Raw genomic sequence first — 57,671 nt, 5'->3', positions numbered from 1 at the left:
AGTCGATGCGCGCCGTCGCGACCGCCACCGGAAACGTCGCGCTGTCGAGCACCGCAGTAGCCTGCGCCAGCCGCTGCTCCGTCGGGGTCAGGTTCGCCATGCGCGACAGCATGAAGGTCAGTATCGAATCGGGCACCGCAGAGCGAATGCGGCCGGGCGACAACGGTGCCGGCGACTCGGCGCGCAACGCCGCGGACAAGGCGTGCACCAGGAACGGATTGCCGTTCGTGACCTCCCGCAGGGTAGCCGCCGCGCCCGGCGACGCCTGAGCTCCCATGCCGCCCAAGACCGTGTCGATGCCCGACACAGACAATGGGTCGGGGCGCAGGACGGCGGCATCGCGATCGGAGATCAGGGCAGCGAGCGATGGGGCCTGGGAAAGCACGACATCGCGCATCGTGGTCACCACGATCAACGGCATTTCGGTCAGCCGCTCACGCAACCAGCCGAGGAAAAGCAGAGATTCCTCATCCGCCCACTGGACGTCGTCGATCACCAGCACAGTGGGCGAGGCCCCGACCAGTTCGCCTGTCAGCCATCCGACACTGTGGAGCATGTCCGCCTGGGTCGGCAAGTTAGCGCCAACGGGATGAGTTCGTTGCCACAGGCTCGACAGGGCCAGCCGACCCGGGCCCGCCGCCAACTGCGCGTGCTGCTGCGCAGAGAGAGCGCGCACCGGCGTATCAAGCAACCGGCGCAGCGTCCCGAAAGGGCTACGCGTTTCCAACTCACTGGCCGAACCGAACCAGACGGAGGCGCCGCGCGAGCGCGCGTGATCAGCCAGTGCCCGCACCAGGGCCGTCTTGCCGATACCTGGCTCGCCCAGCACGTGGGCGGATCCGCCGCGCCCCTGGAAGGCGCGGTCCACCAGCGTGGTGAGGCGACTCCACTCCACGTCACGCTCCACGAGGTCGGTGGGTGACGGGGTGCTAGGGACGTCTGCCATGAGCGAAACGATAGTAGGGGTTCGGCCCGCGCGCCCGGAAAAGATCAGGGTGCCTCCCCGACGCGCCTTCGTGCGGGGGGCCGGACAATTCGGATATGCGTACCTTGCCCGCTAAATCACTGACCGCGTCACTTCTCGCAGGATCGCTTGCGTTCGCGCAACTCGCCTGCGCGCCGGCCTCGATCGCGGCCTCCCCTTCCGGATCGGCCGCGTCGTTTCAGGTGTCCTACGTGGATCAGGGCCAGATCTGGGTGTCGACGTTGGACGGCAAGCAGAAGCGTGCCATCTCGGGGGCGGCGCCGAGCGGTCGGCAATGGACCGAGCAGACCCAGTCGGACGACGGGTGGATCTTCGGCGTGGCCCGTAAATCCGGCTATTCAGGTGCGGCGGCACCCACGAAACTTTGGAAGCCGGGCGGCGACGTTGCCGCTGAGTCCACGCTGGGCTACGACTTCAACATGCCCTCCGCCGCGGTCCCGATCGACCTTGCGCTGACGACGGGGGCTAAACAGGTCGCCTACACGTACTCCTACCTCGCCTACAGTTACCCCGTGTCCTCGCTCTACCAGGGCACGTGGGTGACGAATACCTCCAATACGTCGATCACGCCGATCAACATCTCCAATCTCCTCGGTACCTCCGTGATGGGTTCGCGCCTGCTCGGGGTCGATTCCAACGCCGACGACGCAATGTATCAGGAACCGACGGGCGTATTCAGTCCTAACTTCGCGCCCTGGTTCAACCTCCCGGGCATGACGGATCTCGACGTATCCGCCGACGGTAAAACCGTCGCGCTGACCTTCGAGACCGACGCCAGCACCCATACGAAGGCGCTGGGCCTGATCAAAGCCACCGGTTTAGGCGGCACGATCACGGCCGACTGCGTGGTGCCGACCGCCGGAGACGTGAGTGACTTCAATGTTTCCCCGGACGGCTCCTGGATTTCGTGGGTCGACACCAGGGGCCTGCTGGTGGGCCGCACACCCATATCCCCCGCGACATCGTGCGACATCATCAGCCCCGTCCTGATCTCCAAGACCGGGACCTATCCGGCCATCGGCAGTACGCAACTCGCGACGTCACCGGGGGGCTCGTCCGCGAAGCCGAAACCCAAGCCGCTACCGTCCGCGTGGATAGCCAAGTGGCCGAAGAAATCGTCCCAGCCCAAGGTGGGCAAGCTCATCAAGGTCGGCAAGCCCGCATTCTCGAAGGCGGGCAAGAAGGCCCAGCTCAAGGTCTCCTACCGCTGGTACGCCGCAGGTAAGGCGATCAAAGGCGCCACCAAGCAAAAACTGCGCATAACCAAAAAACTGCGCAAGAAGAAGATCACCGTGAAGGTAACGGTGTCCAAGGCCGGGTACGCGTCGAAGTCGAAGACCATCAAGTTTGGAAAGGTTCGCTGACATGAACCGCTGGAAATCACTTCTTCTTGCCGCGGTGCTGATCCCATCGACGCTGGTTGCGGTGACGAGCGCCACGCCCGCCCACGCCGACTACGACCAATCGGGCTGGCATGCGAGTTCGGTGTGGAACGAGGGCGCGACCAACAAGATTATGGTGATCGACTGCGCCTCGATGATCATCGGCAATATGAGCGGGGGAACGTCCTACAGTTCCTCGGGGTGGACCTACACGCCACCCGCGCCGGTGCTTCCCACGACCGGGATCATCGCGGGCATGGGCGTCGAAGTCGATCTCGATGGTGCGCACCCGCGAGTCGGCGAGTCCTTCTACGTCCACATTTGGGGTCGGTCCGTGGGGACCCCCTGCGGTGCGGAGGGCTTCATCCCGATCTTCGTGCTGCCTGCCGGAGTCAGTCTCGACACGACTAAGGCAGTCGTGTGCTTCTCGGATGGGCAGCCGCTCGCCGCCCCGACGTGTCCGCAACCCGGTGCCGCCGGAGCTAAGTTCCAATCCGCCCAGGCGGAGACCGGTAGCGCCAACTCGTACAAGATCCTGTGTGGGTACAACAGCGGATGCCTGGGCGAGTACGCATGGCCGGCAGCCTACGGCCATGGGTTCGAGTTCGGGATACCGGTCAAATCATCGCAAACGTCCAACTCCGCCAAGGTGACGGGCGGCGCCTGGGTGGTCGATGCCGACCACAACGGGCTCCTGGAATTGAATGCGCCGCTCAACGTGTTCGCCGGGAGCGGGGCGACCAGCCAGCCACCGGCCGACCTGCCGGTCGTGGGAGGTGGGACCCAGCCCGATCCAGGAACGGCCTACCGCGTCGTGTACGACATGCCATCGACCCAGGCCAGCCCGAAGTATCGCTTCAATCCCTCGTTGTCCACCACGTACGGCATTGTCTCGACGGCCGAGGTCTACACCAATCACGTACCCGGTGCGGTCGTTTTCGCCCGCGATACCGAGCGGGCCGCCATCGCCAATATCTCGAACAGCGCATCCGTCATCGACAACTGCACGGCCGGGGTGGATCAGATGGTCGCTGGCGCGATAGACAACATCGGAGCCTCCTACCGTTCGGAGTTCGACTGGCGCGCCGCGGGCTGCGGAAGCAACCCCGCAGGACTGACGGGTGGCACGACCTACTACTGGCGGTATGGCTACATCCCGCTTCCAGGTGGCGGCAGCGACATCGCGACGGCGAAGGTGACCTGGGGCGAGGTGCAGTCCTTCGTTGCGCCGATGCAGGGCGCGATGACGTGCCACGGCAGCGCCGTCACCGTCTCGATCGCCCTCGGCCAGGAGCCCACGGATGGTGACGACGTCATCCTCGGAACCCCTGGCCCCGATGCGATCAATGGCGGACTGGGCAACGACACGATCTGCGCGGGCGGCGGTAACGATGTCGTCATGGGCGGTCCCGGCAACGACTACATCCTCGGTGGCGATGGCGATGACACGCTGCTGCCGGGGACGGGCAACGACTCGGCGCTTGGCGAGGCGGGTACCGATACCCTCAGCTACTCCGACATCGATGTGCCCATCGCCGACACCTATCCCGGCGTGAAGTACTTCGAGAACTCGTCGTGCGCCGCCATGCCGGGGCCCATATCCGTATGCGGCGCGGCCGGGTACGACATGGTGGGCGGCGGATCCAACGGCGCCTACCCCGAGCGCTTCGTCGGCACGCGGTTCAAGGACTGGATCGTCCTCGCCCTCCCCGGCTCTATTGCGTTCGGCGGCGATGGCGATGACTTCATGACCGCCGGGGCGCAGGACGTCGTCATCGCGCCCGGCCTCGGCAACGACACCGTGAACGCATTCCAACCCGGTGGCACCGTGTCCTACGCCGATCAAACGGGCCCCGTCGCCGTCTCCCTCGCGCTCACGAGCGCGCAGAACACGATCAGCGCGGGAACCGATACGATCAGCGGCTTCGCCAACCTGGTCGGCGGATCGGGCAACGACACCCTCACAGGTTCGGACGCGCCCAATACGATCGTCGGCGGTAGCGGCCGTGACTCGATCACCGCCGGCGATGGCGACGACATCATCGACGTCCACGACGGGGAGACGGACACCGTCGCGTGCGGAAACGGTACGGATCGAGTCCGGGCCGATGGTGTCGACATCGTCACCGCCTGCGAGAAACTCGACTTTCCCGCGCTGCATCAGGGGGCAGTCACGGTTACGGGAACGGCGCGGCTCGGCGGAACACTTCAGGTGCAGCCTGGCACTTGGGACCGGGGCATCAAGGTGAGTTACCAGTGGCTCGCGGACGGCAAGCCTATTGCCGGGGCGAACGCCGGAACGTTCAAACCGACGATCTCTCACGTTGGCCATACGGTTTCGGTCCGGCTCACCGCGAGTTATGCGGCCACCAATGTCGGTTCGGTGACCTCGAGCGGGCGAAAGATCGCGAAGGGTCTGCTCGTCAAGGGCAAGGTGAAGATCACGGGCAAGGCCAAGCCGGGCAAGACCCTGCGCGCGAAGGTGACCGGCTGGGGCCCAGCGCCGCTCAAGGTCAAGTATCGCTGGTTCGCTGGCGGCAAGCCGATCAAGCGCGCCACCAAGGCCAAGCTCACCCTGAAGTCACCCCAGCGTGGCAAACGGATTGCGGTGAAAGTCACCGTCACCAAGGCCGGTTATGAATCCGTCACGTCGACCTCAGCCAAGACGAAACGGGTTCGCTGATCCCCACCGGGGGTGAACGCCGCTAATCTCGCGGTTGCTGGGGTGCGCAGGTTCGTTCGGTTCACTCGTCCTCCGCGGGCGGGGGGGACTGAACCGTCACGGTTCCACTGGTGAAGTTGGCCCAGGGGTTCGTCGCCGTGTTGGTGTTGGTGTAGCGCGCGCGCACGGATTCGCCGCCCGCGAATCCGGAGCAGGTGATGACGGCACCGCTCCGGTTGCAGTTCGCGCTCCCCGGCGCCGTCGACCAGGTTCCTGAGTTATCGACCTCGACCACGAATGTGGCTCCGGACCCGATCGGCCCGGCGGCGGCCGCAGGCGAGAGCGTCGCGCTGACGTTGCCGGCACTCGAGGAGGAGATCGTGATCGACGTGGGCTTCTGCGTGACCGTCACTGTCCTGGTGTTCGATGTCTGGGAGGAGAACTCGTCCGCTCCGGTATACCGCACCTCGAACGTTGCGCTGCCGGTCGGAAGCGCCGCAGTCCAGGTGAACTGTCCTGTGTGGCCGCTGGTTGGTACGGCCTGCGACGTCACTAGAGCCCCGCCGCGGTAGAGTTCCACGCTGCCGCCCACCACCGTGGAACCGGCGGCCGTGGGGGCCGTGATCTCGTAGGAGAACGTCACGTTGCTGTCCACATTCACCGATGAGGGGGACGGGGCGTCGAGGCTCAGCGTGACCGCATGCCGCTTGATTGTCAGGGTCGTCGTGTGAGTCGAGGTGGTTCCGCTGACGCTGCCGCCGGTGACATCGATCCGCCAGTTTCCGGCCGCGCCGGTCACCGTGCGGTTCGTGCCCTGCGGGACGAACACCACTGCTGAATCGCCGACGGGAACCGTGACCTGTGATAGTCCAGTGAGCGAGGCGGTGATCGTTGAGGGCGGGTTGTTCAGCCCGGATTCCGCTGCGCCGATCAGTTGCAGGCGCGTCTCGGAGACGTTCATGGAGATCGTCGCGGTCGGCTGAGTCGAACCCACATTCACCTGGTTCGATGTGTGCGTGCCCAGGTGCCCGGTCGGGCCGCTCACGCGCGCGAGCCAGGAGCCGTACGGGACCTGCGCGAACACGGTCTGGTAGACGTTGCTGCCCGGGCTCACGCGGACGGCGGGCTGCGCCGTCAGGTCGGCGGTGGTCGAATGCAACGACACGAGCGCGCCGGTGAGGTCGAATCCCTGCGTCGAGGTGAGCTGCACGGTTATGGCGGCAGTCGGCTGGACGAGGCTCAGGTCGATGATGAGCGACTGGGCGATTCCGACGACGATCGTGCGCTCCGCGACGAGTTGGGATGCGGCGTTGCCGGGATCGGCCTCGTACGTCGCGCGCAGGATGTAGCTCCCGGCCGAGACGTTGTCGAAGTGGTAATTTCCGCCCGGGTTCGTGGTCGTGCTGTCGATCAGCGCCTGTCCCGTGGCGGCGCTGCGCAACTCGACGGTCGCGCCGTCCACCACCGTGGTCTGCGCGCCGACCTGGAGAGTGACCGTCCCCTGCAGGGAACCGCCAGGGCTGGTCATCGCGATGTTGATCGGCTTGGTGACCCCCGATTCGACTGTGACGACGGTGACCAGCGGCGCGTAGCCGCCGCCGTTGATCGTCAGCGTGTAGGTCAGCGGCAGCACGTCGTTGAAGCAGTACCCGACGTTGTTCCCCGTGCACGCCGACGACGGCGGCGAGACGGTGTTGATGCCGTCGTTGTAGTCGAGGGTCACGTTGAGGTTGTAGCCCTGAATCGGCTCATTGGTGTCGGGATCGACCACGACCACGCGCAGCGACCCGTTCTCGGGGCGTAGCGCCAGATCGGGGACGGGGGTGTTTTGCGGGTATGCGGGTGCCGTCAGTGCGATCGATCGGGTCGAGGGCGTGCCCTGGCCCACGCCGATCGTCGTGTGTTTGGGGGCGGACGTCGTCACGCTCCAGGTGCCGTTGCCCAGGCCCTCGCGCACCTTGGAGCCGGTGATGCGATAGGAGCCGTCCGAGGCCGTCGTGGTGGTGAACGGATCGGCCGATCCCAGCGAGGCGCGCACTGTCGCGCCGCCGAGAGCGACCCGCCAGTTCGCGCCGAATTCGCTGTAGACCGTGCCGGTGATGGCGCTCAGCGGGGTGAGGACTATCTGCGGTGAGAGCGTCGGATCCGAGGAGACTTGCTGGCCGGGGTCCACGGTGATGTTCCTCGTGGTCTCGGCGAAGCCGGGCAACCAGGCGGTGACCTGGTAGGTGCCGGACGGCAACGACCCGAAGTCCACGTAGGTGCGCGTCGGCGGGGCGTCGAGGACACGCGTCGTGCCGTCCGTGAGCCGGATCTCCATCGTTGGTCCCTCAACCGCGACGGGCCCGCTCGACTGGGTGGGTGCCATGGCGTAGACCCGCAGTTCGCCGTACTTGTTCAGCGAGAAGGTCGCGGCGGCGGACGCGTCGCCCGGTTCCACGGTAAAGGTCACCAGATCGGGGTCGAATCCGGCGAGCGACGCCTGGACCCGGTAGGTGCCGGGGCGAAGGTACCGACCACCGGCGGGGTCCACGCTCTGCTGGGAGTCGGACCAGAACACGCGGCCGGACGAGTTCGCAGTCAGCGACAGCGCACCGGTGCCGGGCGGTGCCGACAGCACTGTGAAACCCACGTTCTGGTAGAGCTGTCCGAGCCCTGTTGTCACACCATTCAAGGCGATGGTGCCGACGAACGGCACGCCTCGCGGCTCGAGCGTGATGGTCTGCAGGTCAGTCGTCGGCACGTTGTTGCGGCTGAAGGTGACGTAGTCATCGTGCGTCACCTCGATGTCGACCTGTCCCTCGATGAGGGGCAGGTAGGCGACGGAGTCGCTAGTCGAGCATGGCAGCGAGGTGCAGATCTGGAACATGCCGAAGTCGTCCGTGGCCGTGATGGTCGCCGTCTCGCGGATGGGTACTACGCCGTTGTAGCGGACGACGCCGGTAACGGTGACGGCTGCGTCCTTCACATCTTGGGAGCCCGCGGCCTCGAGCTGCGTTACCACGTGCGAGGTGAGGTTCGCCACGCCCGACGTGATGACGAGCTGGACGGAGATCTCCTGGTTCAGTCCGACGGTCAATCCGGTGACCTCACCGGTCAGGTTGGGGTTGGTCGCGTCGCGAGCGGTGATCGTGTACGTGCTCTCCGGCAGCTTGGTCAGCATCAGGTAGCCCGAGGCGTTGGCGGAGCCGGATGCGGTCTGATTCGGACCCGAGCCGATCGCTTCGATGAAGGCGGAGTCTCCGGCGACCAGGCTACCGGTACCCGTTGAGCGAAGCGCCGTCACGGCGAGCCGGCCGAGGCGGTCGAGGGTCGCGTCGTATCGCTTGGCGTCACCGCCCTGCAGCGACACGGTGACCCCAAGCGAATCCGCCAGGTACTCGGTGCCGGAGGGAACATACGTGCGGGCCTGGTAGGTGCCCGATGGCAGGCGATTGATCTGATAGGAGCCCATCGAGGTCGTGTCGGCGAATCCGCAGTACATCCCGGTCGGGGCTCCCGTCACCTGACAGCTGCCGTCCGGGGCGGTCTGGCAGGGATACGTCGTCGGCGCTGTCGACCCCTGGATGGTCGCGACGACGCACGTGCCGGCCGGCAGCGCGCCGACGCGGGTCAGCACGTTGCCGCTGATCGACGGCGATGGGTACAGGGCGGCGGTGGCGGCTTCGACGACGCGGTCCATCGCGACCTCGACCGTCACCGTCGCGGGCTCGTATCCGGGAGCGGTGAAGGTCAGCTTGTAACTGCCCGGTAGCAGGCCTCCCGTGCCGGGCAGGGTGTACTGCGCGTCCGGCTGCTGCGTCGCGGTCACGGTCTCCACGGTGCCGTTCCGGCGGGTCACGTTCGTCGAGATCGTCACGGCGCACACCTCGCTTGCCGTGATGTGCGGGCAGGTGATCGATGCACCGGTGGTGGCGTCCACGGCTCGCCCGCGGATCCGGGAGGTCTCGGTCAGGCCGTTGCCGTCGATGGACGTCAGGATCAGGTCAGCGCTCGCGGTCCGGCCGTCGCGTATCCGGACCTGCGCGAAGGCGGTCTCGTGGCCGAAAATCTGGCCGGACAGGACGTAGGTGCCGGCGACGACGCCATCGAACCGGAAACCGCCGTTGCCATCGGAGGCGCTCATGGTCTTGTAGACGTTGTCCTCGGAGGTGAGGACCATGCCCGCTCCGGTGAGCCCGGTTCCGTCCTCGTCCTTCACGGTGCCGACGATCCCGCCGCCAGTCTTGCCGAGTTGCAGGTTGAGGCTCGTGGGCGAGTTCTTGGTCGTGAGCTTCACCGTGCGTACCTGTGTCAGGTAGCCCTCGCCGCTGACGGTCACGGTGTAGGTGCCGGGCACGGGAAGATCGGGGAGGATGAACGCGCCGGCCGACTTCCCCGAGGTTACGGTCGTGGCGTTGCGCGTGACGTCGCCGTCGGTGGCGACGACCGATATGGCGCCGAGGGGCGAGTAGGTCCCCAGGGAGTTGCTGCCCGAGACGGTGCCGGTCAGCGAGGCCACTCCTTGTTTGAGGCTCATGTCTATCGTCATGTCGGCGTCCGCGCCCACGTCCACGAGGCGCGATTGCGCGCCCAGCCCTTCCCCAGCCGCCGTGATCAGGTAGGTCGATGGGGTCGAGAGTCCGGAGACGGACCAGCTGCCCACATCGCCTCGGGTTGCCGTGCGCGTGGACAGCGTCGTGGTCCCGTCCGTCAGCGTGATCGAGGCGCCGCCGACCTTGCCCTTCGGCCCGGTCACGGTGCCGGACACCGTGCCGCGCCCCGACTCGAGTTCGACTTCGAGCGGCACCGCGGCGGCCTCGGCGCCGGTGACGAAGTAGCGCGCTGTCTGGAACCCTGGCTTGGACAGGGTCACCAGGTAGCGTGCGGTCGAGTTCACGCCCGCGAACGCCCACGTCCCGTCGGCGGACGTCGTCGTGCTACGCGTCTCCTCGGGGGTCGTGGTCGACTGTATCGGGAGCGACTCGCGCGACACCTTGCCCGCCTCTTTCGAGGACGAGGGCTCCGTCGCGCCGATCAGGTTATCGGCGAGCGTCTCGCCCACCTTGGTCCACGCTCTGCCCGCGGCCACCAGCGGCGCGGTGGCCTGGTCGCCACCCGATAGCACGTGGCGCAGGCTCGCGATGGCGGAACTCGTCGGTCCGCCGTCCGCGCCAGTCGACCCGCTGACTCCCGCGATGGAGGACGCCGGTTCGATGCGGACCGTGACACCGCTCGGGGCGTTGCCGAGGACGGCGCCCGAGATCCTCACCTGATCCGAGGCCGCGTCGGCAGTTGCCTTGCCCGGCTTATCCGAATCGGCGGAATCATCCTCGGAGCCACCCGCATCCTGGCCGCCGGCATCGCCGGCATCGCCGGGTGCTGCGGGGTCGTCTGTGGCATCCCCGCTCTGCTCGGGCGCCTGCGTTGATATTGCGACGTCCGCCTTCTTGTCGGCATCGAATCGATCGGCGAGCCACGGGAGCGCCGTGATGGCTCCCACGGCCCACACCGCCAGCACCGCAACGAGCGCGACCGCGCGCATCACCCCGCTGGGGAGCAGCGCGCGGGACTGGTGCGTGCCCTGGAAGCGGGTCGGCACCTGGTTGCCGGTGGCTACGACGGTGTAACTGCGCCGCGGGGAGTTGTGGAACAGCTGCGGCCGACCGCCGCGAAGCCGCGCGGGGACGGTCGTGCTCTGGTGGGGTCCCACGCGCACCTTCTTACTGCCGAGCGTGACGCGCAGTCCGCGCTCGGAGGTGACGTTGAGCGTCACTTCGCGCTCGGCCCCACTCGCGTTCGCGAGTTGTACGCGCACCTTCTTTGCGGCGAGCGAGCGGGTGTCCGCGGGCTCCACGCTGAGCACTATCTCGCTGTGGGCCTCGATGGTCCACGCGGATTCGAGCACGGTGCGGGCGATCGTGGACGAGGCTTCCGTCGTCGTCTTTGCCTCGACCTCGATCAGGTAGGGGTAGTCGCCGGGGGGCGTGCCGTTCGGTGGCGAGATCGGCAGTTCGAGCGTGCACGTCGCGCCAGGAGGTATTGCTGCGGCCACGACCGGTCCGGGCACCCAGGACGATTCGAGCCCGCGGATGGACACGATGAAGTCCTGCGGCGCTTCCGAGACGTTGCGAACGTGGACGTGGAGCCTCGCGGGATCGTGCGCCGAGGCGGGTGCGACGGCGCGGGCGGCGACGGTGGGTGCCTGCGAACCTGAGCGTTCTGGTCGATCGGACATGGCGTGCTCCTGTCAGATATTCGCGTTGAACTGACGGACGTCCGAGGCCGCGAGCGAGATCGGGGGAGATGTCGCCACGACGGTGGAGCCGGGTGCTGTGCGAACTTCGACGATGTAGTGTTCCGGCGCGTCGACTTCGTTGAACGCGTAGGAGCCGGAGGAATCGGTCACCGCGACCGCGACTGGATCTGCGGCGGTGCCGTATTGGGACGCGAGGTAGAGGTTGACGGTCAGGCCGGGGGCCGGATCGCCGGTGAGTGAGTGCGTGACGGTGCCCGAGATGGATGCCGGGGCGACGAGTACGGGGCTGAACTCCTCGGTCTCGCCGGCTGTGAGCGTGATGATCGCCGATGTGGGGGTGGTGCCCTGACGTGCGAACGTTACAGTGTAGGTGCCCGGCCGCAGCCCAGTTATGAGGTATTGGCCGATCTTCGTCGAGGGGGAGGATGCGGACGTCACGACTCGTTGCGTGTCACCGGAACTGAGGGTGATCGTGACGTTGCCGACTGGCTGGGCGGCGCTTTGACCGCTGCGCTGGCTTACTGTTCCCTTGAGCGACGCGGTTGCCGATCCCATGGTCGCGTTGACGGTGGTGGCGCTTGTCGCGCCCTGGGTGACTCGCCCGAATCCGTCGATCCGTACCGATACTACCTGGCTGGTCAGGCCCTGCTTCGTGAACGTCACGGTGTAGGTAGCCGGTATGCGCAGGCCAGTGACGCGCCAGGCGCCGACGGGCGACGTTGACTGGGTCACGCTGCGCAACGTGGTGGCGCCATCGGTGACGATGACCTCGACGCCGGCTGCGGAGCCGGAGTCGACGCTCACCAGGCCCGAGAGCGAGCCGGTGGCCGTGCCGAGCACGGCGGACACGCCCTCGAGATGCTGTCCCTGGGTGAGGGAGAGCGCGAGGGTCGCGGATGAGTAGCCGTCCGCCGCGACGGTGATGGTGTAGTTGCCGGGGGTGGGTAAGCCGCGCAGTACGAACGAGCCGACGTCGCCCTCGGTCAGGGACACGGTGCGTACTGTCACGTCGGAGGACGAGGCGACGATGGTCGCCTCCCCGATGGGGCCCTTGTCCCCGCTCACGGTTCCCTCGATGATGCCGTCGCCTGCGAGCAGCGACAGCTTGATGCCGGTCCTGTTCTCCCCGGCTGCGACGTCGAGTCGCTGAACGGTGGATGCGAGGCCGGGCTTCGAGATGATGAGGTCGTAGATGGCCGGCGAGGGGAGGTTCGTGACCTCGAACGTGCTGTCCGAGCCGATCGGCGCGGTTGTGACGACCGCGCCGGCGGGCACGGCGGAGTCACCGGTCGAGGTGTCTGACATACCCGCGTCGGCGAGAATTCCCGCGTCGAGCGGCAACTGGATCGTGAGGGTCGCTCCCGCCACGTCGTCCCCGCTCACCTCCCCGGCCAGGCTCGCCGGGGTTCCGCCGACCACCACGGTCAGGTCCGCGACGCGCTGATCGTTGGCCAGCGTCACGGTCTGCGCGTCCCCTGGACTCGCCGCCGCTGGATACCACACCTCGTCGTAACCGCCGCCCTGGACCCGCACGAGGTAGTCGCCCGCGGGCAGTCCGGAAATGGCGAAGGAGCCGTCGTCTCCGGAGGCGGTCGTGGCGATCGGGTTGGAGGCGTCGTCCGCCGGGAACGCCGCGACGGCGACGGAGGACACGAAGGAGCCGGTCATGAGGTCGACCACCTTGCCGCCCAGCCCGCTGGATCCGGTCGCGGCACCCGCCTCCCTGGCCTGCGCAACGGTGAGCGCGAGATTGCGGTCGGCCGCGGAGCGGTCCACGACCGAGGACAGTGCGATCACGATGACGAGCGCGAAGATGCTCACCGCGAGCAACAGGCCCACGAGCGTGATGGCCCCGCGGGAGATCAGCGACTTCTGGACGAAGACGGCCGTGGCGGGGGGAGTGGGCGTGGCAGCGCTCGGCGTGCCGGACGCTGTCACCTGGAACGGGCGAAGCGTGGCGTCGCCGAATAGCGGTCGTCTCGCGCGGGCCGCTACGGCCACGGGCATGGAGCCGCCCGGTTCGAGGATGAAGGACGACGGCGTGAACCTGAACGTCGTTTTCGCCTTCGGGTCGGTCGCGGTCATCGACACGTTCTGCGTCGCGTTGCCCGTGTTGGCCACGATTGCGGTGTATTGGGCGCGCTTGCCCGCCGTCACGTGAGGCGGATCGACCGTGAGGGTCAGTCGGGGATCAGCGGGCACATTGAGCGCGACCTCGGCGATTTCGATGCTCGCCGGATCGGCCACGTCCTGCACCTGGATGGCGAGCGTTCGAGTACCTGCAGGGAGCTCGGGAGGGACGGTGACCTCGATCGTCACGAGAGAGGTCTCGCCGGGGAACAGCCGCGGCTCGGCGTCGTCGATCGTGATCCACTTCGAGTCGGCACCGAGCACTCGCAGCCGGGCACCGATGATCACGTCGCTCGTATTCGTCAGCGTTACGGCGATGAGCGCGGACTGCGGCGGATGGATGTCCAGGGCGCGGGGGGACACGTCGATATGCACGTCAGCTCCCCTCGGTGATGGGCAGATCGGACCGCTCGGTGGTGCCGGCGGCCAGCGTGACGACGGTCGTGGCGATGACGCGGCCGCCGTCGGTGCGGGCCGTCACGGTGTAGATCCCGGCCGGCAGGTCGTCGAACGAGTACGTTCCGCGCCCGTAGTCTCCCGATGCCGTGGACGTCGTGGTGCGCACCGCCTCGCCGTCGGTGATCTGGACGGTCACCCCGGCCTTGCCGGTGCCACTGGCGGTGACCCGTCCCGCGATGGTGCCCAGGCTCCTGGAGAGCCGAACGGGAATGGTGGTGGAGGGCTCGTCCACAGTGAGCGTCACCGGTACGCTCGCGGGCAGGTATCCGTCAGCGAGGAACGTGATGGTGTACTGCCCGGGGGTGACCAGTCCTGTCAGGGTGAACGCGCCGGCGTTCGAACCTGTCAGTGTGGTGGTCGTGATGGGCGTGGCGGACCCGCCCACGCTCACGGTGACGTCGCCCACGCCCGCGCCCCCGGGTGCAGTCACCTTGCCCGTCACGGTCCCGGCGCCGCCCGCCAGCTGAACCTCGAGATCGGTGAGCGACTGGCCCGCTTCGAGGTCCACCACTGTGGATCGCGTGGTGTAGCCGTCTTTGGTGAACGTCAGGACGTATGTGGCGGGGGTGGGTAGATTGCTGAAGGTGAAGCTGCCGACCAGGCCGATCGTCGGCGTGCCCACGGTGAGGGTTTCATCCGCCACGGTGGTGCTCACGGTGACCGCCCCGATGGGGTCCGTGCCGTCCGTGACGATGCCGCTGATGGAGCCGGTACCCGCTCCCAGCGTGACGTCGAGCGCATACCGGTCCTGCCCGCCGAGCACCCGTTCAGTGCTCGATGTGGTGCGGAAGCCCTCGGCGGCGAACGAGAGTTGATAGCTGGCGGGCGACGGCAGGTCGGTGAATTCGTAGTTGCCGTCGCCGTCGGCGGTCGTGGTGCGCGCGGCGGACGAGGTCCCCGCGGACCAACTGGGGGTGGCGGTGACGGTGATCGGCGTCGTGGCTTCGGAGGTTCCGGTGAGCACCTTGCCGCGCAGCGTCGAGGGCGTGCCCTCGACCTGCAGGTCGACGTTCTCCATCGTCTTCTGGGAAACGGCCGCGACGGCATCCGCCGATTCGAGGTTCGAACCGCTTGGATACCAGACCGTGTCGTACCCGACGCCGGTGACCCGCACGAGGTAGTTGCCCGGGAACAGCCCGGCGACCGAGTAAGTTCCGTCGCCGAGCGTGGCTGTCGAGGCGACGACCTGCAGGCCCTTCCGGCCGCTTCGGAGCACGTCGACGGTGAGTCGTGAGACGCCCGAACCATCCCAGATGGAGGTGACCGAACCGGAGATCGTCGCGCCTACGGCGGCGGGCACCGCCCCATCCTTGGCGAGCGCGCCATCGGGTGCCGCGCCGCTCGCAGCGTCGCCCGCGCCGGTCACCGTCTGGCCCGCGAAGAACGAGGCCGGCGCCACCTTGGCGAACGGATCGCCGCCGAGGACGAAGCGGATTCCGATGATGAAGGCGACAACCCACAGTGCCATGATGCCCAGCAGCGTCAACGCGGTCAGCAGGCCGCGGGAGAACGTCGATCGCTGCTGGAGCGTGAGGGTGATCTCCGCCGTCGAGTCGACACCGTAGGCGTGTAGCGTCAGCGGTCGTTCGCGGTCGGCGCCCACGAGTTGGCGGGGACCGCGAACGACCGCCGTGACCTGCGCCGACGATCCGGGGGGCACCGTGATCGTCGACGGCACGATCTGCGTGCGCAGGCGCCGGTCCGCGTCGCTCGCGCGCAGCGCCGTCTCGAGGACGACGTTGCCATCGTTGTGGACCACGACCGGGAACGATGCCTTCCGTCGGGCCCGGACAACCGATGGGCTGGCCGTGAGGCGCAGCGCGGGACGCCGCGGCACCGTGAGTTCGAGTTGGTGGTGCCCCTTGCGTGCGTTCTCGCTCGTACCGCTCACCACGAGCGACAGCGGATAATTGCCCGCCGGGAATGCCTCCGGCAGGGTTACGCTCACCGTCAGCTCCCCTGCGGCCTCGGGGAAGAGCGCCAGTGCGGACGGCTGCGAGGTGATGGTGGCAGCGTCGATGCCGAGCACGGCGACCGTGGCGGACTCGATCACGTCGGACGTGTTCACGACCTCGAGCGTGATCTGGGCGGTCTGGCCCGGTGCGATCTCGAGTTCGGTCAGCGGTGAACGTACCCTCATTGCTGACTCGCCCCGTCGCGCCAGGATGGGAGTACTGCGGCGGACACCCCCTCCACGCGCTCCGCTTCCTCGCGCCAGTCGTATGCGTCGCCAGCGACGGTCGCGAGGAGGGTGAAGGAGGCGCGCAGCGGTCCGCTCAGTGCGCTCCACACCTCGCGAGGCTTGTTCTGGGAATCCGTCGCAACCGCTAACTGGACGTTCGACGACAGGGGAATCGGCAGGTGTTCCGGCGGCAGGATCTGATGGGCGAGGCTGGCTAGCAGCACGTCGCCGAGCAGGGCGTGGGCGTCGCGTTCGGTGCCAGCCCAGGCGCTGACGAGGTACGTGAGCTGCACCATCGGCAGCGGATACCTCGTCTGCTCGGTGCCGTCTGGGAGCACGCGCGGCGGCGTGGTGCGCAACGGTTGCGCGCTGCGGCAGACATCGTAGAGAAAGAGGTTCACCGTAAGCCGATTCACCTGAGCCGCCCAGCTCGATGAGGGGGCGTCGAAGGAGACATCGCCCTGCTGCGGGGTCAGCGGAAGCGTGGCGCGCAGCAGGCTCTCAAGGCCACTGTCCACCGCCGGAATCAGCACGGTGTTCCCCTCCCAGATGTCGCGCGCACGGCGGTCGCGGGCCGGCCGCGGTAGCACCGGCGGACCGACGACGGCGCGCCGCGACTGGTTCGGCTCACGAGACACACGTGCGGATCGTGTACACGCTATTGCAAGCGGGCTTGCCGATCATCCGTAATCGTTACCTATCTAGCCCGCAAAGGTGCAGGCGAGGGGCCAGACGCGGACCCCCGCTCCGCAATCGCTGGGCACCCGCTCGTGGGGAGAGCCCCGCTGGGCACCCGCTCGTGGGGAGAGCCCCGCTGGGTACCCGCTCGCCCTCGCGGTTTACGCGCTAGAGGTGGGGTCGTAGTCGCGACTTGGCCTCGCCTGCCGAGATCTCGCCATCGGCCGCGGCGATGAGTGCCGGGGAGACGACTTCCCAGTCGGCCGCGACCCGCCGAATGGCAACGGTCATCATCTCGCCCAGAAGAACTCGTCCAAGCTCCAGATCGCCGACCTCCACTGCGGCCCGCAGCGACAGAGCGCCGATCTGCGGGGTCACCTCGACCGCGGAGATGTCGAGTTCGGAATTCGCCGCGATCACCACGGGCTCGAGGCGCTCGACCTGCTCAGGGGACAGGAAAACATCGTGCACCCGGTGGAACACCACCGCGCGCGATCGCTGCATCACGATGCCCGAAATGGGGCCGGTCACGCCTGGCAGCTCGGGGGCGTCGAAGGTTTCCTGCTCCCAGTCGATCTCCGTCGGCGTGAGGCCGACTGCCTCGAAGGCCGTGACCACCCGCCCGAGCAGAACGGAGGGAGCGGAGGCGATATCGCGCAACGCGAGGTCTACATCGTCCGGGGTCATGCCCCCACCTTAGCGGGAGCGGACTTGGCGCTCTGGGCGGCCTCGATCCCCTGCTTGATGGTGAGCAGTAGGGCCCTGGCCTTGTCGTCGTTGAACGGGTGCGTCAGCGCATCCTCGATCACCTTGAGGTCGAGCTTCTCGACGTCCTTGAGGAACTTGTCCTGAACATCGTCGCTCGCCCCTACGGGCAGGATCAGGTCGCCGACGATCATGCGGATGGGCCCGGACGGGACCTTCTTGGGGTCGGTGGTTACCGGTTGGGCCTGGCTGTCCTGGAACTCACCGAAGTCGATCTGCGTCTTCATCTTAGAACGGGCCGTCTTCTCGTCGGAGCGGAGCATCATCTTGACGTTCCAGAACCAGCTACGTCCCTGCGTCAATCCGATGTTCCCCTCCATCTCGTTGCGCTCCTTGCGCATCTTGTTGATGTCCTTGAGCTTGCCGTACGTTGACTTCGCCTTGTCGAACATTCCCTGCGGGTCAGCGTCATCGCCCATCGATTCGAGGACTGCGTCGCGGACCTTGAACAGCAGGGAGATGTCGCCCGCGGTCGATTTGATGTCGTTCGGCTTGACGGCCTTGAGGGCGGGCAGGAGATCGGGGACGGGCGTGCCGTCCACGCGGAAACTCTGCAGGAACGTGATGGCCACCTGGTCGTCGTTCTTCGCGGCTCGCAGGATGATGCCCTCGACCGCCATGCTGGGGTTCTTGGACAGCACGGCCTCCGCGCTGCCTTCGAGGGAGAGCTTGGACTCGCGCTCGGTCAACTTCGCCTGCGCGATCAGCACCTCCTTGGCGACGAGGTGGGCGAAGTTGTGGAGGGTGTCGAGCAGGCCGACGCCCGCCTCGATGGCCTTGGGAATGCCGAACCCGCCGCCGCTGGCGAGAGACGAGATCGACGTGATGAGGTCGGAGACCGACTTGCCGGTGGACCACGCAGCCTGCTCGACCTTGATCGTGTGGCTCTGCGCCACCTTGGTCAGCGGGTAGACCATCACGTCCACCTTCTTCTTCCCGCCGTCGACGCCGCGGATGCGCGCGGACTGGATCGCCGTGTTCGTGTCGCTGAGGTGGATCGAAGCGTCGGCCAGCGACATCGCATTGCTCACGATCGCGAGCGCCGCCAGCGTGATATCGAAGCCCGGAATCACCTTGCCGACGGACTCTTTGACGCCCGGATCGATCTTCTGCGCCAGCTCGGCGGCGCTCTTGGCACCTTCGGTCAGTGAGCTCAGCCCGTCGGAGGCCGACTTGATGGTTTCGAGCGCCTTGCGCGGGTTCTTCTCCTTGACGCCGTCACGGATCGCCTTGACGGTCTTCATTCCGTGCAGGACGGCGTCCTTGAGTTTCGTCAGGATCGAGATGCCGGAGCCGATTCCCGAGGTGACCCGGTCGTTCAGGGTCTCGCCCTTCTCGAAGAGATCGTTGTCTTTCTTGAAACTCTTAGACGAATTGGGGGGTAGCGTCTTCTGCTGCTTGACGCGGTCCTCGGCCTGCGCCACGGCCTGGCCGAACTCGCCGATGATCGGCACCGACTTCAGTCCCTTCGGTCCGTCCGTGACCTTGAGTCCGTCTGTGTCGTCCGTCTTCGATCCCTCGGGGGTGATGGCGCCGAGCCCCTTCGCGAGCAGGCCGGCCGCCGAGCCGCCTTGCTCGGCGTATCCGCCGTACTTCTCCCACTTTTCGATGAAGCCGTCGAAGGTCTCGGGTTCCTTGTCGGGAGTGCCGTTGCCACCGCGGATCGTGAACCTCTGCATGGCGGCGTTCACGTAGTAGATCTCTCGCGCGGAATCCGCCGTGGGGAGTTTTGCCTGCAGTTCGGGCGGGGCCGCCGCGCGCACATCCGCGGTGATGGACTTGGTCTTGTTCCTCACGACGTCGCGGCGGGCGTCGGACTTCGCCTGATTCGCGGCCGGCGCGTCGAGCTTGCTGACGTCGACGGCGCCCACTGCCGCCGTGATCTCCTCGTTGAGCTTGACCGCCACCTGGTCGTAGAGGGCGTCGAGTTTCTCGTCACCCGATGCCGCGCCTCGCTTCGACATGTTTTCGGCGTCCTTGCGGACGTTTGCGTCCGTGCGGAATTGGCGGACGAGTCGCACCAGGCGTTCCTGGGCCGTCGCTCGGGCGGGTGCGACGAATTTGAGGTATTCCGCCTTCGGCCCGTCGAAATAGACGGTGCGGAAAGCCTGGTCGGCGACCCGATCCTCGTCCCAGCCCTGGTCCCACACCCCACCGGGCTTGTGCTGGGTAAGGAGTCGGTTGACCTCGTCCTGCTCTTCCTTGATGCCGGCGGCCAGCGCGAGGGAAACCTCCTTGAAGCGTTCGGCAGGGGTCTGCCCGGTGAGGGGATCGCCACCATTCTGAATGAGTTCCTGCAGGTCGGCCCGCCCCTGCATGCCCTCCTTGCGGGCCTCGGCGTTGTCCTCCTTCTCCTGCGCCTGGAGCTGCTTGGATTCGGCGACCTTGTCAGACTTCTCGCTGCGTTCCTTGCGCCAGTTGTTGAACCTGTCGAGCAGTCCGCGTCGCACGCTCGGCCCGCCCTCGGAGGCGACGTGCCCGAGCTCGTGCGCGAGCACTCGCTGACCCTGCGGCGACTTCGGATCGAACTGCCCGGCGCCGAAGAAGATGTCCCGGCCTGTCGTGAACGCGGCGGCGCTCATCGCGCTCGACAGGGCAGCAGCGTCCGGTCCGTCGTGGACGCGCACGCCGGCGAAACTCGTGCCGAACGCCGACTCCATCGAGGAGCGCACTGAGCCGTCGAGTGACTTGCCGCGGCCGCGCATGGACTCGATGCGGGCGGTGGACTGGTCGTCGAGCTCGCCGCCGGCGGCGCCGATCTTGGCACTCGGGGCGGGCGCGGCCATGCGGTGAACATGCCCGCAATCGGCGTCGTGGCTGTGCGGATCGGCGCCGGCGGATTCGCCGCCGATGGAGAGGCGCTGCAATGCCCGGTCTGCGAGCTCGTCCGCCCGTGCCTCGGCGTTGTCGCCAGCGGCGCCGACGAGGAGGCCGCCCGCCGCGATAGGGGCGCTCGTGGTCGCCGAGGAACGCGCGGCCGCGGGTTCCGCAGATTCGACCTTGTCCTTGGCGAGTCCCAGATGCCTGTCGCTCATGTCATTGCCTCCAGCTCGTGCCAGCATCGCGCGTCTGCGCGCACGGATAGCCCATCACCTGCCATCTTCCTGCGCGCGGACAGGATTCCGATACGGCAATTGCTACCCAATTAGACATTTCGGCCGCTCTCCGGCGGGAGCGGGGGCCGATCCCGACCCCCGGCCGGCGTGCCGCTCGCGGGCACCCGGCCGGTATACCGCTCGCAGCCAACCAGGCCGGCATGCCGGAACGCTGTGCCCCTAGCCGAACGAAGTCTCCAGCTCGACCGGCAGGCGGCGCCCCAGCTTCGCGAGCTCCCTGGCGGCGGCAACGCGCACCTGGGCGTGCGTCAGCGGCTCACCGCTCGCCACCGCGTCGTAGGCGGCGGCGAGCACGATGTTCCGGATGTCGCCGCCCGCGATCTCGAGGCAGCGGGCGAGCACGGCGATGTCGATCGGCTCGTCCTGACTCACCTGGGCAACCTGCGACAAGTGATGGCGCCACAACTGGGCGCGCGTGGGTTCGTCCGGGTCGGGGAAGTGGATCATGAAGTGCAGCCGCCGCGCGAACGCCGTGTCGATGTTGCCGCGCAGGTTCGTCGCCAGGACGGTGATCCCGTCGAAGGCCTCGATGCGCTGCAGCAGGTAGGCGACCTCCTGGTTGGCGTACCGGTCGCGTGAGTCGTTGACGGCCGATCGCGACCCGAACAGCGAATCCGCCTCGTCGAAGAACAGCACGCAGTTCATCGATTCGGCGCTCGTGAAGACGCGTTCGAGGTTCTTCTCGGTCTCGCCGATGTACTTGTCCACGATGGCGGACAGGTCGACCTGCAGCAGTTCCATGCCGAGGGAGTCCGCCACGACGTGCGCCGAGAGCGTCTTGCCGGTGCCGGGGCCGCCCGAGAAGAGCGCCGCGATCCCGGTGCCCTTCCCGCCCTTGCCCTGCAGTTGGTTCGAGGCGAGCACGTCGTCGCGATAGCGTCCCCAGTCGATCAGGCGGGTGATCTCGGACAGGGTGTGCTCCGGTAGTACGAGGTCGGCCAGCGTGGCCGGCGACCTGCCCGCGCTCGGGACGCCCGAGCCGCGGGTGCTCAGCAAACGGGCGACGCGCACCAGATCGTCTGCCGTGGGCGGGACGAGGGGATCGGGCGAGCCGTAGCGGGCGCTGCGCGCGACCTCGGCGATCTGCTCTGGGGTGAGCCGTAGGACGGTTATCTCACGGGGGATATCGCGCGTGCCGAGGACGTCGCGCCAGCAGTCCGTGCGCTGTGTGCTCGTGAGCCGCCCCGCGACGGCGGTGACGGGCAGGTGCGGGCTGATCGTCGAGTCCCAGGCTACGTCGGCGACGCACAGGACCGGGATCGGTGCCTCGACCAGGATGTCTATCGCAGGTGTCGCGAGTTCGGCGCCGACAAGGAGCACGGGTGACCGGTCGAGGGTGGCATCGAGGACGAGTTCCCCCAGCAGATTGCGCAGGCGTGCCACCTGAACCGAATCGGGTTGGCCGGTGAGCCAGGTGGCGCGCGCCAGATCGACGGCGACTGGATACGCCTCGAGTCGCGCGCATACCCCCGCGGCCCAGGACAGGCCCGCCGCGCCGGGTGGCGACTGTATCCACGCGAGCGGTGCGCCAGCGCGGATCGCCTCCGCGACGCGCGCCTGGGGGTCACCGGCGTCGATCGCGTGGGCCGAGGTGTACAGCCCCGCGAGCCCGGAGCTTGACGTGCGGTCGCCGTGCAGGCGACGGACCAGCAACTCGTGCGGTCGGAGCCGGTACGCGGATAGCAGGGTGGCGCCGTCGAGTTCCAGCAGGCCGAGTGCGCGCAGCGTTCCCGTCGGCGCGATCGCCCGCCACGCCTCCTCCTCGCTCGCGCGACCGCCGAGCAGTTCCACACCGAGCGCGACGGTGGGCAGCGCGGCGCCCGCCTCGCCCGTCAGGACGCCGATGGTGGCGGCGGCGCCCACGTGGATCTCGGCGAGTAGGGCCACCGCGAGGATGCGCTCCTCCGTGGCGTCGAGCGAGAACGAGCGGGAAATGGCCGCGAAGCGCTCGTCCGCCGAGCCAAGGACGTCCGCGGCCAGGTCCGATGCGAGCGCACTCAGGGCGATCGTGACCGCTGGTCCGGGCTCCCATCCCGCCTCTGCGCGCACCTCGAAGGCCGCCAGGAGCGCGCGGGCTGCCCCGGTCAGACCGCGCGGGAGGTGACCGTCCGTCACGACGACATGGTGCGGGTCGCACCCGGGTTGGTGATCTGGATTGTGCCGCCGAAGGCGCACTGACACGTGGCGCCGAGCGTAAGCGCGGGCTTGCCGCCGACCATGGTCGTCGCTGCCCCGCCCACCCAGGTTCCCACGGGCGTCGGAACGCACGGCATCGGCGTGAGGACGCCCAGCGCCGCGGCGGTGGCGGCGGCGACGGCCGGATTCGCGAGGGAATTGCACATCCCGAATGGCGGGATGTTGGCCCCCGGGAGGCTGTCCGAGATCGTTGCGGCAGGCTTGCCCTCGACCATTACCCGCGGGGTGGGCAGGGGCACGAGGTTAGACGGCGCGAGCCCGAACGGGCAGACGAGCATCGCGCTCATGGTCGCGTTGGGTCTTCCCATTGGGTCCTCCTATACGGTTCGGCGGTAAGCCCGCTGTCAGCGGACTACCACCCAGTGCCTTTCACGGATTGGGTCAGCACGTCGCCCGTCGTCGTGATGAAGCACGTAACATTTCGGTCGTCGTTCTGTTCCCACCCGCGGGCGCCGGGCAGGAGGTACGTGAAGAACAACGAGGAGTCGCGATAGTCGACCCCCACGTAACCCTCGAACGCGGCGGCGCAGGCGCCGTCGGCGAACGTCTTGAGGACGTCCTCGCCTGGTAGCGTGGCGGGAACCTCGCCGGTCGTGGGATCGGTGACGGGGACGATGGCGAACACCTCCTGCTGGTGCTCCGTGGCGCATGCGACCCGATTGACCTCCGTGATCTCGACGGTGACGTCCTGCGGGGTGAGGGTGCAGTCGCCGACCTGGAGGTCGAACACCGAGACGGCCTTGATGTCGTCGCCCTTTTTCCACGGCCAGATGGAGCACGCCGAGGTGAGTGCGACGGCGGCGATGACGGCGAGGGCGACGAACGTGCGCCGCAGGAATCCGCTGTGGTTCACGCCTGCGCCGCCCCCTTGTCAGTTGTCGTACGGTCCGGTTCGCGCACGTGGTGCGCGGGCGCGCTCACTGCGCGTCGATCTATCAGGCTAGCGGCGGGGCGAAATCGGGGCATCAGTAGTTGATGCGTAAATGCGCGTCCGACCTGCGGGGAGTCATGGCCGCGCTCGCGGCACCAGACGGCCGCCGGATGCGGATGATGGCCGCCGGTCACGCGTCGATGTCGAGGATCACCGGAACGTGGTCGGATGCGCCCTTTCCCTTGCGCTCGTTGCGCAGGATCGTGACTCCGGTCGTCGCTGCCGCAAGCGCGGGGGAGGCGTACGCGAAGTCGATCCGCATGCCCTCGTTCCGCGGGAAACGAAGTCGCTGGTAGTCCCAGTAGGTGTAGGTGTGCTCGGCGGGCAGGAACTTGCGGGACAGTTCGGTGTAACCTGCGTCCGCGAGCCCCGCGAACGCCGCCCGCTCGGGCGGCGTCAGGTGCGTCTTCCCGACAAAGAAGCCGGGGTCCCACACGTCTGTGTCGAGCGGTGCCACGTTCCAGTCGCCGACGAGCGCGATCTTCGCGTCCGGATCGTCGGCGAGCCAGGTGCCCGCGGTCTCGCGCAGCGCGGCCAGCCAGTCGAGCTTGTACGCGTAGTGGGGGTGATCCACCTCCCGACCGTTCGGGACGTACAGGCTCCACACCCGCACGCCACCGCAGGTCGCGCCGATCGCGCGTGCCTCCAGCACCGCTGGTTCGCTGAGGTCGAGTTCCCCCTCGGCGGGGGCCGGGGCGCCGTACCCAGGCTGGCCTGCGAAGGCAGTCTCGACGTGCTCGATGCCGACACGGGAGACGATCGCCACCCCGTTCCACTGGCTGAGGCCCGTGTGGGCGACCTCGTACCCCGCCTCGCGGAAGGGTTCTGCAGGGAAGGCCTCGTCCTTGACCTTCGTCTCCTGCAACGCGAGGACGTCGAGGTCTTCTCGCACCAGAAGGTCTACGGCTCTGTCGATGCGGGAGCGGACGGAGTTGATATTCCACGAAGCGATGCGCACGCATCCACCCTAGCGGGATCGCCCTGGTGCGGGAGCGGTAAGGCAGGCTGGGGACGCGGCGGCGGTCGATACTGTCCGCCCATTGATCCAATTCATCCCATCTATCGGACGCCGTTGGATTAGACTTGGCACAGCAACGCCGCGTGCGGGATCGACGGACGCCGCGCGCCCGCATCAACCGGAGGTTTCATGGCCGCTGCGACACCGACGCCAGCACCACTCAACTCGCCCGCGGGGGTGATCACCGCGAGCCTCGTCGGCACCACGATCGAGTTCTACGACTTCTACGTCTATGCGACGGCGGCGGTGCTCGTCTTCCCCACCCTCTTCTTCCCATCCGAGAACGACACGACCGCCCTGCTCGCCTCGTTCGCCGTTTTCGGGGCGGCCATGGGGGCGCGACCCATCGGCGCGATCGTGTTCGGGCACCTCGGCGACAAGCGCGGCCGCAAGACCACCCTCGTCATCTCGCTCCTCACGATGGGCGTGGCCACGTTCCTGATCGGACTGCTACCGACCTACGCCTCCATTGGGATCGTCGCGCCAGCGCTTCTGCTCCTGCTGCGCCTCGCGCAGGGCTTCGCCCTGGGCGGCGAATGGTCCGGCGCCGCGCTGGTCGCGACCGAGAACGCGCCCGCCAACAAGCGCGCCCTCTATGGCACCTTCCCGCAGCTCGGCGCACCCATCGGCTTCATCATCGCCAATGGGTTGTTCTTGATCATCAACGCCGCGCTACCCCATCCCGACGATCCGCTGCTGAAGTCCGAGGCGTTCCTCAATTGGGGCTGGCGGATCCCGTTCCTGTTCTCGGCGATCATGGTGATCATCGGCCTGTGGGTTCGTCTCAAACTGGTCGAATCCGAGGCGTTCGTCACGGCCGAGAAGAAGGGCGCCATCCGCAAACTGCCGCTCAGCGAGACGCTGCGTCACCACTGGCGCGCCGTCATCCTGGGTACCTTCATCATGCTCGCTACGTACGTGCTCTTCTATCTGATGACGAGTTTCACGCTCACCTTCGGGACGGCAGCGCCGGACGCCGACGTGCCCGGTCTGGGGATCCCGTACATCCGCTTCGTGCTGCTGCAGATCGTCGCCGTGGTGTTCTTCGGCATCTTCACCGCGGTCTCCGGGCCACTCGCCGACAGGTTCGGCCGCCGTTCCCTGCTACTCGTCGTGACGGGATTGATCATCGTCTTCGGCCTGTCCTTCGGCGTCCTGCTCACGCCGCACGGCGAGGGCGCCGCGACCACCGGCTACGTGCTTGGCTTCCTGATCGTCGGGTTCTCGCTGATGGGCTTCACGTTCGGACCGATGGGCGCGTTCCTGCCCGAGCTCTTCCCGACCAACGTCCGCTACACCGGTTCCGCGATCGCCTACAACGTCTCGTCAATCCTGGGCGCCGCTCTGGCACCGATCATCGCGGTCGCGCTCTGGGCGAAGGCAGATGGCGCTACGTGGCTCGTGGGGCTATATCTCGCCGGCTCCGGGGTGCTGACGCTCATCGCGCTGATTCTGACTCGCGAGACCAAGGGGATCGACTACTCCGCCGCATCGCATCGGGATGCGGCAGCCATCCCCGTCGCGGCCAAGTGAGCGTCCGACCCGGACCTCGGCCACGGGCCGTTGCCCGGCGTCGCAAGTAGGCTAGGGGCATGGGTACCGCACTGATCACCGGCGCTAGTTCCGGACTGGGCGAGGAATTCGCCTGGCAGCTCGCCACCGACAGGCACGATCTCGTTCTTGTGGCCCGGTCGCAGGACCGGTTGCGGGCGCTTGCGGACCGGATACATCAGGTGGCCGGTGTGACCGTCGAGGTGCTGCCCGCCGATCTTTCCACCGCGGAGGGCCGCGCGCAGGTCGCGGAGCGGCTCAGCGCGGGGACGCTTTCGCAGGACGAGGCCCCCGTCGCTCCCGCGCCCGGACAACTCGCGCCGATCGGACTGCTGGTCAACAACGCTGGCTACGCGCTGCACGCATCCTTCATCGGTGAACCGGTCGATGATGAGCGCGCCGCACTCGACGTCATGGTGACGGCGGTTCTCGAGCTTTCGCACGCCGCTGCTGCCCAGATGGTCTCGCGTGGGCGCGGCGCGATCATCAATGTGTCATCGGTGGCCTCGTACATGGCCGGCTCTACCTATGCGGCGCACAAGGCCTGGGTGCGAGTGTTCACGGAGTCGCTCGCGAGTGACCTGCGCGGCACCGGTGTGGTCGCCTCGGCCGTGCTTCCGGGTCTCACGCGGACGGAATTCCACGGTCGAGCGGGAATCGACGAGCACCAATTCCCGGATATCGCCTGGCTCTCGCCGATCAGCGTCGTCGCACACGCGCTCGACGCCGCACGTCGCGGGCGCGTTCTCATCACGCCCTCGGCGCGCTACCAGAGTGCGGCGGCCCTGCTGCGCATCCTCCCGCGCTGGATCGTGCGCGAGATCGGCCCCGCCGGGGCGCGGGGTCAGTAGCACGCGGCTACGCCTCCTGCGCTGAGCCAACTAGGCTAGGTGGCATGAGCAACGAAACCTTCTCTCCCACGCCGCGCGAACAGTTGCGGGACCTCATCAAGGAACTCGCCGTGGTGCACGGCAAGGTTACCCTCGCCTCGGGTAAGGAGGCCGACTACTACGTCGACCTGCGCCGGGTCACGCTGCACCACCTGGCCGCGCCCCTCGTCGGTCACGTGCTCCTCGACCACCTGGAGGAGGCCGGCTACTCGACGGCAGACGTCGACGCCGTCGGCGGACTGACGATGGGCGCCGACCCCGTCGCGCTCGCGTTGCTGCACGCCGCTGCCTCGCGCGGCCAGGACCTCGACGCTTTCGTGGTCCGCAAGGAGGGGAAGGCGCACGGCCTACAGCGAAGGATCGAGGGGCCGGATGTCGCCGGCCGCAATGTGGTTGCCGTCGAGGACACCTCGACGACCGGTGGGTCGGTGCTGACCGCCGTGGAGGCACTGCGCGAGGCGGGTGCGAACGTCGTGGCGGTGGCCGTGATCGTGGATCGCGACACCGGGGCGCGGGAGAAGATCGAGGCAGCGGGGCTGGAGTACCTGTACCTGTATGGCCTAGCGGACCTCGGACTGAGTTGAACCGGCCGTTCGATAGGAATCTGTTATGACAGTACTGCCGTGGGCCATCCCCGCCGTGATAGCCGCAGTGATCATCACGGCGGTCGTCGTGGTCGTCGTACAGGCCCGAAACGGCAACCTGGCCAAGGCCCTGATCGGTGCCGCCGCTCCATTGACCACAGACGCCCAGGGCCAGTCGATTCCGCCGTGGATCGCCGGAGTGACGGGCGTACCCGGGAACCAGCGCCAAGCCCGGGACATCACGGCGCTCGAGCAGCGTTCGTACCGCGGCCATGACGTGGCATGCATGCGCCTGCGCGTCATCGACCGCAGGTCCAGCAGCGACACATACCGGAGGTCGTACGTCACTATCGTCATGCTGCGCCTGCGGGGCTCGTGGCCGCAGTTGTCGATCTCACCCGAGGGCGCAATTGCAAGCATGTTCAAGAACGTCGGCACCCACGAGCACGTCATCGGCTGGCCGCCGTTCGATAACACGTACATCGTGAAGTCGTCGGATCCGGGTTTCGCCCAGGCGATGTTCGCGCCGGCGTACGCTCCGCGCTACCTGCACGAGGATCTGCGCGGGTTTGCCTGGACGATCGACCGGTTCTCGTTGTCCACGCTCCGCTACGCAAACATCTCGGCCACCGAGGTCGATGCGCTCACGGACAAACTGATCGCCGTGGCGGAAAACATTCCCCCGGACGTCAAGCGGTTCCACGAGGCGCAATCGGAGGAGACGCGGCCGCTCGGGGGCTACCCGCCCGGCTGGAATGCAGATTCCGCGTGACCAGCTGAGGGCTCGTCCACGCGCCTAGTGCCGCCTCACGCCGCCCCTGGGAATGGAATCCCCGCCACCGCGACGCAACGCGGCCCCTGTCATACCCCGATGCGAGAATCACACCCACGACCACGGCAACGACGCCCAACGCATGCGCTCACCACACCGATGAAAGATCGAGGTTAACGGACAGACCCAGAAATTGAGAGCGCGTTACTGCAACAGGAATGGTTGAGTTTCCTACCCTCGCGGGCTTTGATATGCTGAGTCCTATTCCAGGTCAACGAAATGAGCTACAGTGTCCAAAGATTCGGAAACCACTTCCAGGACGCCGACAACCATGCAGCGCACATCCGACTCGCCTCGAATACCGCATCGTTTGAGACCTCCAGTAGTCATGACAGTCGTGTCAACTCTTGGAACAAGTTCGTTGATGCTGACAACCACAAGGCCTATCTCGAAGCAACGTCCCAATGGAACGCTGGCACTTGCAAGGCGAACTCCTACGAGGTCCAGTACAAGGGTGTGTCTGTCGCCGGCACTGTTGAGTGTGCTCGGCAGTTCTATAGCAAAGACGACTTCCCTCGCGCTGATGGGCTCAACTACACCAACCAAAGTTGGACTGCGATGCCCACGGTGACGGCTAAACCCCACGAAGGGGCTGATAGGGGGCGAGCTAAGGTCCACTTGTGCATTGACATCCCGCTCCGGAGTGATCCCTGCACCGATGCGTCGTATTCGGCGTCGGACTCGTTCTAGGGGGACGTGTGGATATGCCCATATGCACGCTTTGCGATGTGAGAGTTCGACTCGGAGCCTTCGAGTTGGGGCCGATCACCCACACGTTGTCGCGAGGGGTGACCTCACTCCTGGGCGCTAACGGTGCCGGCAAGACGACCCTGATGCAAACCATCGTCGGGTCGCGTAAACCCAGTGGCGGTTCCGTCAGCGTGGGGGAGGGCACGAACGCCACCGTGGGCTTTCTGCCGCAGGACTTTGCGGCACCCGGGCACGTTCGCGTCACCGACTACCTGCGCTTCATCGCGTGGGCGCGATCGAGCCGAAAGTCGGCAATATCCGCGGGCCGCGTAGCGGAAGCACTGGAACGGGTCAACCTCGCCGACAAGGGACACGAACGCATCGCGCACCTATCGGGCGGTATGGTGCGCCGCGTGGGTATCGCGCCGGCGCTGCTGACCAATAGCGACGTGGTGATCCTGGACGAACCGACGGTCGGCTTGGACCCGATCAATCGCGCAGAAGTGCGCGCGCTGATCCACGAGATTGGCACAGACTCCGCTGTCCTGGTGTCCACGCACCTGTCCGAGGACATTGCTGACTTCAGCGCGGGCGTCCTGGTCCTAGACGAAGGGCGCGTACTCTTCGACGGCACCGTCGCCGGGCTGGTGGCAACGTCAGGAGCGGATGCCGTCTCAGGGCCAGGCGTTGAACACGCATTCGTGGAACTCGTCCAAGGCCAACGCAAGTAGGGCTCACCGTCGCGTGGTCGCCCCACCGCGGCCACTGGACGGAACAACTGTGGAAGCGAGCAGAATCCTCATGAACTACCGCCAATTGGTGGCCTACTTTGTGCGCTACGGATTGATCCTCTGGTTGATCCCCATCCAACTGGGTGTCTCCCTCATCGTGGCACTGCAACGCGGAGCGCCATGGCGCGGAGACATCATCTGGACACTCGACTGGCTGGGTGTGGCGCTTACTCTCATCGCGCCCTTGGTCGCGGGGATTGCCGCGGTTGATGCGGCGCGACTCCTGGGCAACGTGTCCTACCTTGAAGGTAACCGGATCAGCCGAACTCCGCACATCGCGCTGGTATCGGCATACGGGCTGGCCGTTACGGCATTGCAGGTGTTCACGTTGCTTGTCGCGGTCCTTGTGTCCCACCCCAGTTCCCTGCCCGTCAACGCTCTGCTCGTCGCGTTGAACCAATCACTGGTTCTCATCGTGATGGTCAGTTTGGGATCCCTGGCCGGTCGCCTGGGCGGTAGCGTATTCGGGGGGATCCTGGCTGTGCTTGCCGGTGCGGTGGTCATGTTTACGTTCGGCTATTCGGATACCTACCTGTCGCCATTCGACTACGGTGGCGCCACTGTGCCTCGCGTCGGCTACATCTACAACACGACCACCCTCCTAGCGCAAACAGCTATGCTCGCCTTGCTGACGGTCGCTTTGTCCATGACAAGGCTAACGAAGCGTGGCCCGCGGCGCGCGCTTCGACTCGCGGACGCCGGTGGTATTGCGGGCATCCTGGTGGCCGTGATGGTGATTGTCCTTGTGGCCCCGGCCGAACGCCTGAGCCCGTCCGACGAGCGCCCGACCACCTGCGGGGCGGCTGCCACCATACCCACCTGCTTCTACCCGGAGCATCGCCGGGTGGCGAGCGCATATACCGAACAATTCTGGGTTCTGGCGACAGCGGCAATGGACAAGGGGTATCCCGCGTTCTTGCCCACGCAGGTCGTTGAAGCGAGTCAGACATACCACCCGCGCGCGCAGGACCCGAGCGTCGGGGAGTTCATCGTGTCGCCAGAAGGGTTGGCTGGCGAAACCCCAACGTTGTGGGAGATTGCGCTGGGTGTTCTGGAACCGGGCCATTGCGCGCAACTGCAAACCGACATTCCGCCGTCACAGCGTTACGCGGATGACCTCTACTCGTTGATCGGAACCTGGCTCCACCTCGTAGATCCGTCCGAGGCAGAGATGGCAGGGCTTGTGGGTATAAAGTCCCTCAGCCCCGAGGAGGTCGCCGACCTGGTTGAGGCGTTCCGCACGTGCAACTACCCCTACTTCACAGTTGAGTCCGCTGGACAATGACGTTCCGTCTCATCCTCGCGGCGACGGGATTGCGGCGAACGCTGCCCCTCTTCATCGCGGCCGCGGCGGTCGGGATAGCGGTGCCCGACGGCATGATTGACCGGCTCGGTCCGATCATGCTCCAACCCGTTGTGCCAGTCGTTACGTTCGTGCCGGTGCTCGTAGGGTTCGCGTTCGGCATCCTGAACGATGCGTGGCCGGTGGCGGTCATCGCTCGCAATCGTCGGCTGATTGCGAGCCGGGCGGTCTCACTGGCAACGGCGACCCTGCTCGCCATTCTTGTCGTCGTCGTGATCGCATCCCTCTCGGATGTGGCGACTGCTGCGACCTTGACCCGCAACGTTCTGTGGATTGCCGGTCTGGCGCTTGCCGTGGGATCTCTGTACGGTGCTACGTATGCGTGGCTCCCCGGCGCCGTGTTGTACCTCGCCGCGATCGTGTGGGGTCCAAGCGACAGCGCTTTTTCGCCGTACATGCTGCTCCTCGTGCCCGTCGATCAGGCGCTCGATATCGTGGTGCCGGCCTGCGTGGCCGCGGCAGCCCTCGTCATCGGCGTGGCGAACCCGCGCAACCTGGGTTGGCTGCCGCGGGTCCAGTAGGGCCGCCCCATTCACGAATCTCACTGGCCATTGCTGTTGAGTGGACCGACAGTGGAGGCAAACGACGATCTGGACGATTCGTTCGCGCGGGACCGCTCGCTGACGAGGGAAGTTGCGTTCGAGTGAACTTCCCACTCGAGACCAACGTGCTGTCGGAGACTCGCAAACCAAGCCCCTATGTTGGTGGCACGCGGTGGCTTGCCGCGCAACGCGATGAGGCGCTATACACGTCCGTGCTTGTCGTCGGCGAACTACGTCGCGGGCAGTTGCTATTGGCCGGTCGTGATGGCGCTGCAGCACATAGCCTCGGGCGCTGGATCGATGAAATCCAGTCACGGCTCCGCGATCGCACTGTGACGATTGACCACGATGTGGTGCACCGTTGGGCTGAGTTGAGTGTTCCTGATCGTTTACCTGCGCTCGACGGGCTGATCGCGGCAACTGCGCTGGTACGAGGGTGGACGCTCGTGACCCGAAATACTCCTGACGTGGCACGTACGGGCCTGAGGACGCTCAACCCATTCTCGGCTTGACACGGGCCCCGCCGTAGCCCGGCGCTCTGCTCAGATCAGGTCGATCAGCGACTCGATCGACGGGTAGACCTGGCTGGGGCGGAACGGGTACTTCTCGATGTCCGATTCCTTGGTGGAACCCGTCAGCACCAGGAACGTGCGCAGCCCGGCCTCGATGCCGGCGACCACGTCGGTGTCCATGCGGTCGCCGATCATGGCCGTCGATTCGGAGTGCGCGTCGATGCGGTTGAGGGCCGAGCGGAACATCATCGGGTTCGGCTTGCCCACGAAGTAGGGCTTGCGGCCGGTTGCTGCCGTGATCATCGCGGCCACCGCGCCGGTTGCCGGCAGCGGACCCTCGGGGCTGGGGCCGGTGACGTCCGGGTTGGTCGCGATGAACCGCGCGCCGCCGTGGATGGCGCGGATCGCTTTGGTAATGGCCTCGAACGAGTAGGTCCGCGTCTCGCCCAGCACCACGAAGTCGGGCCTCGACTCGGTCATGATGTACCCGGCCTCGTACAGCGCCGTGGTCAGGCCCGCCTCGCCGATCACGTATGCGCTACCGCGCGGTGCCTGCGTGGCGAGGAAGCGGGCGGTGGCGAGCGCGGAGGTCCAGATCGACTCCTCCGGAACCTCGATGCCCGAGGCGGCGAGCCGTGCCGCGAGGTCGCGCGGGGTGAAGATCGAGTTGTTCGTCAGGACCAGGAAGCGACGCTCCTTCTCGCGCAGGGTCGCGATGAATTCCGCGGCACCGGGCAGGGCCTTGTTCTCGTGGACGAGCACGCCGTCCATGTCGGTGAGCCACGAGTTGATGGTGTGCGTCACTGCCGTTCCCTTTGCGCCGAGGTCGATGTCCGTCACCAGCGTACTCGCGGTTGCCGACGCGCTGGTGAACTTCGCGATGCGTCCTCGTGGCACGATGGTGGCCATGCCTGGACCTGAGACCGACCCGCGGTTGGATCCCGAACTCGTCGAGCACGGGGACACGCGCAACGTCGTGGACGAATTCCGCGGGTGGACCGTCGACGCCATCGTCGGGGAATTGGACGAGCGCTCCGCCGCTCTTCGCGAGTCGACCGGGCGGGAGCTGCAGATCGCGATCGAGAACTGGGGTCACGATTTCAACATCGGCTCCGTGGTCCGCACGGCCAATGCCTTCGGCGTTCGCCGCGTGCACATCGTGGGCCGCCGCCGATGGAACCGGCGCGGTGCCATGGTGACCGATCGGTATCTGCACGTGCAGCATCACGATGATGTCGCGGCGCTGGCCGGATATGCGGCCGAGGCCGGATTGACCGTAGTCGGGATCGATAACGTTCCCGGCTCGGAGCCGATGGAGGGCTGGCAGCCGCCAGCGCGCGCGCTATTGGTGTTCGGCGAGGAATCGTCCGGACTGAGCGGGGAGGCCCGCGCCGCCTCATCGACCATCCGGCACATCACCCAGCATGGATCGACGCGGTCCATCAACGCAGGTGCGGCCGCCGCGATCGCCATGTTCCACTGGCGTTCGTTCGCGTCTGCCTAGCCGCACGGCGGCGGGGTCGAACGGCCCATCTCGCGCCGCTCGATAATCTGCGACAATTGATGGTGATCCGTTGATCAACACATCTCTACAGGAGCGCCACAGATGGCAATTGCAACCCCCGAGGTTTACAACGAGCTGATCGAGCGAGCCCGCAAGGGCAAGTTCGCGTACCCCGCTGTCAACGTCACGTCTTCGCAGACGCTGAACGCTGCACTGCAGGGCTTCGCGGAGGCCGAGTCGGACGGCATCATCCAGGTTTCCGTCGGTGGCGCTGAATACGCCTCCGGCCCGACCATCAAGGACCGTATTGCCGGTAGCCGCGCGCTGGCCGCATACGCAGCCGAGGTGGCCAAGAACTACCCCATCACCGTTGCCCTGCACACGGACCACTGCACCGAGGCCAACCTCGAGTCGTGGGTTCGCCCGCTGCTCGCACTCGAGATCGAGGAAGTCAAGGCCGGCAAGAACCCGACCTTCCAGTCGCACATGTTCGATGGCTCGACCGTCCCGATCGAGCGCAACCTGCAGATCGCGCAGGAGCTCCTGGAGCTCTCGGTCCAGGCGCGCACCATTCTTGAGATCGAGATCGGCGTCGTCGGTGGCGAGGAAGACGGTCACACCGCCGAGATCAATGACAAGCTGTACACCACGGTCGAGGACGGCCTGAAGACGGTCGAGGCGCTCGGTACCGGCGAAAAGGGCCGCTACCTCACCGCCCTCACCTTCGGCAACGTGCACGGCGTGTACAAGCCTGGTGCGGTCAAGTTGCGCCCGGAACTCCTCCGCGAGATCCAGGACGGCGTCGCCAAGGTCACCGGCAAGGAGAACCCGTTCGACCTCGTGTTCCACGGCGGCTCGGGCTCGACGGCCGAGGAGATCGCTGAGGCGGTCGCCAATGGCGTCATCAAGATGAACATCGACACCGACACGCAGTACGCGTACTCGCGCCCGGTGGCCGACCACTTCTTCAAGAACTACGACGGCGTCCTCAAGATCGACGGCGAGGTCGGAAACAAGAAGGCATACGACCCGCGCGCCTGGGGCAAGCTGGCTGAGGGTGGCCTCGCCGCCCGCCTCGTCGAGGCCGCGCAGCAGCTCGGTTCGGCTGGCAACAAGCTCTGAGTTGGACGAGGCGCCCGCCTCACCGACCAGGGATGGCGGGGACGGCGCGGCTGACCGCTGTGTAACTCGGCCTGAGGACGGCTAGATAGCGAGGAAGGCCCTCACCGCTTTGGCGGTGAGGGCCTTCCTCGCGTTTGATAGCCCGTTGACAGCCCTGTGGTGAGAGACATGTCCCGGTTCGGCGTATGAAATTGCCGTTCACCGACATGTATTTCACACCGCGAACTGCACTTTCACACCGCGAACGCGAGTTTGAGGTTTGGAGCGCTAGGGGTAGCCGCGGATTGCGGCCGCGCCAGCGCGCCGAACTACTCGACGACCTCGACCAGTTCGGAGGTGTTCGTGACCTCTAGCAGGAACTTCACGGTTGGCGGTGCGTGGATGACGCGGGTCGGACCAGGGCCGGCCATGGCGATCTGCGAGACGAAAGCGACCCCGAACGAATCCATGAAGGTGACATGGCGGGTGTCCAGCGTGACCGGAAGGGATTCGCGGCGAATCGTCTCAATCGCCGCAGTGAACTCTCCGGCAAGTCCGGCGTCGATCTCCCCAGTCAGGAGCACCCGTACCTCGTCGCTCTGCACGATGATGTGCAGAGCGCCAGGATTGGCGCCTAAGTCTGTAAGGACATTGTTCATGGAATTCCCTTCGGAGTTGCTCAACCTATGATCCATCATTCGCGCGAGACTTAAAAGGGCATCGTCCCCTTTGTCCTACGGGCTGGTCGGGAAGGGCCAGGCGTGAGACTATGCGAACATGTCGTGTCGCGTCCGCATTTCGAGGTTCCGCTCCCATCTGACGGGCGTGAGCGCGTGACCTCTACAGATCCAGGACGCGAGCCGAATGCCGCGGGCGAGCCCGCGGCGCAGTACTCGGCGTCGGAACTGCGGCACGGACTCGAACGAGTCCTGATCGCCGGGCTGGAGAACCTGGCGACGCCTGTCGCCCTGCTCGAATACCGCCGTCGATCTTCCGCGTCCAAGGCCGAGCCCACCGCCGACAATCTTCCCCCTGAGTGCGGCAGTCTCACGTTGGTCTGGGCGAACAGCGCGCTGCTCCTTGACACGGACAAGACAGTCGATCAGATTCTCGGATCGACGCTGCGCGACGTGACCGGCGAGTGCACCTTCCTGTCCGGACCGTGGGAGGTGGAAAGGGCGCTCCTTGACGGCGTCGCGATTAACACCGAGCTCCGCTGGACGCAGGTGGACTCGTTCGGAATCGAGAACGAGCGTGCCTGGCACCTGAGCCTGACGCCGCTGCGCGGCCGCACCGTCAGGGCGGGCGAACTGTGGTGGCTGCAACTCATTGAGGTGGATCGCCCGGACGTCGCGCATCCGGCGCCGTCCGACGAGGTCATCGCCGAGCGCCAGGAGCGTCGCGGCCTCGCCCTGATCGCCGAGGTCTCAAACTTCCTGATCGACCTCGAACGCCCACAGGTTCTCGCCGACATCTCCAAGGTGATCGCGACGGCCATGGGGGGCTGGTTCGGGTTCTACCTCCCGGACGAGTGCCGATTGCGGTACTCCGAGTCGCTCACGGGGGCGGGCGGCGAACCGGCGCGCGACCGCGCGCTACGAACCGGCTCGGGGATCGACGCGCTGGGCGACTCGGAAACCCCCGGCATGGGCACGACAGTCATCGAAGGGCCGGAGATCACTGAGGTGCAGGATCCGGTAGCCGCGATCATGCGCGGCAAGGTCACCGGGCCCACCGACTTCCTCGTCGACGGCGCGTACCTGCCGCACACCGCCTCGCGCGACTTCGCACGCGACCTTCGAGCGCGACTGGCGGCGCAGGGGCGGGACTTCGGCGATGTGGTCCTCTATCCGCTGCCGGGTCGTCGCGGCCCGCTCGGAGTTCTCGCCGCGGCAATGCCGACCGTCTCCGAGGAGACCACCGTCTTCGGCATGTCGGCGCGCATCAAGCGAACCACCTCGTGGGGGGTCATGCTCGATGGCGTGACAGTCCTCGACCTCGTTGTCCGCCGTGTCGGCATGGCGATCGAGAACACTCAATTGCACCGGCGCGAGCACGCCGTTGCCGAGGCGCTGCAACGCGCGATGCTGCCCGAGCAGGTCGACATCGCCGGGCTCGACGTGTGGAGTTACTACGCCCCCGCCTCCTCGCACGCCCAGGTCGGCGGCGACTGGTTCGACGTGCTCTCGCTCGCCGAGCACACGGCTGGCTTCGTGATCGGTGACGTGGTCGGCCACGACATCGAGGCGGCGGCCACCATGGGCCAGCTTCGTTCCGTCATCAGGGCGTACGCGTTCGAGTTGCGTGACCCCGCAGTGGTGCTGAGCCGGGCGGATCACCTCGCCGATGAGATGCGCCTACCGCGTTCCGCCAGCGCCGTCTACGGCACGCTCACGCGACTGCGCCAGGGGTGGAAGCTCGAATACGCCCGCGCCGGGCACCTTCCGCCGCTGTGGATGCACGGGGACGAGGTCACCGCCCTCGACGAGAAGGGCGGACTGCTGCTCGGCTACGGCAGGGCCAACCACGAATCGCACTCGCGGATCCTCGGCCCAGGCGATGTGCTCGTCCTGTATACGGACGGCCTGATCGAGCGCCGCCAGACCGCGCTGTCGGACGCGCTGGAAGGGCTCAAGGCGCGGCTGCTGCAGACCAAGGGACTGGATGCGGCCGGCATCGGCGAGGAGCTTCTCGGCATCCTCGGCGGTGCGGGGGAGGACGATGTCGCGCTCGTGATCGTGCGCATTCCGGACCCCAATGCGGGCGGTAACGAGGGCGGTCTGGCGCCGCGTATCCGCCGATGGTCGTTGCCGCCCGAATCCGCCTCGATCGCCCGCGCTCGGCACGCTGTGGTGCAGGCGTGTGAGCAGTGGGGCCTGGGCAACGGGGCGAATGCGGAACTCGTCACCTCGGAACTCGTTGCCAACGCCGTGATCCACGGCTGGGGTCATTTGAGCCTGCGCGCGCTGGTGATCGGCGACAAGGTTCGGATCGAAGTGGAGGACGCCAACCCGTCCCCGCCGGTGCTGACGGCGGGCCACGCGAATCGTTCGGGGGGATTCGGGATGCGTATCGTCGATCGGCTCGCGCAGTGGGGTTACGAGCCGACGGAGCACGGAAAGATCGTCTGGGCGGAACTCTGACGCCCGATCAAACTGCGATGCGCGCTAGAACTCTGCGGGCATCGCGCGAGGTGAACCCCCACCGGCAGTTGCCTCCACCGCCCGCTCAGATGCGTGTCCGACCCGTCTGTGGGCGCGAGCGTCGTCAGCCCGGTCAGCCGGCTTCCGGGACGACGTTCAGGGGCGCGTCGACGCTGACCGTGGGGCACACGAAGTCGCGATCGATGCGGAACAGATCGAGCGCACCGCAGACCTCGAGCACGAACAGGTGCCGGTCGGAGCATCCGCGCAGTAGGGTCTGCGCGCCGCGCTTGACCGAGGCATCGGCCAAGGAGATCAGGAAAGCGGCGCCGGTCGAGTCGATGAACGGCACCCGGCACATGTCGATGATGAGCAGGGAGCGACGCAGGCCCACGACTCGCGCGGCCACCTCGGGGAAACGCTCCCGCATCGATAAATCGAGATCGCCAGAAATGACCAGTGTCGCTGTCGTGGGCGACGTGGCGATCTCAAGCATGGAATGACTTTAACCGGTTGTCCGAAACGTTGCGCGCCGAAGGGAGGGATTTCCCCTTTGAATTCGATGTAAACGCATCGATCGCTGACGCCGGTCGGGCAGGGGGCGCGGTTAACAAGTGAACGTTTATCGCCCGATCGCGCCCCGGCTCGGTAGACTGTCCCAGGATACGAGGCGCTGTCACTCGACCCGGTCGCCGGCCCCGGCGAATCACCGTGACGCCAACGGCAGCGAAGGTGGGATTCAAATATGCCGGCGATTGTGGTCGTGGGTGCACAGTGGGGCGACGAGGGCAAGGGCAAGGCGACTGATCAGCTCGGCTCGCAGGTCGACTACGTCGTTAAGTTCAACGGCGGAAACAACGCCGGGCACACGGTGGTGATCGACGGCGAGAAGTACGCGCTGCACCTGCTGCCCTCGGGCATCCTGTCGCCGGGCGTAGTTCCGGTGATCGGCAACGGCGTCGTGGTGGACCTCGACGTTCTCTTCGAGGAGCTCGATGGCATCTCCGCGCGCGGCGTGGACACGTCGCGACTGCTGATCTCGGGTTCGGCGCACGTGATTGCCTCCTACCACCGCACCCTCGACAAAGTGACCGAGCGCTTCCTGGGCAAGCGCCGCATCGGCACCACGGGCCGCGGCATCGGCCCCGCCTACGCGGACAAGATCAACCGCGTCGGCATTCGCATGTGGGACCTGTTCGACGAGAAGATCCTGCGCGCCAAGATCGAGGGATCGCTGGAGCAGAAGAATCAGCTCCTCGTCAAGGTCTACAACCGGCGCGCGGTCAGCGTGGACGAGGTTGTGGACGAGTTGCTCCGCTGCGCGGAGCGACTGCGCCCGATGGTCGCGGACGTGTCGGTCGAACTCAACAACGCGCTCGACGACGGAAAGACCGTCCTCTTCGAGGCCGGGCAGGCGACCATGCTCGACATCGATCACGGCACCTACCCGTTCGTGACCTCGTCATCCGCCACCGCTGGCGGCGCATCGACTGGTTCGGGTGTGGGACCGACGCGCATCGACCGGGTGGTCGGAATCGTCAAGGCGTACACGACGCGCGTCGGCGAAGGCCCCTTCCCCACCGAGTTGTTCGACGAGTGGGGGGACCGCTTGCGCGATGTGGGCGGTGAGTTCGGCACGACGACGGGCCGACCGCGGCGCTGCGGCTGGTACGACTCGGTCATCGCTCGCTACGCGAGCCGCATCAACGGCCTCACGGATCTCGTCCTGACCAAGCTGGATGTGCTATCGGGAATCGAGCAGATTCCCGTGTGCGTCGCGTACGACGTCGATGGCGTGCGCACCGAGGAACTGCCGACGGACCAGACGGCGTTCCACCACGCCCGTCCGATCTACGAGATGTTCCCCGGCTGGAGCGAGGACATCTCCAGCGCGCGCACGTTTGAGGAACTGCCATTGACCGCGCAGGAGTACGTCCTGGCGCTCGAGGAACTGTCCGGCACGCGTATCTCGTCCATCGGGGTGGGCCCGGGTCGCGAAGCGACGCTGCAGAGGTTCGACCTCGTGTAGCGGTACTGAAAATGCGGGAGGGGTCCGAGGCGAATGCCTCGGACCCCTCCCGCACGTTGCGTTACTTCACGGTGATTGTGAGTTTCTTGGCCTTCTTGGCGGCGAGTTTGGCTGCCTTGGTGGCCTTGTCGCCGGCGTAGCTGACGGTGACCTTGACCTTGCCCTTCTTGAGTTTGGGCGAGGTGATCTTGACCGTGCCCTTCTTGCCCAGTTTCTTGGTGACCTTCTTCTTGCCGAATTTCACGGTCACCTTGCCGCTGGGCTTGAGGCCCGCGGCGGTGACCTTGACGGTGATGGTCGCCTTCTTGCCCTTCTTCACGGACTTCTTGGCCACCTTCGCGCTCACCGAGGCGGCCGCCTTGGCGACCTTCCCGGTCGGGGCCGAGGTGATGCCGAGAATCTTGTGGCCGGGCTTGACCGGGGTTACGGTCACGGCGATTCGCGCGCCGACGTCCGCCGCCGACAGCTTGTAGGCCCTGGCGGTGGCGCCAGCGATCGGCTTGCCATTGCGGCTCCACCGGTAGGTGAATCCAGCGGGCGATTCGGACCATGTGCCCGGCGCGGCCGTCAGCGTCTTGCCCGCCACGGCCGTTCCCGTCACGGCGGGAATCGTCGTGGGGAATGGCGTGTTCCCGGGCGCAATGTCCGTCGCGGGCAGCACGGTTGATCCAAGGAGTGGCGCGAGCTGCGGTGAGATCCAGGCGATGCCGAGCGTGGACAGGGAATCGTAGCCGGGGATCTTGATGATGGTCATCACCACGAGCAGTTGGTCGTCCGCGAGATCGGCCGGTACCGTCAGCGTCGGTCCCTCGCCTCGCAGGCGCAGGCTTCCTCCGGTCAATCCGTACTGTCCGCTCAGCCAGTAGTGCTGCACGGATGTCGACGGCAGCCCGGCGAATTGCGCCGCGGGCCCCGTCAGGGTCGTCGCGGCCTTGAGCTGGGAACCGATTCGCGTGGAGCCGCTGACTGTGGTGATCGCGTTGCTCCCTGAGGAGAGGGACGCATCGGACGGGGTCGCGTTGATCGAGACGTTCACGGGCGCCGCCGGATTGGTCGTGACGTTCACGTTGACCGCTTCACCGTAGACATGCGCGGCGCCAAGGCTGCCGCGGACGGTGATGTAGTTTCTGCCCGGGTTCACACCACGCAGGGTGATGGACCCGGCGGTCGCAGTGGTCTCGCTTATGGTGCCGCCCGAGATCGGGAACGAGTTCCAGTTGATGACAGACACGTTTGCCCCGGCATCGACACCCGTCAGCGACAGATTGACGGGGCTCGACTTGCTCGGAGTCAGCGTTTGATTGAAGGACGCGCCGGTCGAGGGGGACGTGTACGTCCCCGGGCCGCCGGAGAGCTTCGGATCGCTCGAGGGCGAGCCAATGTACTGCGTGAAGATGTCCCCAGTGCGGCCGATCCGCACCGCGTAGCGAGAGCCCTTGTAACCGCTCAGTGTGACCTTGCCCGCGGCATCCGTGGTGCCACTGTCAACCGGTGCCCACAGCGTCAGGCCGTTGTAAACGAGTACGTGGAGCAGCGCAACATTCGCTCCCGCACCCACACCAGTGAGCGTCAGGTTGAGGTCGATGGGGCTGGCCAACTTGAGGTTCAGGTTACTGGTACCGGCGGGCGCGACTACTCCCTCGCTCAGCGTGCCATTGATCCAGAGCCCGGTGGAGGTGCCCACGGAGTAGCACTGGGTGGCGTACGCCAAGAAGGAGAACGTGCCGGTGGCGCTCGTCACGACGGTGGATGAGTCGTCTGCGGCACCGTCGATGTCGTCCGACCCGTCGCACAGGACGTTGTCGTAGTTGAGCGTCGCCCCGGATGCCGGAGTCCCGTCGAAGTTCTTCAGGACGCCCGAGATGGAACGAGTCTGGCCCGTTCCGGGGGTGGCTTGCGCCGGCGTCGCGACCATCGTCGCGGCCAGGGCGAGGATCGCCCCGACGGTGACGGCGCCCGCGCGAACGCGGTGAGAGATATTCATGTCAGCTCCATGGTGTGGTGATGTGCGGAGGGTTCGGGTACTCCGAGGCCCTCCCTGGTGTGTTACTTCACGGTGATGGTGAGTTTCTTGGCCTTCTTGGCGGCGAGTTTGGCTGCCTTGGTGGCCTTGTCGCCGGCGTAGCTGATGGCGACCTTGACCTTGCCCTTCTTGAGTTTGGGCGAGGTGATCTTGACCGTGCCCTTCTTGCCCAGTTTCTTGGTGACCTTCTTCTTGCCGAATTTCACGGTCACCTTGCCGCCGGGCTTGAGGCCCGCGGCGGTGATCTTGACGGTGATGATCGCCTTCTTGCCGGTCTTGACGGACTTCTTCGCCAGTTTCGCGCTGACCGACGCGGCCGCCTTGGCGACCTTCCCGGTCGGCGCCGACGTGAATGCGACGATGGCGTGGCCAGCCTTGACGGGCGTGACCTGTACGCTGATCGCCTTACCGACGTCAGCGGCGGAAGCCTTGTAAGTTTTGCCGGTGGCGCCGGCGATGGGGCTGGCGCCGCGCAGCCACCTATACGTGAACGCACTCGGGCTGTCGGTCCACGCCCCCGGTGCGGCAGTGAGCGTCTTGCCCGCCACCGCGGATCCGGCAATCCGGGGCGCCACCTGCGGGACGGGAGGGAATCCCGCGCCCAGATTGGTGACGACCCCCTGAGCAATGACGTCGGTCGGCGCCGATGCGCCGACGAGTGGACTGATCCAGGCGTAACCCAACTGCGTCCTGCCGCGCTGCCCCGGGGATTCCACGTGTGCGACGACGATGAGCGCGTTGAACTGGGCTAGTTCCGCAGGAATCGTGAGCGTCTGTCCCGAGCCCAGCGGCGAAAGCCCTAGCCCTCCGAGGAGGATATTCATGCCGAACCAGCTGTACGTCACCTTCGTGCCGGGTAGGTCCTGGAGCTGTGCGGCCGCGCCGATCAGAGTCGCGTGGGCAGTCACTTTCCCTCCAATTCGGCGGTCACCCGTCGTTGTGAGGATGATGTTTCCGGACAGATCGTCTGCCAGTGCGCTACCCGAGATGGCTGCCCCGCGTGGCGACGCGCTGTTGTCGCCGACCTGGATGATGGGGGATGCGCCGAATACCGGGTTGCCAACGAATTGTCCGCTGGCAACCACCTGGGTCGGGCCCGGCGGCAGCCCGCGAAGCGTGACGGAGTTCGGCGTCACCGAGGTTACGGACGCGCTGTAGGCGGGTGCCGAGAACGAGTTGCCCGACACGGTCGCGCCCACGTCGAACCCCGTCAATGACACGGTGACAGGCGTTGACTTCCGTGGCGTAACCGTTTGGGTGAATGACGCACCCGTCGAGGGGGCAGTGAAACTACCAGGCCCGCCATTGAATGATGGCGGCATCAGGCCGGTACCGATGAACTGGCTGTAGTAGTCATCGATACTGCTCAACACCACGGCGTACCGGATTCCCTTCATCAGGCCCGCGCTAACGCTGCCCGAGGCATCCGTCGTCGTGCTTCCGAGGGGATACCACGTGTCGCCGTAGGGCCCCTCGACACGGATCACAACGACAACGGTGGCGCCGGCACCGACGCCGGTCACCTTGATGTTGGCCGTGATTGAGTCCAGTTTCGTGAACGCCAGCCCAGACGTGCCCGCGGCGTATGACGTGGCGATCAGCGCCTTGCCCCCGGCCAGCAGTGGTTCGGCAGACGTGATGCTATAGCACTGACCCGCATATGCCGGGAACGAGAATGTCCCCGTCGCCGAGGTGAGGACACTGGCAGAGTCGTCGGCGGTCCCCGAGATGCTGGCTCGCGTGCCGCACACGTGGTTGTCGTAGGTGATGGGCGCACCTGCGGCGGGGGTGCCGTCGATGTTTCGCAGCACGCCGGAGATGGTCTTAGTCTGGCCCGTGCCAGGGGTGGCCCCTGCTGGCGCGGCTAGTGTCAACGCCGCCGCGAGCGTGAGGACGAGCCCGAGCGCGATGGTGCGGGGACGGGCGCCGTTAGTGAGTTTCATCGTGACTCCAGGGTCTGCTGTGGCCTGTAGTTGGGTTGGCTCGGCCTTGGTCTAGGTCGGTGGGGGCGGTGCTTGTGGCCTTCGCCGCAATTGCCATCACCGGCAACGCGGGGCGGCATCGCACGAACCGTCGGCTGATCATGTGGACTCCATTGGTCGTTGCGCTCACGCGGATGGCAGGTGACCTGCATGTGCCGCGCTGTGGGCAAGCTCTCCCAAGCCTGGACGAGTGCGCACTTATTGCCCCAATGCGGACATTACGCGCCCGCTCGCGATTTGGATACCGGAACCCAGGTTTTGGACTAATGTGCATAAAAGTCTGGGGTTGCCCCCAGATTGCCCGGACATTGCAGGTCAACCCGTGGATAGACTGTGCTGGACGAGTCAGTGTCATGCATGATCGTGTTACGAGGAACAAAAGACCTGGTCAGGGAGGCTGATTCGTGTCATCGGGCGACGTTATTGCGATCCGTCAGCGCAGCCGTGCAGCGGCGCTCGAATACATCCGGCGCACTGGTGGTTGCTCGCGCGCCGACCTCATGGGGGAACTCGGACTCTCGCGCGGCGGGGTGGCGCACCTCGTTACGGCACTCGTGGAGGCCGGGGAGGTGGAGGTCCGGCTTGACCGGACTGGTCGAGGCAAGCGCGGGCGTCCGTCCGCGACCATCTACTTCAAATCCCCCGCGTCGCTCGTGGCGGGGCTCGACTTCGGCCACAGTCATGTCGCCGTCGCGCTCGCCGATCTCGCCGGGGACATAGTCGCCGAAATTGAGACGCCGCTGGATCCGGAGATGAACGTCCACGGCGTCGTGGGGCTCGCGGTGGCCGGGTACCAGGAACTCGTCGCGGAGCACTCGGGCGATCGGCCAGTAGTGAGCATCGCGGCCGGTGTGCCCGTCCCGCTGGACAGGGCAACTGGCACGATGCGGGCCCCGATCCGCAAGTCGTTGTGGGCGCTTGAGCCGCCAGCCGCGACGATCTCCAACGCTTTCGGGGTGCCGGTGACGGCCACGCATGACGTCAGCGTCGGCGCGTTCGGGGAGCTTCGCCGGGGCGCGGCCACGAACCGGCCCGACTCGCTGTATGTGAAGGTGTCGTCGGGTATCGGGGCGGGCCTGATCCTGGCAGGAAACGTCTACGAGGGCTCGGCCGGCTTCGCCGGGGAAATCGGCCACGTGCAGATAGCGGGCAGTTCCGAGCAGTGCCGCTGCGGACGGCGCGGCTGCCTGGAATCGCTGGCCTCGCTCGACGCCGTGCGGCGGCAATTGCAGTTCTCGCATCGCTCGACAAGCGATTTCACCGCAGTGATCTCGGGCGATGAGATCGACCCCACCGCGCGGCGGATTGTCACGGACGCGGGCTGGACGCTGGGCCGCGTACTCGCGGATCTTTCCACGACGCTCGACCCGGGGGCGATCATCCTGGGCGGGCAGTTCGGCGCGACGAGTTCTGTGCTGCGCGCAGCGGTCGAGGAGGCCATCCGCCGCTACGCCGAGCCGTCGATCGCGAACACCATCGAGGTGGTGGTCGCCGGGCTTGGTACGCGTTCCGAACTGGTCGGAGCCGTCATGCAGGCCGTGGACAACGCGGCCAGCAGGCGCTAGGGCGTTTACCGATAGACTCTGTTGCCGTGAAGATCCTCGTCTTGGGCTCCGGTGCCCGTGAACACGCGATTACCCACTCACTCGCTGCGGAGCCCGCCGGCCATGAGCTCCACGCGGCGCCTGGCAACCCGGGAATTGGGCAGATCGCGACGTTGCACGCGATCAAGGCCGACGACCCCGAGGCGGTGACCGACCTCGTCGCCGCGCTGAACCCCGATCTGGTCGTGATTGGCCCCGAGGCGCCGCTCGTCGCCGGCGTAGCCGATGCCGTCGAGGCGGCCGGGGTGCCGGTATTCGGTCCGAGCGCACAGGCGGCGCAGTTGGAGGGATCGAAGTCGTTTGCCAAGGAGATCATGGCGCTCGCGGGCGTTCCCACCGCGCTCGCCCATGTCTGCACCACGATCGATGAGGTGGCGGCGGCGCTCGATGCGTTCGGCGCTCCGTACGTCGTCAAGGACGACGGCCTGGCCGCGGGTAAGGGCGTCGTCGTCACGAATGACCGCGACGCCGCATTGGCCCACGCCCAGGCGGCGCTCGACGCGCGCGGCGACGATGGCAAGGTCGTCATCGAGGAGTACCTCGACGGCCCCGAGGTGTCGCTTTTCTGCATCTGCGATGGCACGGACGTAGTGCCGCTTGCCCCCGCGCAGGACTTTAAGCGCGCCTATGACGAGGACGAGGGCCCCAACACCGGTGGCATGGGCGCGTACAGCCCGCTTCCCTGGGCACCCGCCGATCTGACGGACGAGGTGCTCGAGCGCATTGCCAAGCCCACCGTCCGGGCGATGGCCGATCGCGGCACCCCCTTCTCCGGCGTGCTCTATGTCGGGCTCGCCCTGACGAGCCGCGGCGTGCGCGTGGTCGAGTTCAACGCGCGCTTCGGAGACCCCGAAACGCAGGTCGTGCTCGCGCGCCTGCGCACCCCGCTCTCGTCGCTTCTGCTCGCCTCCGCCACGCGCTCGCTGAGCGAGCTGCCGCCGCTGCAGTGGCGGGATGAGGCCGCGGTGACTGTGGTCGTGGCGGCGCATGGTTATCCGGCGGACGTTCGTTCCGGCGACCCGATCACTGGCCTGGCGGCGGCGGGCGAACTGCCGGGAGTTCACGTGCTGCACGCCGGCACCAAGCTCACCGCGGATGGCTCGCTCGTTTCGTCCGGCGGTCGCGTCCTGAGCGTCGTTGGCGTGGGCGCCGACCTCGGTGCGGCTCGCGCGGCCGCGTATCGCGGAGTGGACGAGATCTCCCTGCCCGGATCCCACCACCGCAGCGATATCGCCCTGCGCGCAGCCCAGGCATAGCGGCCGGGTCGACACCGAGTCGACCGTCCTTCGATCCGGGCGGCATCGCCCGCGCACGGCCCAGGCGTGGCCGCGGTTTCGGCGCGCGTCCGCGAGAGTCCGTCCCCGGCGCGCCTATGCGAGAGCCGGCAACCTCGCTCTACGCGCCTACGCGCCTACGCGAGAGTCTTCGCCCTGCGCGCCTTCGCGAGGGATCCTCCCCGTAGCAGGGCGCCGCTACGCGGGGCGCGGCTACGCGGGGCGTCGCTACGCGGGGCGTCGCTACGCGGGTCGTCGCTACGCGGGCCGCCGCTACGCACGCCGCCGCTACGCAGGGCGCGGACTACTCGTCCAATGCGAATGCCAGAATCGGTGGTATGCCTAAACTGCCGGACCTCGACACGATCGCCCTCCTGCGGCAGGTGCGCGACCGGATGGATCGTTACTTCGCGGAACCGCTCGACGTCGATTCGCTGGCCGCGCACGTGCACATGTCTGCAGGGCACCTGACGAGGCAGTTCAAGCGCGTCTATGGGGAATCGCCGTACCAGTACCTGATGACCCGGCGGATCGAGCGGTCGATGGCACTGCTGCGCCGCCGCGACCTGACGGTCACCGAGGTGTGCTTCGCGGTGGGCTATCAGTCGCTTGGCACGTTCAGCACGCGATTCACTGAACTGGTCGGAGTGTCGCCCAGCACCTACCGGGAGCAGGGCGCGTCCGTGCGGCCCGGGATGCTTCCCTGCATCGTCAAGCAGGTGACGAAACCGATCAGGAATCGAGAAGCGCCGCACGACGGAACGGCCATAGGGTGAGGCCTATGAACATCTCCATCCAATCCAGCTTCCTTCCCCACCTCGACCCCGAGGCATCGCTGGCCTTCTACCGCGACGTGCTCGGCTTCGAGGTCAGGCTCGATGTCGGCTTCGGCGACATGCGGTGGATCACGGTCGGCCCGCCCGGGCAGCCCGACACGGCGATCGTGCTCCATCCGCCCGGGGTCGGCCACGACATCTCGGATGAGGAACGCGACTTCCTGCGCGCACTGATCGCGAAGGGCTCGTACTTCGGGATCAACCTCGCCACGGACGATGTAGATGGGGCGTTCGCCGCATTCGAGGCCGCGGGGGCGAGCATCGTCCAGGAACCGGCCGACCAGGACTACGGGGTCAGGGACGGGGCGCTACGCGATCCAGCCGGCAACCTGATCCGGGTACAGCAGACCAGGAAGGTTTGAAATCATGTCGAGCACCGGATTCAGCGCTCAGGAACGCGCCGCCATGAGGCAGCGCGCGGAAGAACTGCGCACCTCCAAGGGCCTGAAGGGCGCGGCGAAACTCGCCAAGGAGTTGGACGCCTGCGTCGAGGCCATCGACGCCCTCAGCGGGACGGATCAGGCGGTCGCCGCGCTGCTGCACCGCATCGTGTCCGAGGAGGCGCCGCACCTGAACCCGAAGACCTGGTACGGGTTCCCGTCGTACGCCCGGGACGGCAACGTCGTCGTGTTCTTCCAACCGGCCTCGAAGTTCGACTCCAGGTACGGGACCGTCGGCTTCCAGGACACGGCGTCGCTCGACGACGGCGACATGTGGGCGACCTCGTTCGCCGTCGTGGCAGTGACCGACGAGGTGGAGCAGCGCCTGCGCGACGCCGTGCGCAAGGCCGCCGGGTAGCGCGCGACGGTAGGTGGTGCATCCCGCGCGGACGCGCGGCGGCAAGTGGAGTTAGGCGGCTCGCCAGCGCGCGGCGTTACCCCAGTGGTGTTCCGGTCGCGTCGAACCTGCTCACCTGCAGGTCATCGCCTGCCTTCCAATAGACCTCGATGACGATGGGGGCGCCGTCCGCCAGGGCATCCCGCTCGACGATCACCTGCGTCACGTCGATGCCCGATTTCGCGCCAGCGACGGTCGAAGTCGCGGCCTTCCCTATGGCGTTAGCGTCCACGTCGGCGAGGGAGAACTCGTCCTCCTGCCTGGGGGGAATGAGCGGATCGCCGAGCGGGAGCGCGCTGTCCTCGACGTAGACGAAGTCCTGCCAGGCGCCCGTCGCGTCGGCCCCGGTCGCCTGGATCTGGTCGGCGGTGAGCAGTATCCGCGAGAGGGTCGTGACGCCCTGCTCCGTCTTGAGGGCGGTCAATGCCTCGGCGGGCCAGGGGTCGGCCATGAGCCCCAGCGGGCCGCCGGGGCCGGCGAGCGGATCCGCCGGGCTTTCGCTGGCGGGGGAGGACGAGTTCTTTGTCGCTCGTCCGCCGCCGGAATCCCGCGGGCTCCACGGCTGCCATAGAACGAGGGCGACGCCGACGATGACGACGAGTCCGGCGATGGCGATCCAGAGCGAGCGATGACCCGGCCGGTCGTTGCCCGACAACTCGTCGGCGAGTTCTTCCCACTCGTCTGGCTCGGTGCCCGCCGCGCCGGTTGGCGCGTCGTGTTCCGGCTGATCCATCTGGCTCCTCGTTTATCGCAAATGCCTCTCGATGCACCACACTAGAGGGGTGACCTGGAATGAGACACCGATGGCCGGCTGGAAGCACACGTATTCGGGGAAGGTTCGCGACCTGTTCGTCCCCGATCTGGACGCTCTGGGCGGCGCGCATCCGCTCGGGGACGTCGTGCTCGTCGTGGCCTCGGACCGCATCAGTGCGTACGACCACGCGCTCGATCCGGCGATTGCCGACAAGGGCAGGGTGCTTACGTCGCTGAGCCTGTGGTGGTTCGCGCAGATCGCGGACATCGTCGACAACCACGTCGTGTCGACCGAGGTCAGCCAGTCGCCCGCCGATGGGCTGGTGCCGCCCGCCGTGGCCGGGCGCGCGATGATCTGCAAGCGGCTCGACATGTTCCCCATCGAGTGCGTGGTCCGCGGCTACCTCACCGGATCGGGGCTGGCCGAGTACCGTGCCGCCCAGGCCGCGGGGCTACCGGGGCAGGTGTGTGGCGTTGAACTGCCGGACGGGCTCACGGACGGATCGAAGCTGCCGACGCCGATCTTCACGCCCGCCACCAAGGCCGAGATCGGCGATCACGACGAGAACATCACCTTCGCCCAGGCCGCCGAGCGGGTCGGGGACGAGGCCGCCGCGGCGCTGCGGGACCTGACGATCGCGGTGTACGAGAGGGCCGAGGAGATCGCGCGCTCGCGCGGAATCATTCTGGCCGACACCAAGCTGGAGTTCGGCATCGACCCGGCGACGGGCGGCATCGTGCTCGGGGACGAGGTGCTGACGCCCGACTCGTCCCGCTTCTGGCCCGCCGATGAGTGGGAGCCAGGGCGAGCGCAGCCGAGCTTCGACAAGCAGTTCGTGCGCGACTGGCTCACCTCGGCCGAGTCGGGCTGGGACAAGTCCGGCGACGTGCCGCCCCCATCGCTGCCCGCCGATGTCGTGGAGCGCACACGCACCCGCTACCTGGAGGCTTACGAGCGGCTGACCCGTTCGGCGCTGGCGTAGGTCGCGCGGCGCGGCGCCGGCCGTCCGAGCGCGCCTCGGTAGTCGCTGCGTGCCTCCCCCGTCGCTGCCCGGTCTGATCCGCGGCCCGGTCTGATCCGCGGCCCGCCTTCGCGACAGCCTCCCAGCCCGCTTCAGTTCGGTTCGCCCCATGTTAGTGCCGTTGACTGGCTGATATTTCGCACCTTGAACTGTATTTTCATACGGCGAACCGGGAGCTGGGTCACCGATTGAGCGAACCGGGGGTGGGGTGACTGGTTGAGCATCCTTCGGTGTGGATCGCGGGATCACGCATCCCGTGGGTTCGCTATGGCATGCACGTCCAGCATGGCGATGCCCGCGAAGTCGTCCGGATTGCACGTGTAGAGCGGCAACCCCTCGCTGATGGCGCAGGCGGCAATCAGCGCGTCGTACGCTCTGGCTGCGGGCTTGCGGCCGGCGGATCTCAGGTTCGCGGCGACAGCACCGAAGGCCCGCGCTGCCGATGCCCCAATCGGCACCACCTCGAAGTCTGATTCGGCCAGTTGGAGATGCAATTGGCGGGCGGAGCGTTCCTCGTCGGTCGTGGCCACTAGCGGGCCGACGGACAACTCGGCGAGGGTTATGGCGCTGACCAGGCATTCGGAGGGTAACGCGTCCGGGTCCACCAAGTCTCCGAGCAGTATGACGGTCGAGGTGTCGAGCAGCCCGCGCGCGGTAGATCCGCCCGGCTTCGAGGCGGCGTCACGGGTCACAAGGATGCGTCCAGGATCGAATCGATGTCCCGACGTAGCGCGCTCGGGTCAACTTTCGGTAGATGACGCCTGCGAGCGATGAGTTCTGCGGGTGAGGCGCTGCGCCGTGGAAGCGGCTCGAGGCGTGCGATCTCTGCGCCGTCCCTCGTCACCGTGACGGATTCGCCACGCGCCACCTGATTCAGAATGTCGCCGCCGTGGTTTCGCAGATCTCGCACACTCACCGTTGCCATACCTCATGGTATCACCGGTGATACCGATGGATTGGAGTGGGCGGCTGGACGGGTCAATCCTCGACGACCGCAGCGTTCCTGAACTGTTCGACGTACTCGATCACCACGTCGGCGGGCGGGTGGAATAGGTCGAGCACGATCCCCCACGGCGGCAGATCCAGCACCCTGGCAGGTTGAAGGCGCCCGCGCCCATCAAGCCGCTGCCGGAGATCGAGGAAGAGGATGTGCGTCTGCTGGCGTGGGTGGCCGTCCACGGTCAATAGGGCCGCACCTCCTGGGTGACCTATCCGCCCGTTTTGCCCAGCAGCATTCCGCCCGTTTGCCGAGTAGCGACCGACTACCGCGATGCAGCACCATCTCGTGGACCCGCGATCGGCTGCACGCGCGCTCCTCCAATCGCTCGCTGTCCAATCCGTCCGAAGCATCGCTGTGGTACCACTCGCATTACTTGGACCCTAGCGCCGCCACCGCGGCGGTAACATGGGACCGAAGCCCTCTCGCACATTGCTTAAGCGCACATTCTCAAAGGAGCCCCTCAGTGGCACGAGTAATCGTCGATGTCATGCCCAAGCCCGAGATCCTGGACCCGCAAGGCAAGGCCGTTGCAGGAGCCCTTCCGCGCCTCGGCTTCACCCAGTTCGCGTCCGTGCGCCAGGGCAAGCGGTTCGAACTCGAGATCGAGGGCGAGGTCACCGAGGACGTGCTCGCCGCCGCCCGGTCCGCGGCTGAGCAGGTCCTGTCCAACCCGATCATCGAGGACGTCGTCGCGGTCACCGTTGCCGAGGACGAGAAGTGAGCGACGCGGCCGGTGCCCGCATCGGGGTCATCACGTTTCCGGGCACGCTCGATGACCGCGACGCCGCTCGCGCCGTCCGGCTCGCTGGTGCCGAGGCCGTCAGCCTGTGGCACGGGGACGAGGACCTGCACGCTGTTGACGCGGTGATTGTCCCCGGCGGATTCTCCTACGGCGACTACCTGCGCGCTGGCGCGATCAGCCGGTTCGCGCCGGTCATGCGCTCCGTCATCGACGCGGCGCACGGCGGATTGCCGGTGCTGGGAATCTGCAACGGCTTCCAGATCCTTACGGAGTCGCACCTACTGCCGGGGTCGATGGTCAAGAATGACCACCTGCACTTCATCTGCCGCGAGCAGCAGCTCGTGGTCGAGAACAACTCGACCGCCTGGACCAACCAATACGCGTCGGGCGAGGTCATCACGGTTCCGCTGAAGAACCAGGACGGCCAGTTCGTCGCCGACCAGCGCACGCTCGACGAGCTTGAGGCGACCGGGCGCGTCGTATTCCGTTACGCGGGCGAGAACCCGAACGGATCCCGCAACGCGATCGCCGGGATCTCGAACGAGCGCGGAAACGTGGTTGGCCTCATGCCCCACCCCGAACACGCAGTCGAACCCGGCTTCGGGCCGGCCGCCGCGGGCGGGGTCCGCGCCGGAACCGACGGCCTGCGTTTCTTCACCTCCGTGCTGTCGAGCCTCGTCAGCGCCTGAGTGACGGCGACGCCGTGACCAACTCCCGGGTCAAGCGCCACAGGGCAGGGTCCGCCATTGCGGGCCTTGCGCTCGCCCTCACCGCACTCGTCGGCAACGTCGGGGCCGCACCTGAGGCGCCGTTCGATGCGGCAGCAGGCCCAGCACCGAAGTCGCAGTCCGTCTCGGTGACGTCGCCGAATCCGGCGACCGCGCAGCGAACGGCGGGGGACTCGTCCGAAACTCAGGCGGTCACAGCGCTCGCCGCGACCACGGTGCCGACCGCCGCGACAACGGCGCCGCACGCCGCGACCACGGCGCCTGCCACGACCGCGCCGCTCGCCGCGACAACGGCTCCCACCGCCACGGCAGCGCCCGCCACCAAGCGGGCGGCCGCGAAGCGAACCACTGCCGCGGACCTGCCGCTGCGCTACCAGGTCGGCCAGATATTCATGGTCGGGGTGCCCGTCAGCGGATCGGACCAGATCGCGCGGGCGGCGATAACGAAGCGACACGTCGGCAACGTTTTCCTGCACGGGCGGTCGACCGCCGGCACTGCGGCCGTCGCGAAGAGGGTGAAGCGGCTGACGAAGCTGGCCACGAAGTCGGCGACGCTGGGGACGCCGCTATTCGTCGCGACCGACCAGGAGGGCGGCGCCGTGCAGGTGCTGCGCGGCAAGGGATTCTCCACTATTCCATCAGCGATGAAGCAGTCGGAGTACTCGTCCAAGAAACTGACCAAGGCCGCGAAGAAGTGGGGAGGTCAACTCGCCAAGGCGGGCGTGAACCTCAACCTCGCCCCGGTGCTCGATGTCGTGCCGAGCGCCAAGGCGGCGAAGAAGAATCCGCCCATCGGGTACTTCGGGCGCAACTACGGTTACGGCGCGAAGGCGGCGAAGAAGGGCATCGCGTTCGGGCGCGGGATGCGCGCCGCCGGGGTAGGCGACGCGGTCAAGCACTTCCCCGGGCTTGGACGAGTTTCCCGCAACACCGACACCTCCGCGGGGGTCGTCGATCGGGTGACGGGCGCGAAGTCCGGCTCGGTCAAGGTGTTTGCCGCTGCGATTGAGGATGGTTCGCCGTTCGTGATGGTGTCGTCGGCGACCTACACGCGCCTCGACAAGAAGCACCGCGCAGTGTTCTCGGCCAAGATCATCGGCGGGCTGCTGCGCGGCAAGCTCGGGTTCGATGGCGTCGTCATCTCGGACGATCTGTCCGCAGCCGCCGCCGTGCGCGGGTTGAAACCCGCGGACCGCGCGGTGAAGTTCATCGCCGCCGGTGGGGACATGGTTCTCGCCTCCGCCGATCCGACGGTCGTGCCCGAGATGGTGGACGCGGTGCTCGCGAAGGCCAAGAAGGATCCGAAGTTCGCGGCGCGCGTCGCGCAGGCGTGCGATCGCGTGCTCGCGGCTAAGCGCGGACTCTAGTCCTACATTCGTCGGGCCCCTTCCTTGCCGGTTCGCCTTTTCGCCTTCTCGCCGGTTCGCACCACGAAAATTCACTTCACCGCATGAAATACGTGCCGGTCAACTGCAATATCGTGTGGCGAACCGTGGCGAACCGTGGCGAACCGTGGCGCGAGCGCGAGATGCGACCGATCGGCAGCGCCGACATTCCGGGGATGGCAGATTCCGGGGATGGCACCGCGCAGCGCGGCCGCGCAACGGGTACCCAACGACGTGCAGCGTTGAGTGACTCCGGTGGTGAGCACGTTGACCGCGGGTGAGCCGCCGCCCAGGCCGGTTTGGCGTCAGCCGCCCCCTAGGCAGGTTCAGCGCCAGCCGGCGCCCTAGGCAAGTTCAGCGTCAGCCGCTGCCCGCGCCGCGCCGGGCAGAGCCGCCGCGATGCGCCCCAGCGCGACGTCATCGTGCGCCGCGGACAGGAACCACGCCTCCAGCCCCGAGGGGGGCAGCAGGACTCCGGCATCGGCCATAGCGTGGAAGAACGCGGGGTACCGCCAGAGGTCCTGATCGCGCGCATCGTCGTAGTCGCGGACGGGTGCGCGGCGGAACGCGACAGACAGCAGGCTGCCGGCGCGCTGGATCGAGTGGGCGACCCCGGCCCCGCTCAGGGCGTCGCCGACGGCCCGGGCGACGTGGTCGGCCGCCCGGCGGACCCGGGCGTACGCGTCGGCATCAGCAGCGCGCAGCGTGGCCAGGCCAGCCGCGGTCGCGAGCGGGTTCCCGGACAAGGTGCCCGCCTGATAGACAGGTCCGGCGGGCGCCAGCAGGTCGAGCACCGAGGCGTTCCCCGCGATCGCCGCCAGCGGTAGCCCGCCCCCGATCACCTTTCCGTACGTGAACAGGTCCGGGCGCCAGCCCTCGTCCAATCCCTCGAGCCCCCACCATCCGCCAGGGGACACGCGGAAGCCGGTGAGCACCTCGTCCAGGATCAGCATCGAACCGTGCCGGTCCGTCAGATCGCGCAGTAGCCGATTGAATCCGGGCGCGGGTGGCACGACGCCCATGTTGGCGGGCGCGGCCTCCGTGATGACCGCTGCAATGCGATCCCCGAACTCTGTGAACGTCCGCGCGACCGCAGCCGAGTCGTTGTAGGGCAGGACCACCGTGCTGGCCGTCACTGCGGGCGAAACCCCCGCCGAATCGGGCAGGCCGAGCGTTGCCACCCCCGACCCCGCGGCGGCCAGCAGCGAGTCCACATGCCCGTGGTAGCAGCCCGCGAACTTCACGATCAGGTCGCGGCCCGTCGCGGCCCGCGCCAGCCGCACTGCGGTCATCGTGGCTTCGGTCCCGGTCGAGACGAAGCGCACCCGCTCGACCGCGGGAACCCGAGCGATGATCTGCTCGGCTAGCTCCGTCTCGGCCACGGTCGGCGCCCCGAAGCCCAGTCCGCGCGCCGCGGCGCCCTGCACTGCTTCCACCACGGCCGGATGAGCGTGCCCGAGTAGCGCCGGACCCCACTGCCCGACGAGGTCCACATACTCGTTCCCGTCTAGGTCGCGGACCCATGCGCCGTGGCCCTCCGCGATGAACCGGGGCGCCCCGCCCACCGCGCCGTACGCGCGCACCGGGGAGTTCACCCCACCGGGCAGCACGCGCCGGGCCCGCTCGAAGGCAGCGGCGGAAAGAGGACGAGCTCTCTCGTGCGTCATCGACCCACCTCGTCAGCGCGCGGAATCGGTCCGGCGGGGAACTCGTCGAGCCTCCCGGAACCGGCGCCAGCGTCGGCGACACGGCCCGCCGATCCGCTTGCCACAGGAGGGTTGACCGGCAATGCGTCCCGGCGCGAGCCCGCCAGCCAGGCCGCCGCCTCCAGCGCGTAGTAGGTCAGGATGACGTCGGCGCCGGCTCGGCGGATCGCGATAAGCGACTCGACGATCACGCGTTCCCGGTCGATCCAGCCGTTCGCGCTCGCGGCCTCGATCATCGCGTACTCGCCGGAGACCTGGTAGGCGGCTACCGGCACGCTCGATGCGGCCGCGAGGTCTGCGAGCACATCCAGATACGAACCCGCAGGTTTCACCATCACGATGTCCGCGCCGGATGCCTCCTCGATGTCGAGGGCGCGCAGAGCTTCCCGCCGGTTCGCCGGGTCCATCTGGTAGGTCCGCCGGTCGCCTTCCAACGTCGATTCGACCGCGTCGCGGAACGGCCCGTAGAAGGCGGACGCGTACTTAGCCGTGTAGCTCAGGATCAGCGTGTCGATCAGCCCGGCATCGTCGAGCGCCGCGCGCACCTCCGCGGTCTGGCCGTCCATCATCCCCGACAGGCCGACGACATCGGCCCCCGCGTCGGCGTGGATGACGGCCATCTGCGCGTACCGGTCGATGGTCGCATCGTTGTCGATCGTGCCGTCGGGTCGCAGGACGCCGCAGTGCCCGTGGTCCGTGAACTCGTCCAAGCAGATGTCCGACATCACCACGAGGGCGCCCTCGGCCGCTTGCGCGACGGCCCGGATCGCGGCCGCGAAGAATCCATCAGGGTCGGTCGCCCCCGAACCGAGTGCGTCTCGCGACTGCGGCACGGCGAAGACCATGATCCCGCCTAGTCCGGCGTCGCGCGCCTGCTCGGTGAGGTCGCGCACGGACGCGATGGTGTGCTGATAGACCCCCGGCATAGAGCGGATCTCGGCGGGCTCCTGGAGCCCTTCCTTGACGAACACGGGCAGTACCAGGTCGCGCGGGTGGAGTCGCGTTTGCGTGAGCAACTCGCGGATCGCGGGCGTCCGGCGGGCCCTTCGAGGGCGCAGATGCGGCATGTCACGCTCCTTCGGTGGGGGCGGGTGGTGGTGGACGAGTCTTCCCGCCCTCATTGTGACCGTTCACGATTTCCCGGGCGTTACGCATGGCGCGGGTCAGGGATGGTGCGTCGGCGGCGGTCGCGGTGGCGATGACCGGAATTCCCAGCGCGGCGGCCGCATCGGCGGCGCCGCGTCCCAGGACGATCGCTCCGGCGCCCCGGATGGCTGGCGTGGCCGCGATCAACTGGTGCCAGGCGTGCGCTGCAGATCCCGATGTCAGGAAGACGAGGTCCGGTGGTCGCAGGGACCAGTCGGTGACGGCGGGCAAAGCGGCGTGGATGCGATAGGCGATGACCTCGTCCACCCGCCATCCGGCACCGCGCAGTTCCGCCGCGAGTCGGCCGTCCGCGAGGTCCGAATGCGGTATCGCGGCCGAGCCCGCCGCATGGCGCGTGC

General features: G+C 67.1%; 48 protein-coding genes (2 of these 48 only partly in view). 25 read left to right on the top strand and 23 right to left on the bottom strand.

What is annotated here, in order from left to right:
- Positions 1–946, bottom strand: the 5' end (the start) of a protein-coding gene (locus FB461_RS10215; RefSeq protein WP_142121747.1) for an ATP-binding protein. 1,892 nt of this gene lie to the left of the window's left edge; the window shows 946 of its 2,838 coding nt (coding positions 1–946); it begins with the start codon at positions 944–946; its stop codon lies beyond the left edge, outside the window.
- Positions 947–1,041: 95 nt separating this feature from the next.
- Between FB461_RS10215 and FB461_RS10210 the strand changes: the two genes are divergently transcribed.
- Both FB461_RS10210 and FB461_RS10205 read left to right on the top strand, forming a co-directional pair.
- Entirely contained in the window at positions 1,042–2,349 is a 1,308-nt protein-coding gene (locus FB461_RS10210) for a hypothetical protein (protein WP_142121745.1), read from the top strand.
- 1 nt (position 2,350) lies between these two features.
- On the top strand, positions 2,351–5,050 hold the full coding sequence (locus tag FB461_RS10205) for a calcium-binding protein (protein WP_142121743.1): 2,700 nt from the start codon (positions 2,351–2,353) through the stop codon (positions 5,048–5,050).
- Between the two features lie 61 nt (positions 5,051–5,111).
- Here the strand turns inward: FB461_RS10205 and FB461_RS10200 are convergent, their stop codons facing one another.
- The 10 genes from FB461_RS10200 to FB461_RS10155 all read right to left on the bottom strand — a co-directional run bounded on the left by FB461_RS10200 (position 5,112) and on the right by FB461_RS10155 (position 24,682).
- Positions 5,112–11,246 (bottom strand): carboxypeptidase regulatory-like domain-containing protein, encoded by a 6,135-nt coding sequence (locus FB461_RS10200; protein WP_142121741.1) that lies wholly within the window; start codon positions 11,244–11,246, stop codon positions 5,112–5,114.
- 12 nt (positions 11,247–11,258) lie between these two features.
- On the bottom strand, positions 11,259–13,772 hold the full coding sequence (locus tag FB461_RS10195) for a carboxypeptidase-like regulatory domain-containing protein (protein ID WP_142121739.1): 2,514 nt from the start codon (positions 13,770–13,772) through the stop codon (positions 11,259–11,261).
- 1 nt (position 13,773) lies between these two features.
- Positions 13,774–15,996, bottom strand: a complete 2,223-nt coding sequence (locus FB461_RS10190) for a carboxypeptidase regulatory-like domain-containing protein (RefSeq protein WP_142121737.1) — start codon at positions 15,994–15,996, stop codon at positions 13,774–13,776.
- Complete coding sequence (locus FB461_RS10185) at positions 15,993–16,676, bottom strand: Pvc16 family protein (protein WP_170222710.1); 684 nt, start codon at positions 16,674–16,676, stop codon at positions 15,993–15,995. The genes FB461_RS10190 and FB461_RS10185 overlap by 4 nt, the downstream gene beginning before the upstream one ends.
- A 208-nt stretch (positions 16,677–16,884) precedes the next feature.
- On the bottom strand, positions 16,885–17,403 hold the full coding sequence (locus tag FB461_RS10180; RefSeq protein WP_142121733.1) for a hypothetical protein: 519 nt from the start codon (positions 17,401–17,403) through the stop codon (positions 16,885–16,887).
- Complete coding sequence (locus tag FB461_RS10175) at positions 17,400–20,516, bottom strand: eCIS core domain-containing protein (RefSeq protein ID WP_170222709.1); 3,117 nt, start codon at positions 20,514–20,516, stop codon at positions 17,400–17,402. The genes FB461_RS10180 and FB461_RS10175 overlap by 4 nt, the downstream gene beginning before the upstream one ends.
- A gap of 240 nt (positions 20,517–20,756) precedes the next feature.
- Positions 20,757–22,712 (bottom strand): ATP-binding protein, encoded by a 1,956-nt coding sequence (locus tag FB461_RS10170; RefSeq protein WP_170222708.1) that lies wholly within the window; start codon positions 22,710–22,712, stop codon positions 20,757–20,759.
- The gene (locus FB461_RS10165; RefSeq protein WP_211349896.1) at positions 22,709–23,101 is read right to left on the bottom strand and encodes a DUF4280 domain-containing protein; all 393 of its coding nucleotides are present in this window, start codon (positions 23,099–23,101) and stop codon (positions 22,709–22,711) included. Before FB461_RS10165 ends, FB461_RS10170 begins: the two co-directional genes overlap by 4 nt.
- 44 nt (positions 23,102–23,145) lie before the next feature.
- Complete coding sequence (locus FB461_RS10160; protein ID WP_142121726.1) at positions 23,146–23,646, bottom strand: septum formation family protein; 501 nt, start codon at positions 23,644–23,646, stop codon at positions 23,146–23,148.
- Positions 23,647–23,854: 208 nt separating this feature from the next.
- Positions 23,855–24,682, bottom strand: coding sequence for an exodeoxyribonuclease III (locus tag FB461_RS10155; protein WP_142121725.1), 828 nt, complete (start codon positions 24,680–24,682; stop codon positions 23,855–23,857).
- Between the two features lie 189 nt (positions 24,683–24,871).
- Between FB461_RS10155 and FB461_RS10150 the strand changes: the two genes are divergently transcribed.
- The 8 genes from FB461_RS10150 (at position 24,872) to FB461_RS10115 (ending at position 32,497) form a co-directional block, all read left to right on the top strand.
- Positions 24,872–26,275, top strand: a complete 1,404-nt coding sequence (locus FB461_RS10150; RefSeq protein ID WP_142121723.1) for an MFS transporter — start codon at positions 24,872–24,874, stop codon at positions 26,273–26,275.
- 59 nt (positions 26,276–26,334) lie between these two features.
- Complete coding sequence (locus tag FB461_RS10145) at positions 26,335–27,144, top strand: SDR family NAD(P)-dependent oxidoreductase (protein WP_142121721.1); 810 nt, start codon at positions 26,335–26,337, stop codon at positions 27,142–27,144.
- A gap of 44 nt (positions 27,145–27,188) precedes the next feature.
- The gene (gene pyrE / locus FB461_RS10140) at positions 27,189–27,767 is read left to right on the top strand and encodes an orotate phosphoribosyltransferase (RefSeq protein ID WP_142121719.1); all 579 of its coding nucleotides are present in this window, start codon (positions 27,189–27,191) and stop codon (positions 27,765–27,767) included.
- 25 nt (positions 27,768–27,792) lie between these two features.
- Entirely contained in the window at positions 27,793–28,539 is a 747-nt protein-coding gene (locus FB461_RS10135) for a hypothetical protein (RefSeq protein ID WP_142121717.1), read from the top strand.
- 788 nt (positions 28,540–29,327) lie between these two features.
- Positions 29,328–30,020 carry an ATP-binding cassette domain-containing protein gene (locus FB461_RS10130; RefSeq protein WP_170222707.1) on the top strand — a complete coding sequence of 231 codons (693 nt, stop codon included), beginning with the start codon at positions 29,328–29,330 and terminating at the stop codon, positions 30,018–30,020.
- Positions 30,021–30,090: 70 nt separating this feature from the next.
- Complete coding sequence (locus FB461_RS10125; RefSeq protein ID WP_142121713.1) at positions 30,091–31,365, top strand: hypothetical protein; 1,275 nt, start codon at positions 30,091–30,093, stop codon at positions 31,363–31,365.
- The gene (locus FB461_RS10120; RefSeq protein WP_142121711.1) at positions 31,362–31,964 is read left to right on the top strand and encodes a hypothetical protein; all 603 of its coding nucleotides are present in this window, start codon (positions 31,362–31,364) and stop codon (positions 31,962–31,964) included. Before FB461_RS10125 ends, FB461_RS10120 begins: the two co-directional genes overlap by 4 nt.
- A gap of 122 nt (positions 31,965–32,086) precedes the next feature.
- Complete coding sequence (locus tag FB461_RS10115) at positions 32,087–32,497, top strand: type II toxin-antitoxin system VapC family toxin (RefSeq protein WP_142121709.1); 411 nt, start codon at positions 32,087–32,089, stop codon at positions 32,495–32,497.
- Between the two features lie 30 nt (positions 32,498–32,527).
- On the opposite strand, the gene FB461_RS10110 is transcribed toward FB461_RS10115, so the two are convergent.
- The gene (locus FB461_RS10110) at positions 32,528–33,301 is read right to left on the bottom strand and encodes an HAD-IIA family hydrolase (RefSeq protein ID WP_211349902.1); all 774 of its coding nucleotides are present in this window, start codon (positions 33,299–33,301) and stop codon (positions 32,528–32,530) included.
- 103 nt (positions 33,302–33,404) lie between these two features.
- Between FB461_RS10110 and FB461_RS10105 the strand changes: the two genes are divergently transcribed.
- Complete coding sequence (locus FB461_RS10105; RefSeq protein WP_342776127.1) at positions 33,405–34,001, top strand: TrmH family RNA methyltransferase; 597 nt, start codon at positions 33,405–33,407, stop codon at positions 33,999–34,001.
- Positions 34,002–34,103: 102 nt separating this feature from the next.
- Positions 34,104–35,123, top strand: coding sequence for a class II fructose-bisphosphate aldolase (fbaA, locus tag FB461_RS10100; RefSeq protein ID WP_142121705.1), 1,020 nt, complete (start codon positions 34,104–34,106; stop codon positions 35,121–35,123).
- A gap of 308 nt (positions 35,124–35,431) precedes the next feature.
- Here the strand turns inward: fbaA and FB461_RS10095 are convergent, their stop codons facing one another.
- The gene (locus FB461_RS10095; protein ID WP_142121703.1) at positions 35,432–35,785 is read right to left on the bottom strand and encodes an STAS domain-containing protein; all 354 of its coding nucleotides are present in this window, start codon (positions 35,783–35,785) and stop codon (positions 35,432–35,434) included.
- Between the two features lie 150 nt (positions 35,786–35,935).
- Here FB461_RS10095 and FB461_RS10090 point away from each other — a divergent pair, with 150 nt between their 5' ends.
- On the top strand, positions 35,936–38,245 hold the full coding sequence (locus FB461_RS10090) for an ATP-binding SpoIIE family protein phosphatase (protein WP_142121701.1): 2,310 nt from the start codon (positions 35,936–35,938) through the stop codon (positions 38,243–38,245).
- A gap of 133 nt (positions 38,246–38,378) precedes the next feature.
- On the opposite strand, the gene FB461_RS10085 is transcribed toward FB461_RS10090, so the two are convergent.
- On the bottom strand, positions 38,379–38,741 hold the full coding sequence (locus FB461_RS10085; protein WP_142121699.1) for an STAS domain-containing protein: 363 nt from the start codon (positions 38,739–38,741) through the stop codon (positions 38,379–38,381).
- A gap of 249 nt (positions 38,742–38,990) precedes the next feature.
- Here FB461_RS10085 and FB461_RS10080 point away from each other — a divergent pair, with 249 nt between their 5' ends.
- The gene (locus tag FB461_RS10080; RefSeq protein WP_142121697.1) at positions 38,991–40,274 is read left to right on the top strand and encodes an adenylosuccinate synthase; all 1,284 of its coding nucleotides are present in this window, start codon (positions 38,991–38,993) and stop codon (positions 40,272–40,274) included.
- 61 nt (positions 40,275–40,335) lie between these two features.
- Here the strand turns inward: FB461_RS10080 and FB461_RS10075 are convergent, their stop codons facing one another.
- On the bottom strand, positions 40,336–42,258 hold the full coding sequence (locus FB461_RS10075) for an Ig-like domain repeat protein (protein WP_142121695.1): 1,923 nt from the start codon (positions 42,256–42,258) through the stop codon (positions 40,336–40,338).
- 62 nt (positions 42,259–42,320) lie between these two features.
- Positions 42,321–44,240, bottom strand: a complete 1,920-nt coding sequence (locus FB461_RS10070) for a hypothetical protein (RefSeq protein WP_142121693.1) — start codon at positions 44,238–44,240, stop codon at positions 42,321–42,323.
- A gap of 443 nt (positions 44,241–44,683) precedes the next feature.
- On the opposite strand from FB461_RS10070, the gene FB461_RS10065 reads away from it, so the two are divergent.
- The 6 genes from FB461_RS10065 (at position 44,684) to FB461_RS10040 (ending at position 48,791) form a co-directional block, all read left to right on the top strand.
- Positions 44,684–45,844 (top strand): ROK family transcriptional regulator, encoded by a 1,161-nt coding sequence (locus tag FB461_RS10065; protein ID WP_142121691.1) that lies wholly within the window; start codon positions 44,684–44,686, stop codon positions 45,842–45,844.
- A gap of 26 nt (positions 45,845–45,870) precedes the next feature.
- Positions 45,871–47,139, top strand: coding sequence for a phosphoribosylamine--glycine ligase (gene purD, locus FB461_RS10060; protein WP_142121689.1), 1,269 nt, complete (start codon positions 45,871–45,873; stop codon positions 47,137–47,139).
- A 66-nt stretch (positions 47,140–47,205) separates the two neighbouring features.
- On the top strand, positions 47,206–47,628 hold the full coding sequence (locus tag FB461_RS12525; RefSeq protein ID WP_425466916.1) for a pentapeptide repeat-containing protein: 423 nt from the start codon (positions 47,206–47,208) through the stop codon (positions 47,626–47,628).
- The gene (locus tag FB461_RS10050) at positions 47,553–47,933 is read left to right on the top strand and encodes a helix-turn-helix transcriptional regulator (protein ID WP_425466918.1); all 381 of its coding nucleotides are present in this window, start codon (positions 47,553–47,555) and stop codon (positions 47,931–47,933) included. Before FB461_RS12525 ends, FB461_RS10050 begins: the two co-directional genes overlap by 76 nt.
- 5 nt (positions 47,934–47,938) lie before the next feature.
- Complete coding sequence (locus FB461_RS10045) at positions 47,939–48,355, top strand: VOC family protein (protein WP_142121685.1); 417 nt, start codon at positions 47,939–47,941, stop codon at positions 48,353–48,355.
- 4 nt (positions 48,356–48,359) lie between these two features.
- Positions 48,360–48,791 carry a hypothetical protein gene (locus FB461_RS10040; protein ID WP_142121683.1) on the top strand — a complete coding sequence of 144 codons (432 nt, stop codon included), beginning with the start codon at positions 48,360–48,362 and terminating at the stop codon, positions 48,789–48,791.
- Between the two features lie 76 nt (positions 48,792–48,867).
- On the opposite strand, the gene FB461_RS10035 is transcribed toward FB461_RS10040, so the two are convergent.
- Positions 48,868–49,563: a hypothetical protein gene (locus FB461_RS10035; RefSeq protein WP_142121681.1), complete on the bottom strand. Its 696-nt coding sequence runs from the start codon at positions 49,561–49,563 to the stop codon at positions 48,868–48,870.
- A gap of 31 nt (positions 49,564–49,594) precedes the next feature.
- On the opposite strand from FB461_RS10035, the gene FB461_RS10030 reads away from it, so the two are divergent.
- Complete coding sequence (locus tag FB461_RS10030; protein ID WP_142121679.1) at positions 49,595–50,566, top strand: phosphoribosylaminoimidazolesuccinocarboxamide synthase; 972 nt, start codon at positions 49,595–49,597, stop codon at positions 50,564–50,566.
- Between the two features lie 284 nt (positions 50,567–50,850).
- Here the strand turns inward: FB461_RS10030 and FB461_RS10025 are convergent, their stop codons facing one another.
- The 3 genes from FB461_RS10025 to FB461_RS10015 all read right to left on the bottom strand — a co-directional run bounded on the left by FB461_RS10025 (position 50,851) and on the right by FB461_RS10015 (position 51,790).
- Positions 50,851–51,297: a type II toxin-antitoxin system VapC family toxin gene (locus tag FB461_RS10025; protein WP_211349895.1), complete on the bottom strand. Its 447-nt coding sequence runs from the start codon at positions 51,295–51,297 to the stop codon at positions 50,851–50,853.
- Entirely contained in the window at positions 51,294–51,521 is a 228-nt protein-coding gene (locus tag FB461_RS10020) for a type II toxin-antitoxin system Phd/YefM family antitoxin (protein WP_246046196.1), read from the bottom strand. Before FB461_RS10020 ends, FB461_RS10025 begins: the two co-directional genes overlap by 4 nt.
- A gap of 62 nt (positions 51,522–51,583) precedes the next feature.
- Positions 51,584–51,790 carry a hypothetical protein gene (locus FB461_RS10015; protein ID WP_142121677.1) on the bottom strand — a complete coding sequence of 69 codons (207 nt, stop codon included), beginning with the start codon at positions 51,788–51,790 and terminating at the stop codon, positions 51,584–51,586.
- A gap of 278 nt (positions 51,791–52,068) precedes the next feature.
- Between FB461_RS10015 and purS the strand changes: the two genes are divergently transcribed.
- The 4 genes from purS to FB461_RS09995 all read left to right on the top strand — a co-directional run bounded on the left by purS (position 52,069) and on the right by FB461_RS09995 (position 54,741).
- Positions 52,069–52,326 carry a phosphoribosylformylglycinamidine synthase subunit PurS gene (gene purS / locus FB461_RS10010; protein ID WP_142121675.1) on the top strand — a complete coding sequence of 86 codons (258 nt, stop codon included), beginning with the start codon at positions 52,069–52,071 and terminating at the stop codon, positions 52,324–52,326.
- Positions 52,323–53,036: a phosphoribosylformylglycinamidine synthase subunit PurQ gene (gene purQ, locus FB461_RS10005; RefSeq protein WP_142121673.1), complete on the top strand. Its 714-nt coding sequence runs from the start codon at positions 52,323–52,325 to the stop codon at positions 53,034–53,036. The genes purS and purQ overlap by 4 nt, the downstream gene beginning before the upstream one ends.
- A 14-nt stretch (positions 53,037–53,050) precedes the next feature.
- Positions 53,051–54,442 (top strand): glycoside hydrolase family 3 N-terminal domain-containing protein, encoded by a 1,392-nt coding sequence (locus tag FB461_RS10000; RefSeq protein ID WP_211349894.1) that lies wholly within the window; start codon positions 53,051–53,053, stop codon positions 54,440–54,442.
- Between the two features lie 83 nt (positions 54,443–54,525).
- Positions 54,526–54,741, top strand: coding sequence for a hypothetical protein (locus tag FB461_RS09995; protein ID WP_142121671.1), 216 nt, complete (start codon positions 54,526–54,528; stop codon positions 54,739–54,741).
- 63 nt (positions 54,742–54,804) lie between these two features.
- On the opposite strand, the gene hemL is transcribed toward FB461_RS09995, so the two are convergent.
- The 3 genes in view from hemL to hemC are tightly spaced (at most 1 nt apart) and all read right to left on the bottom strand, a layout consistent with a single transcriptional unit that may run on beyond the window.
- Positions 54,805–56,127: a glutamate-1-semialdehyde 2,1-aminomutase gene (hemL, locus tag FB461_RS09990; protein WP_142121669.1), complete on the bottom strand. Its 1,323-nt coding sequence runs from the start codon at positions 56,125–56,127 to the stop codon at positions 54,805–54,807.
- Positions 56,124–57,233, bottom strand: a complete 1,110-nt coding sequence (gene hemB / locus FB461_RS09985) for a porphobilinogen synthase (RefSeq protein WP_142121667.1) — start codon at positions 57,231–57,233, stop codon at positions 56,124–56,126. The genes hemL and hemB overlap by 4 nt, the downstream gene beginning before the upstream one ends.
- 1 nt (position 57,234) lies before the next feature.
- Positions 57,235–57,671, bottom strand: the final stretch of a protein-coding gene (gene hemC, locus FB461_RS12450; protein WP_142121665.1) for a hydroxymethylbilane synthase. 1,483 nt of this gene lie beyond the right edge of the window; the window shows 437 of its 1,920 coding nt (coding positions 1,484–1,920); its start codon lies off the right edge, out of view — the gene reads right to left on this strand; it ends in the stop codon at positions 57,235–57,237.

The organism is Rarobacter faecitabidus, assembly GCF_006716265.1.
GTDB classification, from domain to species: domain Bacteria; phylum Actinomycetota; class Actinomycetes; order Actinomycetales; family Cellulomonadaceae; genus Rarobacter; species Rarobacter faecitabidus.
The sequence above is the reverse complement of the archived record's forward strand: the minus strand, read 5'-3'. Positions and strand labels throughout refer to the sequence as shown.

Bases quoted from the DNA above. Each gene is read 5' to 3' on its own strand.
- FB461_RS09995 (WP_142121671.1), top strand. From the start codon at position 54,526: ATGAAATACGTGCCGGTCAACTGCAATATCGTGTGGCGAACCGTGGCG.
- FB461_RS10125 (WP_142121713.1), top strand. From the start codon at position 30,091: ATGAACTACCGCCAATTGGTGGCCTACTTTGTGCGCTACGGATTGATC.
- FB461_RS10035 (WP_142121681.1), bottom strand. From the start codon at position 49,563: ATGGATCAGCCGGAACACGACGCGCCAACCGGCGCGGCGGGCACCGAG.
- FB461_RS10050 (WP_425466918.1), top strand. From the start codon at position 47,553: ATGGATCGTTACTTCGCGGAACCGCTCGACGTCGATTCGCTGGCCGCG.
- pyrE (WP_142121719.1), top strand. From the start codon at position 27,189: ATGAGCAACGAAACCTTCTCTCCCACGCCGCGCGAACAGTTGCGGGAC.
- FB461_RS10165 (WP_211349896.1), bottom strand. From the start codon at position 23,101: ATGGGAAGACCCAACGCGACCATGAGCGCGATGCTCGTCTGCCCGTTC.
- FB461_RS10040 (WP_142121683.1), top strand. From the start codon at position 48,360: ATGTCGAGCACCGGATTCAGCGCTCAGGAACGCGCCGCCATGAGGCAG.
- FB461_RS10105 (WP_342776127.1), top strand. From the start codon at position 33,405: ATGCCTGGACCTGAGACCGACCCGCGGTTGGATCCCGAACTCGTCGAG.
- fbaA (WP_142121705.1), top strand. From the start codon at position 34,104: ATGGCAATTGCAACCCCCGAGGTTTACAACGAGCTGATCGAGCGAGCC.
- FB461_RS10080 (WP_142121697.1), top strand. From the start codon at position 38,991: ATGCCGGCGATTGTGGTCGTGGGTGCACAGTGGGGCGACGAGGGCAAG.
- FB461_RS10085 (WP_142121699.1), bottom strand. From the start codon at position 38,741: ATGCTTGAGATCGCCACGTCGCCCACGACAGCGACACTGGTCATTTCT.
- FB461_RS10200 (WP_142121741.1), bottom strand. From the start codon at position 11,246: ATGTCCGATCGACCAGAACGCTCAGGTTCGCAGGCACCCACCGTCGCC.
- FB461_RS10145 (WP_142121721.1), top strand. From the start codon at position 26,335: ATGGGTACCGCACTGATCACCGGCGCTAGTTCCGGACTGGGCGAGGAA.
- hemL (WP_142121669.1), bottom strand. From the start codon at position 56,127: ATGACGCACGAGAGAGCTCGTCCTCTTTCCGCCGCTGCCTTCGAGCGG.
- FB461_RS10190 (WP_142121737.1), bottom strand. From the start codon at position 15,996: ATGAGGGTACGTTCACCGCTGACCGAACTCGAGATCGCACCGGGCCAG.
- FB461_RS10070 (WP_142121693.1), bottom strand. From the start codon at position 44,240: ATGAAACTCACTAACGGCGCCCGTCCCCGCACCATCGCGCTCGGGCTC.
- FB461_RS10030 (WP_142121679.1), top strand. From the start codon at position 49,595: ATGCACCACACTAGAGGGGTGACCTGGAATGAGACACCGATGGCCGGC.
- FB461_RS10135 (WP_142121717.1), top strand. From the start codon at position 27,793: ATGACAGTACTGCCGTGGGCCATCCCCGCCGTGATAGCCGCAGTGATC.
- FB461_RS10175 (WP_170222709.1), bottom strand. From the start codon at position 20,516: ATGAGCGACAGGCATCTGGGACTCGCCAAGGACAAGGTCGAATCTGCG.
- FB461_RS10210 (WP_142121745.1), top strand. From the start codon at position 1,042: ATGCGTACCTTGCCCGCTAAATCACTGACCGCGTCACTTCTCGCAGGA.
- hemB (WP_142121667.1), bottom strand. From the start codon at position 57,233: ATGCCGCATCTGCGCCCTCGAAGGGCCCGCCGGACGCCCGCGATCCGC.
- FB461_RS10150 (WP_142121723.1), top strand. From the start codon at position 24,872: ATGGCCGCTGCGACACCGACGCCAGCACCACTCAACTCGCCCGCGGGG.
- FB461_RS10180 (WP_142121733.1), bottom strand. From the start codon at position 17,403: ATGACCCCGGACGATGTAGACCTCGCGTTGCGCGATATCGCCTCCGCT.
- FB461_RS10045 (WP_142121685.1), top strand. From the start codon at position 47,939: ATGAACATCTCCATCCAATCCAGCTTCCTTCCCCACCTCGACCCCGAG.
- FB461_RS10120 (WP_142121711.1), top strand. From the start codon at position 31,362: ATGACGTTCCGTCTCATCCTCGCGGCGACGGGATTGCGGCGAACGCTG.
- FB461_RS10075 (WP_142121695.1), bottom strand. From the start codon at position 42,258: ATGAATATCTCTCACCGCGTTCGCGCGGGCGCCGTCACCGTCGGGGCG.
- FB461_RS10205 (WP_142121743.1), top strand. From the start codon at position 2,351: ATGAACCGCTGGAAATCACTTCTTCTTGCCGCGGTGCTGATCCCATCG.